The following is a 47,669-nucleotide window of genomic DNA, read 5'->3' as shown; positions in this document are numbered from 1 at the left end:
CTCCCAGGATGAGGTCCACCGCGTGCCGCACCCCCGCGTCCCCCTCCTGCCCGGGCAGCCGGCCCAGCAAGAGCCGCTCCAGCAGGGCGAAGCGCGCCGCCGTCCCCTCCACCGCGCCCAGCCGCTCGCGCCACTCACGCGCCTCGCGCGGCCAGAGGTCCCCCAGCGCCACCTTCGCGTCCGTCAGCTCCAGCAAGGGCAGCCGCAGGAACGGCTGCGCGCCCCCGGGCCGGAAGCGCACCGCGACGAAGGACGCACGCGCGGACAACGGCACCACCTCCGCCGCCCGCATCGCGCCCACCACGCGCAGCCCCACCCCGTCCGTCAGGTCCACCAGGATGTCCAGACACCCGTCCGGCAGCACCCGGTGCACACCCACCGGCGCCGCTCCTGACAGCTCCAGCGCCCAGTAGCACTGGACGTACGGCGCCAGCGCCGCGCAGGGGCTCGACTCCACGTAGCGCATCAGGCCGCGTCCGCGACGGCCGCGCGGGGCAGCCACACCGTGAAGCACGTGCCCTTCCCCGGCCCCTCGCTGCTCGCCTGGATGCGGCCTCCGTGGCGCTCCACGATTTCGCGGCAGATGGCCAGCCCCAATCCCAGGCCTCCGGCGTAGTGCTCGGCCGCGTTTCGCGCGCGGAAGAAGGGCGTGAAGAGCTGCGGCAGGCTCTCCTGCGGAATGCCGATACCCTGGTCCTCCACGTCCACCCGCACCTGCCCTTCCTCCTCGCGCACCCGCATGGACACCGGCGTCCCCGGCGGCGAATAGCGCAGGGCGTTCTCCACCAGGTTCGTCAGCAGTTGATCCAATCGCTGCTCGTCCCACCGGCCTACGAGAGGCCCCTCCGGGACGTCCAGGGACAACAACCCCTGGCGCTCCGGACGCGTGGACTGGATGCGCTCCAGCACCTCGTGCGCCAGCGCCGTCAGGTCCATGGGCGCCACCGTCAGCGCGAATCTCCCCGCCTGCAACCTCGACACGTCCAGCATGTCGCCAATCAGCCGCGTCAGCCGGTCCACCTGCCGCGTGAGCCGCTCGAAGGTGGCGCGCTGCCGCTCCGGCGTCAGCCCCGCGCCGGACTCCGACTGGCGGATGAGCAGCTCCAGCGTCGCCTTCAGCGGCGTCAGCGGCGTGCGCAATTCGTGGCTCGCCATGGAGAGGAACTGGTCCCGGATGGCGATGGCCTCGCGCAGCTCCTTCTGCGTCCGGTCGATGCGCGCCGCCATGTCGTTGAAGCCGTCCGCCAGCTGCGCGACCTCGTCGTCGCCCCGGGCCTGCACCCGCTGCTCCAGGGCGGGCGTGCCCAGCGCGGCGAAGCCGTCCCGCAGCGTCTCCAGCCGGACCGCCACGTCCCGCCCCACCCACTGCGACAGGAGCAGCGAGATGGCCCCCGCCAGCGCGGCGATGCCCACCACCCACGCGCCCATGCGCGTCACCGGCGCGAACGCCTCGCGCAGCCGCGCCGTCACCACCACCGTCCACTCCGTGTCCGGCACCTGCGCGTACGCCACCAGCAGGCGGCGCCCGGATTCATTGAACGCCTCCAGCAGGCCCTCCCGCGCCGACAGCGCCTCCGGGGCCAGCATTCCCAGCACCGGCGCCCGCGTGAGCACGTCGCCCCGTTCGGTCTCGCGCAGCAGGGTGCCGTCGCGCCGGTCGAACAACTCCACATGGTAGCTGCGCGAGGCCAGCGTCGACTGGAGACCCAGCCGCTGCAAGGACCGCCCGCCCACCAGCACCGCGCGCTGGCCTTCCCCCAGGTCCACCCGCGTGGAGAAGACGATGAAGGGCAGCCCCGCGCGGGTGAGGAAGGGCCGAGACACCCAGACCGCGTCGCCCCCGTTCAGCGCCTGCTGGAAGTACTCCCGGTCCGCGAAGTTGCCGGTGAGGCGGTTCAGCCGCTTGGACGGAACCAGCGTCTCCCCGGTGGCGTCCAGCAGCCACGCCGCGTCGAAGAGGGTGGTGTCGTTCTCCAGCAACTCCACCCGCTCGATCATCTCCTTGCGGTCCCCGGTGCGCACCGCTTCGATGAAGCCCGGGTCCCGGCTCTGCGAACGCAAGAGCGAGCGCGCGATGGACGCCGACTGCTCCAGCCACGCCGTCTCCGCCAGCACCGCCTGCTGCGCCTTGCCGCGCAGCTCCACCGAGATGGCCCGCTGGGCCACGTACGACGTCACCGCCCCCACGCCCAGGATGGGCAGCACCGACGCCAGGGCCATGCCCCGGAACAGCCGCCAGCGCACCCCGGACGGGGCAGGGATCTGCCGCATCCAGAGCAACAACAGACAGGCCAGGGCCAGCACCGCGTACAAGCCCATCCCGGCCCAGGAGCGTCGCGACCCCAACGCGAGCGTCATGTTCAGGAACAGGACGCTCAAGCTCCCCACGGCGATGCGGCAGGCCCGCTCGTGGCCGCGCCACAACCCCACCGCCAGCAGCACCCCCGTCACCAGGAAGGCGCCACCCTGCAGCCGGATGAACGGCCCGAACACCAGCAGCGACATGCGGATGAAGCTGCTGGGGACCAGGACCATCAACCCGCCGAAGCTCAGCGCCACGCAGGCGATGAACACCGACAGCAGGCCCCTCCCCCGGAAGCGGTGGGTCCGCTCCAGCAGCAGCAGTCCCGCCAGCAGCGGGTACAGGATGAAGCCCGTGATGCCTCGGGGCAGCACGGCGGCGGCCCACCAGTAGAAGGCCACCGCCGCCAGGAAGAGCGCCCGGCCCAGCCACCCCACGAACGGAGGCCAGGTGGGGTACAGCATCGCGGCGAGCATCGTCGCCGAGCCCACCAGGAACAGGCTGCCGAGCGGGCGGACGTACGGGTAGATGAGCTGGAAGATGGCGGCCCCGAACTCGTAGGGCACGAAGACCATCGTGGTGCCCACGACGAGTCCGAAGGCCGCCGCGAACCACTCCACCCGTGCCCGCTCGAGGATGCCCACGGGCGGCACACTACACGTCCCGCTCCGGCTGTCAGTGGCGGAGTGCGGCCCGGGACGGACCGTTCGTCCAGTCCCTATCTCCGCCGCCAGGCGTCGAGCAAATGCCCCACCACCGAGTCCACCCCCACGTCATGCGTGACCTGGGTGAAGACGAAGGGACCCTCGCCGCGCATCTTCCGGGCGTCGCGGTCCATCACGCCCAGGTCCGCGCCCACGTGCGGCGCCAGGTCCGTCTTGTTGATGACCAGCAGGTCCGACTGGGTGATGCCCGGCCCCCCCTTGCGCGGCACCTTGTCCCCGCCCGCCACGTCGATGACATACACGGTGTAGTCCGCCAGCTCGCGGCTGTACTGCGCGGCCAGGTTGTCACCGCCGCTCTCCACGATGAGCAGCTCCGGGTGCAGCTCCTCCATCAACTGCTCCAGCGCGAGCAGGTTGTGGCTGATGTCCTCGCGGATGGCGGCGTGCGGGCAGCCGCCGGTCTCCACCGCCTTGATGCGCTCCGGGGACAGGGCCTGGTTGCGCACCAGGAACTCCGCGTCCTCCTTGGTGAAGATGTCGTTGGTCACCACGCCCAGGCGGTACTGGTCGCGCAGCTTCTTGCACAGGGCCAGCACCAGCGCCGTCTTGCCGCTGCCCACCGGCCCGCCAATCCCAATCGTGAAGGCCCGCTGCGAGTAGTCACGCCGGTGCGGCTTGTCGCGCGCGTCGAAGTGGCCCGGGTGGTCCCAGTCCTCGTGCGTGTGCTCGTGCCCGTCCTGCCCATGGCCGCGGTGGTCGTCGTCGTGCATGTCGCGCTTCCTTTTCGTCTCTTGCTTCAGGACTGGAACAGCCGGGAGTACAGCCGGTCGTGCGTGGCGCCCAACAGGTCCCACAGCGGCGCGGGCTGGGCCAGGTCCTCCACGCCCAATGCCTTGCATTGCGCCAGGACGACTTCCAGCAGCGGCGTGGCCGCGTGCTGCACCTGGTGGGATTCATGCGTGCCGATGACGCCCATGCGCACGCCCGCGGACAGCGCGCCCCGCAGGGTGAGCGACAGGAAGAGGCGCAGGGCGTCCTCCTGCTCCACGTCCAGCGCGTGCAGCACCGCGCCGAACGCGGGCGCGTGGTGGAACTTCACACGGGCCGCGCGGGCCGCCTCGCGCACGGGCCCCACGGCCTCCGGGAAGATGCGCGCGCAGGTGTCCAGGAAGGCCCTGCCTTGCGTTCGGCTGGCCCGGTTCGCGACGTGGTTGGTGAGGAACGCGTCCGCGCGAGCGTCCAGCGCCGGCAGTGAAGAGGGCTCGCGCCACGCCGAGCCCACCAGCGGCAGGCCGCCCAGTCCCGCCTGCCACACCAGCGCCTCCACGAAGCGCCGCACGTCGCCCGGGCCGCGCACCTCGCCCGCCTGCACCGCGGCCTCCAGGCCCCCCGAGTGCGCGAAGCCCCCCGTGGGAAACCCCGAGTCCGCCAGCTGCAACACCCTCCAGCCGGAAGCCATGGCGCGCCGTCCTCAGAACAGCGAGTAGCGCTGCGCCAATGGCAGCCAGGTGGCGGGTTCGCAGCGAAGCAACTCCCCGTCCGCGCGGACCTCGTACGTCTCCGGATCCACCGTGATGACCGGCAGCGCGTCGTTGAGGCGCATGTCCTTCTTGCCCAACGCGCGGCAGTTCACCACCGCGGACAGCCGCTTGGTGAGCCCCAGCCCCTGCACGGTGCCCTCACGCAGCGCGCGCCCGGACACGAAGGCGATGCTCGTGGAGCCCCGCGCCCTTCCGCGCGCGCCGAACATGGGGCGCATGAGGTACGGCTGCGGCGTGGGGATGGACGCGTTCGCGTCCCCCATCTGGCCCCACGCGATGAAGCCGCCCTTGAGCACCAGCTCCGGCTTCGCGCCGAAGAAGGCGGGCCGCCACAGCACCAGGTCCGCGAGCTTGCCTGGCTCCACGGAGCCCACCTCGTGGGACAGCCCGTGGGCGATGGCTGGGTTGATGGTGTACTTCGCCACGTAGCGGCGGATGCGCAGGTTGTCGTTGTCACCCTGCTCGCCGGGGAGCCGCCCGCGCTGCTCGCGCATCTTGTGCGCCGTCTGCCACGTGCGGGTGATGACCTCGCCCACGCGGCCCATGGCCTGGCTGTCGGAGGCCATCATGCTGATGGCGCCCAGGTCGTGGAGGATGTCCTCCGCGGCAATCGTTTCTCCTCGGATGCGGCTCTCCGCGAAGGCCACGTCCTCCGGAATCTCACGGTCCAGGTGGTGACACACCATGAGCATGTCCAGGTGCTCATCCAGCGTGTTCACCGTGTACGGCCGCGTGGGGTTGGTGGAGCTGGGCAGCACGTTGGGCGCGCCGCACACGCGGATGATGTCTGGCGCGTGGCCGCCGCCCGCGCCCTCCGAGTGGTACGTGTGAATCGTGCGGCCCTTGAACGCCGCCAGCGAGTCATCCACGTAGCCAGACTCGTTCAGCGTGTCCGTGTGGATGGTGACCTGCACGTCCTCCGCGTCCGCCAGCGTGAGGCACGTGTCGATGGCCGCGGGCGTGGTGCCCCAATCCTCATGCAGCTTGAGTCCAATGGCACCCGCGCGCACCTGATCCAACAAGCCCTCCGGCAGGGACGTGTTGCCCTTGCCGGTGAGGCCGATGTTCAGGGGAATCGTGTCCGTGGCCTCCAGCATGCGCGCCAGGTTCCACGCGCCCGGCGTGCAGGTGGTGGCGTTGGTGCCGGTGGCCGGGCCGGTGCCGCCGCCCACCCAGGTGGTGATGCCGCTGGCGATGGCCTCGTCCGCCTGCTGCGGGCTGATGAAGTGGATATGTGTATCCAGGCCGCCCGCGGTGAGGATGAGGCCTTCGCCCGCGATGACCTCCGTGGTGACGCCCACCACCATGCCCGGCGTGACGCCCGCCATGACGTCCGGGTTGCCCGCCTTGCCGATGGCGGAGATGCGCCCGGCCTTGATGCCCACGTCCGCCTTGAAGATGCCCGTCCAGTCCACCACGAGCGCGTTGGTGATGACGCAGTCGAGCGCGTCCGCGTCGCCCGTGCCCGCGCGCTGGCCCATGCCTTCGCGCAGCACCTTGCCGCCGCCGAACTTGCACTCGTCGCCGTAGACGGTGGCGTCGCGCTCCACCTGGAGCCACAGGCCCGTGTCCCCCAGCCGCACCCGGTCCCCCGTGGTGGGACCAAACATGTCCGCGTAGTGGCGGCGATCCAACTTGCGGCTCATGAGCGGTCCTCCTCGGGAGTCTCTTCCTCGTGACCGAAGCCCTGCGCGCGCACCGCGGCCAGCAGGCGCTCACGGCCTTCGTCGGACACCTTGCCGCTGCCCAGCGCGTTGCCGCCGCGCACCACCTGCTCGCCCGCGATGGGGACCAGCGACACCGTCTTCACCTCGCCGGGCTCGAAGCGCACCGCCGTGCCCGCGGGGATGTCCAGCCGGTGGCCGTAGGCGCGGCCCCGGTCGAACACCAGCGCGCGGTTCGTCTCCGCGAACGCGTAGTGACTGCCCACCTGGATGGGCCGGTCGCCCCGGTGCGTGACACGCAGGGTGATGGCCTTGCGGCCCGCGTTGAGCTCCAGCGCGCCTTCCGCCGCGCGCACGAGCCCGGGAGGCCCTTCCGGCGACGCGGCGGGCACGGTGAAGCGCTCCAGCGGCGGCACCGGCAGGAAGCTGCCGTAGAGCGCCAACGACAGGTCCCCGTGCTCCGCCACCACCGGGTGGTGCACCGTCACGAGCTTGGTGCCATCCGGGAAGGTGCCCTCCACCTGCACCTCCGCCAGCATCTCCGGCACGCCGTCCATCACCTGCGCGCGCCCCAGGAACCGGCGCCCCAGGTCCATCAACTCCGCCACGCTGCGTCCGTCGCGGATGAACTCCAGAAGCTGCGTGGCGATGAGCGCCACCGCCTCCGGATAGTTGAGGCGCAGGCCTCGCGCCAACCGCTTCTGGGCGACGACGCCCGCCTGGTGCAGGAGCAGCTTGTCCACGTCACGGGGGGACAGATGCATGGGGTCCGACTCCCTCGGTTCTTCCGGGTGCGGGATGCGCCGACCCGCCAGACCCTAGCGCGACGCGTCAGTGTGAGCCAGGATGGAGGCCCCTCGCGCCGTTCTCCCCCTCCGGAGTCCCCCATGAAGAGCTTCAAGGCCGGCTTCCCCAAGACGCCCAAGGCGCCTCCCGCCCCACCGAAGGCGACGAACACGGTGGCCCAGCCGACCTTCTCGAAGCCGGGCACGACGGGCGCGAAGCCGGCGACGCCCACCGCGACGCCGTCCGCTTCGCCCACCGCGACGCCTACGGGTTCGCCGGGTGTCTCCCGGCCGACGACTCCCACCGGGACGACGCCCCAGGGTGACGCGTTCAAGCCGTCCGGCAGCCCCCAGGCGTCTTCGTCGCGCCCGACCATCGACGCGAACTCACTCCAGGGTCCGCAGATGCAGTCGCCCAACCTCTCCGAGAGCGACATCGCGGACATGGCCCTGGGCCGCACGCCGGGCAAGGGCAAGGCCATGACGCCGAGCCCTCAAATCCAGAAGATCGTCGAGGAGATGAAGCTGGAGAATCCGGGCGCGGAGGTGCTGCGCTACACGGACCAGAGCAGCCACCCGATGCTGAAGCAGCCGAACATGCCCGCGGGCACGGACGCGGGCGTGTGCAGCGCGATGACCTCTGAGTGGATCCGCACCGGCAAGGAGGCGGGCGGTGACCCGATGAAGGGCTCGCAGGCGTTCGGCAAGCTGACGGACAACCACTTCGGGAAGCTCATCGACAAGCAGCACGCCGAGCACCTGCAGAGTGACGCCCTCACGAAGCTGAACGGCGCGCACATGGATGATATCGGGAAGCTCCAGGGCCGCGTGGAGCAGCTCCAGGGCAAGAGCGCGCAGCGCAAGGAGATCAACGAGCTGCTCACCAACCCGGACCTCTCGCCGGAGCAGCGCCAGGGATTGAAGCAGCAGCGCAGCGAGCTGACCCAGGACATCAAGGCGGGGATGGCCCAGCTCAACCAGGACAAGGACGCCATCACCCAGAAGCAGGAGTCCATCTCCCATCTGGTGGACGACTTCCGCACGGGCCGTGGCGGCGGTCACCCGGGAGTGAAGGTGCAGGACTTCGAGCCCATCACCCAGGAAACCTTCGCGCAGAAGCTGTACGACGGCACGAAGGACAACGGCCACTACCGCATCGGCCTGCGCAAGTCGGGCGAGGCCGCGGAGGGCCACGTGCTGGGCCTGCACAAGACGGACGGCCCGAACCGCCTGCTGGACGCGAACACCGCCGAGTGGAAGACGAACAACCACAAGGACGCGGTCAACCTGACGGCGGATCACGTCAGCGAGCTGTACAAGAACTACAGCACGTTCGACATCACCCGCTATTAGTCACACCCGCCGGGCCCACGGGTCGTCACCCAGCAGGCCCGGTAGGAAGGACAGCCAGTCGCGCGTGGTGGCCAGCAGCGTCTCCAACGACACTGCCGCCACGCGCAGCAGCAGTCCGTCCTCGCCCAGGGGGCTGGCGGAGATGACCTCCCGGGCTCGAGGCTTCACCGGCAGGCCCGCCACGCGCGCGGCCAGGGCCTCCCGCGCGTCCTTCAACGCGGGTCCCACCAGCAGCACGGACGCCAGCGCGTCGAAGCGGCCCAGCCGCTCTGGCAGCGCGCCGTGCGCGGGGTCCAGCACCCAGCGCTCATCCACCAACGCGCGCCCCTCCCGCGCGACGCGCAGGCGCGAGGCGTAGTGCAGGAAGGCCCAGCGCTCGCCCCGGGCGCTCCGCCCCGCCGTCACCACGTCCACGAGCACCAGCGACGCGCCCGGCGACAGCGTCACGTCCAACGTCTGTGAATAGCGGGCGTCGGTGAAGCAGACGGTGGGGTCCGGCACCCACGCCAGCAGCGCGTCCCGGCCCACGCGCGCGACAAGGTCGCTGCGGCAACCGTTGGGCGAGCGGTAGACGCGGTTCGAGCCCTGCGTCGCGAGCAACGCCGACGCTCCGTCCGCCACGTCCACCTCCAGCCGCAGGTGGTCCCCATCCACCAGCCCGCCACCGAAGGAGCTGGTATAGGCCCACGCCGCGTGGCCGTGGTTGCGCGGCGTGAGCAGCCGCAAGGGGCTGTGCGCCAGCGCGGTGCGCACCACGGTGCGGGGCCCCGAGCGCTCGAACGCGAGCCGCGCGACGCCCGCGCGCTCCGAGCCGGGAAGAGCGAAAGTCACCCTCCCCTTCTAGCACGCGAGCCGCTCCGGAAAGCCGTACACCGGTCCTGCGTAGCGTTCCGCGCTACAGCCCCCTTCCCTCGAAGCAGACGTGAGACTCGCTGGCACGCAACCTGCTCTTGGGGTGCGGCCGCCAAATCTGACATCCCGTGTCAGATATGGCGGAACCTTCTTCCCAAGGGACAGCACCATGCACCGTCGTTCTCCCCGAGCCCCCTGGCTTCGCGCCCTGACCCTCTCGTCTTTCGCCGTGGGTGGCATGCTCGTGGCCGCGCCCGTCCACGCCGCTGAAACGAGCGAAGCGCCCGCCACCATCCTCGACGTGTCCATGCAGGACGGCGAGCTGACCGCGCGCATCCGCTGGGCCGCGGAGCCGAAGTCCCTGCCCGAAGAGGTGGAGGTCCTGTCCTATGACGGCACGGACAAGCTCACCGCGGGCGAGCGGCTTTCGCCGAAGGCCGGCGAGGAGACGGAGGTGAAGCTGTCCGGCGCGGTGCAGGAGCCGTGGGAGACGGGCTGGGCGCAGCGGCTCGTCGTGCGGGAGCCGAAGGGCCGGGAGCTGGCGAGCCAGCCCTATGACGTCAGCCTGGACTGCGAGGACGAGAAGACCTGCGAGCTGAAGGCCGCCCCCGGCATCTCCGCCAGCCGGGAGGTCCTGCACGTGAGCAACGCCCTGCAGGAGACCCTCGCCGTCATCGAGAAGGAACAGGACGGCAAGGCGTTCGACCTGGTGCACGAAGTGGCCCGGCGCGAGCCCTCGCTGTTCGGTCAGGCCCTGACCCACGCCCAGGGCCTGATCAAATACGGTCCCGCCGAGGGCTGCCGCTGCACCTGGGAGGCGTCCTATGCACGCTCCAACACCCAGGGGACGAGCCTGGGCGCGGCGCATGACGTGTTCGCGCGTCCCTTGGCCACCAACCGCCCGTCGAGGGCCCTCCTGACCGCGCAGGGCACCAGCCAGATGACCCTCAGCCTGCACTGCACGTCGCTGGCCTCGATTCACTTCCAGCCCGTGGGCATCAAGCAGTCCGGTGGACGGGTGAAGCCCGTGCTTCTGCCCCAGCCTGTCTACAGCACCTGCGCCGGGACGTGCAGCGGCCGGTATACCCACTTCGGACGCATCACCGGCGCCGTGTCCGCGATCAGCACCAACAACCCCTTCCTCGACGGATCCGCCACGGAGCAGAGCAAGTACCACCTGGGCAATGCCCTGAGCCCGCTCCTGAACGCGGCCGACTCCGCCCCCAACGACACCACCTTCATCCATGCGATCACCGCGTTCAACGTGAGCACCGGTTCCGGCTTCGTTCAGACGTCCGGTGAGGCCTCCTACAACTACAACGGCAACAGCTCCATGGGGGTGCCGCGCGGTCGCGCGCAGGGGGGCTACGCCATGGCCGTCCAGGGGACCGCCGTGTGTCCGGGCGGAGGCCTGAACCCCAGCGGCCGCGCCTGGGATGTCGCCACCACCATGGACAACGAAACCTTCCTGCGCGACGGCATCAACTCCTTCTTCGACAGCCTGTAGCCCGCCGCGCTACACCCAACGGGGTTTCCGTAACGTGAAGGGACACATTCCCAGCGCAAGAAACGATTTCGGAAACATCGTGGAAAACCACGCATTCCCTCCGAAACCCGCATCAATGTCAGACATGACGCAATCCCTGGCACGGGACCTGCTCTGAGGGGGAACCGCCCTCCGACCTCCCGCGTCGGGGGGCGGACCCCCATTCGTCCGTAAGGGATTGCCACATGCCCCATCACTCTTCGCGAGGCCTGTCCGGCCTCGTGCCGTCCTGGCTGCGCTCGCTGACCGTCTCCTCCTTCGCGCTAGGAGGGCTGCTCGCGGCCGCTCCGGCCCACGCCGCGGATCCGCAGGAGGCCCGCCCGAACATCGCCACCGTGCTCGACGTGGCGCTGGTGGACGGGGAGCTGACCGCGAGCATCCTGTGGACGGACCGGCAGGACGACCTGCCCCGGTCCTCGAAGCTCGTCTCCTATGACGGCAAGGACACCGCCACCGCGGGCGTGAACGTGACGCCCAAGGCGGGCGAAATCTCCCAGGTGAAGCTCTTCGGCGCGCTGAACAAGCCCTGGGAGACGGGCTGGGCGCAGAAGCTGGTGCTGGAGGATCCGCAGGGCCAGGCGCTGGCCACCCAGCCCTATGACGTGAACCTGGACTGCGCGACCGAAAAGGAGTGCAGCCTCACCGTGTCCAAGGGCGTCACGTCGGAGAAGGACGTCGTGCACGTGAGCAGCGAGCTGGACGCCGTCGTCACGGAGCTCGACGCGAGGTATGGCCAGGGCGAGTACGACCTGGTGAAGGAGGTATCCAAGGACTTCCCGCACCTGCGCGGCGAGGCCATGGTCTACGTCCAGCAGTGGTACTGGTGGTACCCCATCATCGGCCCCTGCACCTGCGGCTGGACGACCACGACGACGCGCACGCCCACCACCACCCAGTCCATCCTCGTCTCATCCCCGGGCCGCAGCCTCTACGGCTGGAACGGGCCAGGCGCGAAGCACACGCTGAGCGCCAACGCCATCCCGACGGGCCCCCTCCTCAACCGGACGGTCACCGGCTCCAGCCAGCTGTCGCTGGGACTGCGGTGCTCGCGCCGGATCTATTTCTACTGGTGGGACTTCGTCATCCACCGGCCGGGCGGGGTGTTCCCGGTGCGCTTCCCCTTCCCTGTCAGCATTCCCTGCACCTCGCCGTGCCAGGCCCGCTTCGACCACATGGGCCGCGTCACCGGCCGGACGACCATCAGCGGCGTGGCCACCGCGCGTGAAGCGGGTACCTGGCGCGTGAACGGCGGCGTGCCGTCCATCAACCAGCTCATCACCGGGAACAACGCCTTCGACGCGGACGCCATCGCCGTCTCGTTCTCGAACACCAGCGCCTACAACACGGTCAGCACGTCGGGCCAGGTGACGATTCCCTCCACGTCCAGCTTCGCGAGCGCCATCACCACCAACGGCTACGCCCAGGCCATCCACGGCCAGCTGACCTGCCCCCAGATTCCCGCGCTGGCTGGCAGGACCGTCTCGGATTACGGCACGACGCAGGGCACGTCCCACCAGTTCAGCCTGATCTGGAGCATCGTGGACTTCGCGGCGGGCTTCTAGCCGCGCACGGCTGATCCGCGATGAATGACAACACCCCGGAGGCCGGCACCGTGAAGGTCCGGCGTCCGGGGTGCTTGTTTCTTCCGCGCGCGAAAGGCGGCGGACGGCTACTTGTCGGTCGCGTCCTCGATCTTGTCGCCGGCCTTCTCCGCGGCGTCGCCCGTGGCCTCGGCGGCGTCCTCGGCCGTGTCCTTCACCTTGTCGCCCGCCTGCTCCACATCGTCCTTGGCGGCCTCGCGGGTGTTGCGGTGGCAACCCGTGCCCACGGTGATAGCACCCAGCGTCAAGGCCAGCAGCGTCAGCTTCTTCATACGGTGTGACTCCTTCGCTTGAAGGGGGTGGCGGGATGCGACCCGCCATCCCCCGTGCGCCGCGCAAGGTAGGCACTGTCCACCAGCTGCCAAGGGGGCAGCCCTTTTGGGATGTCCGCTCCGGGGCATCCGAGCCCCACTGATGGGCACCGGAACACGCTGTTAGGGTGCGCCTTCACGAGGGGCCTGATCCCGCCCCCGGAGGCACACCCATCCATGTCGCATCCCCGGCCCTCAAGGCCCACCCTGCTGCTCGTCCTGGCGTTGGCGGCCCTCTGGGGCTGTTCCTCCGACGAGCCGAAGCCCGTCGAGCAGCTCTTCTCCGACGTCCAGTTCGACCTCACCGTCCCGCCGGAGACGCCGGTCGACGCGGAGATCTTCCTCAAGGGCCCCACCGCCACGTTCGGCGGCACGGACGGGCGGGGCCTGGAGATGGTCTACCAGGGCGGCCGTCAGTTCAGCCTGAAGGCCCGGCTGCCCAAGAACACCGCCTTCACCTACGCGGTGCGAATGACGGCGCCCACGGCCCAGGTGGCGCTGGACGCCCAGGGTGCACCGGAGGCGGACCGCACCGTCACCGCCCGTGAGAACGAGGAGACTGTCGCCCTCACGGTGGAGCGCTTCGGCGCCGAGGGGGGGCAGACAGGCGCGAGGACCGTGTTCATCGTCCAGGTCCCGGACATCACGCCGGTTGGGGCCAAGGTGTGGCTGTCCGGAAACCAGCCGGAACTGGGGAACTGGAATGGCGCGGAGGTGGAGCTCTACCAGGCCGTGGACAACGCCTATGCCGGCGCCGTCACCTTCGCGGCAAGCACGGGCCTGGAGTTCAAGGTGACGCGCGGTTCGTGGGACACGGTGGAGAAGAGCGAAACGGGCGCGGAGGTGGCCAACCACACCTTCACCACCGGCGGCGGCTTCGAGCGCGTGCCCGTGGCGGTGAAGGGCTGGGCGGACCTCTCCACGCCCCCGCCGCCCCCGCCGCTCACCGGTGACGTGCGCTACCTGCGCAACGTCGTGCCCCAGGACTCCAGCCTCAAGCCGCGCGACGTCATCATCTGGCTGCCGCCCGGCTACGAGACGGACACCGCGCGCCGCTACCCGGTGCTCTACATGCACGACGGACAGAACCTGATGGACGTCAGCACCGCGTTCGCGGGCGAGTGGAACGTGGATGAGACGGCGCAGGCGCTGGTGGAGTCCGGCAAGGTGGAGCCGCTCATCATCGTGGGCATCTACAACACCAGCGACCGCATCGCGGAGTACACGCCGGTGCCCTTCCCTCCGGAGTACCCGGATGCGGGCCGCGCGGATGTGTATGGCCAGTTCCTCATCCAGGAGCTGAAGCCGCGCATCGACGCGGAGTTCCGCACGAAGCCGGAGGCGCGGTTCACGGGGCTCGCGGGCTCGTCGCTGGGCGGGCTGGTCTCCATGTCGCTGGGACTCAAGCACCCGGACGTCTTCACCCGCCTGGGCGTGGTGTCGCCGTCGGTGTGGTGGGCGGACCGGGAGATTGTCTCGGAGGTGAACGCGCTCACCGCGAAGCCGGAGCTGCGCATCTGGGAGGACATCGGCACCAACGAAGGCTCCGGCAGCCAGGCGGAGACGGTGGCGGATGCGCAGGCGCTGCGCGACGCGCTGGTGGCCAAGGGCTGGGTGCTGGACGACGACCTCAAGTACACGGCGGTGGAGGGAGGCCAGCACAACGAGGCAGCGTGGAGCGCGCGCTTCGGTGACCTCCTGCGCTTCCTGTATCCCGTGAAGCAGTGACGAAGCCGCCGCCCCCCACCACCCCGGATGGACGCTACCTGGTGGTGGACGGGCGGCTGTGGCGCCGCAGCAATCCAGCGCTCGGGCCCCGGCAGCGAGAGCTGCTGGTGGCCGCGCTGATGCGAGCCCGCGCCGGCGTGGGCCGGGCGAAGCGAGCGAAGGACGCAGCCCTGGAGCGCAGGGCACGGGACCGAGTGCACCGCGACAAGGTGGGCCTGGGGGAGCGAGGCACGCCGTGGTGGACGGATGGCACGCCGGACCTCAACCGGCGCCTCGTGCGGAACACGCCCTACGCCGCCTGGTTCCAGGACCTGTGAACCGGTTGTGACTTGAACGCCCACCTCCCGGTGTGGAACACGCCTTCTGTCTCAAAGCGGTATTCCCCCCAAGACAAGAAGGAAGTGTTGCATGCGTCACGCCTGGAATCGGCTGTGGTGGCTGGTGCCGTCGTTGCTCGTGGCGGCGTGTGGTCCGTCGCAGGAGCAAGAAGCGCCCGCGCAGGTCGGCTCGAGCACGCAGGCCATTCTGTACCCGCCGCCCGTGCCCACGAGCGGCAACATCGTGGACAGCACGGCGTACCTGGGGCCGGTGGGGCTGAACGGTGCGGTGCAGACGCAGTTCACGACGAACCCGCGGTATCTGTCCTTCAGCTTCAACGTGGCCGCGGGCGCGAGGGTGAGCCTGGAGGTCACGCACCTGGGCAGCAGCATGTACCTGGACACGGGCCTGTTCATCTACGGCCCGAAGAACGCCAACGGTAGCTACGGGACCGCCGTGCTCGCGCAGGACGACGACGCGGGCTACGGCCAGCTGTCCAAGGTGGCCAACCTGACGCTGGCCCAGGGCGGCGAGTACCTGGCGGTGGTGAGCACCGGCACGGGCGCGGGCAAGAAGTTCCGCCTGGCGCTGGGCTGTCTCAACGGGGCCTGCGCGCAGGATGACCTGTTCACCGCGTGCGACCTGGACGTGGCCACGCGCATCGAGGTGTGTGACGAAAGCGTGGTGGAGACGCAGAGCGTGACACCGGCGCAGGCGCTGCCGCAGTGCACGGATGCGCAGGACGCGCACGACGCCTGGCTGTCGCAGTGCGCGGTGTCGTCGGGCCAGAAGCCCTGGTGCGCCAACGGCGAGGCAGCCTTCACGTCGCGGATGTGGCCGGTGTGCAAGGACTTCTACCGGCGCTACTACGGCGCGGGCCCGCTGCCGCTCACGGGGCTGGAGGACAACGACGCCATCAACGAGGCCCAGGCGGACGGCCACACGCGGTGCAAGGCCGGCGAGAACTCCTGCGACGAGTTCCTCTGGACGTTCAACGTGCCCTCCGTGGCGGACACGCAGCCCACGCAACTGGACTGGGTGGTGGAAGGCGCCTTCGCCACGCTGCCGGAGCTGTCGTCCAATCAGCGCGTGCAGTTCACGCGGCAGCCGGACCTGACATACGCGGACTTCGCGAGCCGCATCGCATGGGCCTTCCCGGAGCTGGGCCAGGTGCTGCCGCAGGAGCTGGGCAGCGGCACGGAGGTGCCGGTGGTGGCGCGCCTCTACGACGACCCGCTGGTGGCCCCGGGCGCGCACGACTTCCACAACCTCTACATCGTGTACTTCCCCCAGTCGCACCGCACCGCGGTGTTCTGGCTCATCCAGCACGAGTACTGAGCGGAGAGGCCACGGCGGGAGTGAGGCGCCCAAGAAGGCCCCAGCAGTCCGTCACTCCATCCCGCGACTCCAAATTCTCCGCGAGGGCGCGCGCCTCGCGGAGCGCCGCGGCAGGCCACAACGGGAACTCAGGCGGACGCAAAGGCGGGCCCACGAACAGAGGCGCCCGTCCGGGCGCGGTGGGCTCAAGACCTGTCCGACTGTCGGACAAGTCAGCACTGCATGAAACCGGACCCGCACGCCTCGCGGAGCACAGCGGCAGCCGGGACGTCGTGCGTGCACGGACACCAGAACGAGGGCACGGACAGAAGCGCCCGCCCGGGGCCGATTGCCGCAAAACCTGTCCGACAGTCGGACAGGTTTTCGCCCCATGCGACCCGCGAACTTGTCCGACAGTCGGACAGGTTTTTCTCTGACCGGGCCCGGAGGGTGCCCCCCTGGCTGGCAATGAGAAGGGTGGGCCCGCACGCCCATGTCAGACCCCTGTGGCTGGATGGCGATGCTGGGACGAGGAAGGGGAATGGGGATGGAGCGGCGAGGACTCGTGGCCTATGTGGAGGCGCAAATCGAGCGCGATATCGCGCTGGGGCGGATTCACCCGAGCGGGCGATTCGGCTCCGAAGCGAAGCTGGCGCGCCGCTATGAGGTGTGTCGGGGCACCATCCGCGAGGCGCTGCGGCGGCTGGCGGCGCGAGGCCTGGTGGTACAGCGCCCCGGACGCAAGACGCGCGCGGTGCCGCTGGATGAGTCGCTGACGCTGGAGAACCTGGGGTTGGCGCTGCATGACGCGAGCAACCCGGATGCCCGGTGGCTTCTGGAGGGCTACTTCAGCCTCAAGCGGCAGGTGCTGGTGGAGCTGCTGGCCGACTGCTGCGCGAGGGCCTCGGACCTCGACCTGGACCGGCTGGGGAGCACGTGCTACCGGCTCCAGGACGCGGCGCGCTGGGAGTCGGGGGAAACCTGCGCGCGGGCGGAATTCGAATTGCTTCGGCAGGCGGCGCGGGTGGCGGCGCGTCCGGGGCACGTGCTCCTCGTTCAATCCCTGCAGCGGGCCTTCCTGGGAGGAGCCGCCCAACTGCTGCCGCTCATGGGCGGAGAGGCGCTGCGCGAGTGGGCCTTCCGCGTGATGGAGATTCTGAACGAGCGCGACGTGCAGGCACTTCAGCATGAGCTGCCAGCACTGCTGAAGGCTCGCGATGAGCGCGTGCTGAATGCCTTCGCCCCTGCTCCTCAGGAGCCTGCGTCCCCCGCGGCCCCGCGCGCCCAGGAGGGGCCCCTCGGAACAACCGTGCAGGACAAGGCACCCGCGGCGCATCCCTGCGTGGAGGAGCATGGCATTGGCCGCAGCGGATCAGCCGCCGAGCAAGATGAGTCGCTGGAGGCCCTCCCGGGCGTCCAGAGATGTGGCCTCTGCCGCCTCTCACCGACTGACCTGCAGGACGATTCGCTGGAGGCCCCCCCGCCCTGCGTGGGCGCCCCTGCGCACCTTGTACAAGACGTCAAGGACACCGAGGCGCTCGCGGTTCCAGCCGGCCCCCAGGTGGCGGCTCCTGCCGTGAAGCCGGACAACAGGTCGCTGCCGTTTCCTACCCCTTTGATGTTCGCCCCGTGCGAGCTCGACCTGGCCTGCATCGACGAGGACATGACGGGTGCGGGTCCGGGAAACCTGTCCGGCTGTCGGACAGGCTCGAACGCTTCGTCACCGGAAGAGGGCATCCAGCCCGAGCCTCCACACTCCGACCGCGGTGAGCAGACACGCGTGACGGCGCACACGGTGAACGGACCACTTCATGTCATCCAGGGTCTCCTGGTCCGGTGGGCTGCGCGCCTCTGGCGCTCGCTCATTTCAGGACCTTCACCTGGTTCGTGAGTGGCGACAGCCCGGCGTGTCCGCACACCCTCCGCTGACGGGTAGCGCCTGCGCTTCCGGGCAACCTGCCTAGAAGGCGTACCGCACGCGGCAGTACGGCAGGTGCTTCGCGAGCAGCGCCTCGAACTCCGCCACGTGGCGTCCCTTGAAGCCGGTGCGATAGCGCACGTTGACGCCGCCGCCCTGGGACACCTTCGTCTCCTGGATTTCAGGCCGCCACAGCAGCTCCTCCGCCTTCGGGTGCCAGCCCATGTTCACCTCGTGCAGGCCCGCGTTGTGCGTGAGGAAGATGATTTCGCACGCGAGCTGCTGCTTCGCCCGCTCCCCGATGCCGGCGTCCACCTGCTGGAACAACTCCACGTAGGCGTCCTGCCAGCCCTCGTGAAGGACGACGGGGGAAAAGTTGAGGTGCACCTCGTAGCCGGCGGCCACGAAGTCATCGATGGCTGCGATGCGCTCCGCGATGGGACTGGTGCGCACGTCCAACAGCTTCGCCGGCGCTTGCGGCATCAGGCTGAAGCGGATGCGTGTCTTGCCCTCCGGCTCGTAGGTGAGCAGCTCGCGGTTCACCAGCTTGGTGGCGAAGCTCGCCTTGGCGTTGGGCAACGTGGTGAACAGCCGCACCAGGTCCCGCACGTTTTCACTGATGGCGGCGTCCGCGGCGCAGTCGCTGTTGCACCCGATGTCGTAGACCCACGCGTGCGGATCCACGGTGTTGGGCTCCAGCTTGGGCCCGCTTTTGTTCGCGTGCTTGCGGATGGACTCCTGGATGCGATCGATGTTCACGAACACCGTGACCGGGTTCGCGTAGCCCTTGTTGCGCGGCACGTAGCAGTACGCGCACGCCATGACACAGCCGTTCGCCGTGGAGGGCGCGATGAAGTCCGAGCTGCGGTCATTGGCGATGAAGGACAGCGTCTTCTTCACGCCCAGCACCAGGGTGCTGCCCTTGATGCGGTTCCAGGCTTCCACGTTCCCTTCGTTGCCGAAGAGGCCGGGGATGTGCTGGTGCGAGGCCACCTCCAACCGCTCCGCATCCGGGTAGCGCGCGAGAATCTCCCGGCCACGCGCATGCTCTCGCACGGCGGGCTCCAGGTAGATGCGCGACACCTTCAGCAGCCGGTCGAGCGGGCCGGGGCCCTCCGGGATGGCGGCCGGGCGCGGGGCGGGTTCCGGGAGGAAGAGGTCCAGGTTCGTCACCCGGCGGATGTAACCGGCTTCCGTCTCACATGCACTCGCGGTGGCCCACCCTGACGTCGGGCGGGCCACCGGGCAGGGGCCTGCTGTCAGCGCTCGGACGGAGCCGCGGGGCCCGTGGTGGCGGGAGCCGGCGCGTCCAGTTGCTTCCACAGGGATTCAGGCAGCGGAGTCCGTTTCTCCAGCGCGGCCGCGACGCTCGCGGTGGGCGCGTAGACACGGTGGTTGTTCACCCGGAAGTCGCTGTCCGTCACGGTGGAGATGACCGCGACGCGGCCCAGGTCGTCGATGGGCGGCCCGTCCGCCCGGAACGCGACCCGGTCCACGAGCAGCACCTCCGCGGCGCCGGGCGGCGTCACCCAGACGGAGTAGCGCTTCGCGAGGAGGTCCACGTTCATGCGGAAGTGGTACGTCTGGTTGCGCACGTACGGCACCCGGCGGATCCACGAGTAGCCCGCGCCGTTGCGCACCTGGAAGATGCCGTCCTCGCTCATGCGCAGCGCCATGTTCAGCCGGTTGAAGGCTGTCACCTCCGTGGAGCTGTCCGTCCAGCCCACCACGCCGCCGCCCAGGTTGTCCGCCAGCGGGGTGAGGTCGAACTCCACGATGCGCGTGCCCGTGTTGGTGGTGCCCAGCAGGTGCTGGCTCCGCGGCAGGTCCAGCTTCGAGTACCAGGGATAGTTGGGGCGCGGGTTGAAGCGCAGCAGCGCCTCCAGGAAGTAGTAGTCGCCGTAGATGAGGCTGACGTTGATCTCCTGCCCCGCCGGGTAGTTGCCCACGCCGTGCAGCAGCAGGCCCGGGCTGTTGGTACCCTGCGCCAGGTACGCCGGCGACGCCAGCGAGTCGAGCATGGCCAGCGCGGCGTTGCGGTAGGTGGTGCGCCGCGTGGCGTCCGTCTCCAGGGTGCTCAACTCCAGCAGGGCGGACGCGACGGCGGCCGCGGCGGAGGAGTCCTTGGACTGGCTGGGCGCGTTGAAGTCCCAGTTGGGCACGCGGTCCGCGGGCAGGTTCGCCAGGTAGTAGTCCGTCACCCGGCGGGCCGCGGTGAGGAAGCGAGCGTCCTGCGTGTAGCGGTACACCATCGTGTAGCCGTAGATGAGCCACGCCTGCCCGCGCGCCCAGGTGGAGCTGGCGGAGTAGCCCTGGAAGGTGCCTCGCGAACGGATGGTGCCGTTGTTGTTGTAGTCCACGTAGTGGAACGAGCTGCCATTGGGGCGCACCGCGTCCTGGAGCGTCCGGAGCGCGTGGTTCACCGCCATGGTGCGCCAGATGGCGGGACCGCCGTTCTGGGCGCCCCAGAGCAGCAGCTCGATGTCCATCATCGTGTCGGTGACGAGCGGGATGTTCCAGGCCGGGTTCCAATCACAACAATCGATGATGCCGATGGTGCTGTTGTAGCGCGTGGCCAGCGACGCGGCGGAGGTGAGCAGCACGTCTCGGTAGTAGGGATTGCCGGTGAGCCGCCAGGCATTGCCATAGCTGTTGTACATCTTGAAGCCCAGGTCGTGCGTCTCAGTGTTGGTCTTCTGGACCTCCAGGGGGCGCGTCCACATATCCGCGCGGTCACGCCAGTAGGGCTCGTTGGCGACCTGGAACATGAACCACATGCTCCCGGGGAAGAAGCCCTGCGTCCACGCGACCTTGTCTGTGTTGGCCACCGTGGTCCACGTCCCGTTGGACAGGGATGCCTTGGGTGAGCGGTTCACGCTGGGCATCTCCAGCACGGTGTCCGCGAGCTGCGAGCGGGCGAACGTGAACACGCGCACCGCGTCCGCATCCGTGAAGGCGTTCGCTACCGGCGCCACCAGCAACGCCAACATCCACCACAGCTTCACTCCCGGCTTTGGCAATCCCATACACCCTCCCCTGTCTGACCGGCGCGGAAGGTGTCGGTGTGCCACCCCGGGGACCAGCGGCCCCGGGGTCTCAAGCGGCCGTTCCCCCCGCCCTGACGGAGGACGGGATGTGCCCTACCTGACCCGAGGCGCGGCTCCGGTGAACACGGGCGGCGAGTAGCCCGCGGGCTTGTCCCCCACCGCGGCGTTGCCGTGCAGGTTCAGCTGGTAGGGATTGGAGAACATGCCGTGGGGGAAGGGCACGGGCGGCGCGCTGGCCTCGTCCAGCTGGCGGCGCAGCTCGGCGGGGATGCTGAAGTCGAGCGCGGCGAGGTTGCCGTCCAGCTGCTTGGGATTCGTCGCGCCGATGATGACCGAGCCCACCCCGGGCTGCGTGGCCACCCAGTTCAGCGCCACCTGGGACATGTCCCGGCCCAGCGCCTTGGACACCTGCTCCAGCGCGGAGACGATGCGCCAGTTGCGTTCCGTGAACAGGCCCAGCTGGTTGCCACCCACCGCGGAGTTGAGGCGGCCCTCGCCATGGGCGCCGGCCTCGCTCGGCCGGTACTTGCCGGAGAGCAGCCCCGCGCCCAGCGGGCTCCAGGTGGTGATGCCCATGCCCAGGGTCTGGGCCAGCGGCACGTATTCGTGCTCCAGGCTGCGCTCCACCAGCGAGTACTGGAGCTGCAGGTTGATGAGCGGCGTGAGCGCGTGCGCCTCCGCCCAGGTCTGCGCGCGCGCCGCGTACCAGGACGGCACGTCGGACAGGCCCGCGTAGCGGATCTTCCCCGCGCGCACGAGGTCGTCGAACGTGCGGACCACCTCCTCCGCCGGGGTGAGGCGGTCCCAGGTGTGCAGCAGGAACAGGTCGATGTAGTCCGTGCGCAGCCGCTTCAGGGAAGCCTCCACCGCGCGCAGCATGTTCTTGCGGCTGTTTCCGCCCGCGTTCGGGTCTCCCGGGCGGGTGGCGTTGTACGTGTACTTGGTGGCGACGACGACGCGGTCCCGGTCGCCGCGCTCCTCCAGGAACTTCCCGATGAGCGTCTCGCTGGAGCCGTGGGTGTAGAGGTCGGCGGTGTCCACGAAGTTTCCGCCCGCGTCCAGGTAGCGGTTGAACAGCGTCCGGGACACGTCCTCCGTGGAGCCCCAGGGCCCACCGTAGGTCCCCTCCTTCCCGAACGTCATCGTGCCCAGCGACAGCGGGCTGACGCGCAGCCCCGAACGGCCCAGCAGGTAGTAGCGATCCATCGACATGGTGTGACTCCCTTTCAGCGGATTATTTGGACTGACCAATCCAGATACAGACATGCGAAGGCGGCGCGGGGTGCTTCCCGCGACGGAAGAACAGCGGGGCGGGTTACTGGGCCCTGAGGCCCGCCATCGCGAAGTCCACGACGTCGCGGAGGGCCTCGGGCGGGGTGCCAGCCTTGGCGCTCAGGCGCAGGCCGCCGATGGTGGCCAGGAGGAAGCTGGCGGCGACGCCCGGGTCCACCCTGGGGTTGAGCTCGCCCTTGCGCTGGGCATCCTTCACGACGCGCTCCAGCGCGCCCTGGCCCAGGGCGCCTCCGGTCTTGAGCAGCGTGGCGACCTCCGCGTCCACGTGCGCCAGCTCCGCGGTGGCGTTCACGAAGAGGCAACCCCGGGCGCGCACCTTCTGGGTGCCGTTGGGGATGGAGAGGAGGTACTCGCGGATGGCGCCCAGGGGCGACGGGTGCGAGCGCAAGCACTCCACCAGGTTGGCGCTGTACTCCGCCTGGTAGGCGCGCAGGGCCTCCAGGTAGAGGCCGTGCTTGTCCCCGAAGGTGTCGTACATGCTCTGCCGGCCAATGCCCATGGCGCGCAGCAGGTCGTCCGTGGAGGTGGCCTCATAGCCCTGCTCCCAGAAGACCTGCATCGCCCGGCGCACCGTCTGGTCCCGGTCGAACTCCTTCGTGCGTGCCATGCCCCCTACGTAATGATTGTGGACTGAACTGTCAAAATAATCGGACCGGGGGCTGTTGGGAGCCTAGAAGCCGGGCGGGCGCTCGCCGGCGACTCCGGAGGCCCGCTCCAGGGCGATGCCCACGCGGCCCAGGGTGCCCTCGTCGAAGAGCTGGCCAATGAGCGTCACGCCGTGGGGGACGCGGCGCGGGGTGGCGAAGGTGGGCCCGGGGCGCTTGGGGTCCGGGGCCCAGTCGCTGCGGGCCTTGGACACCTCCACGAAGCCGGTGCGCAGCGTGAGCGACGGGTGGCCCGTGTGGTTGGTGATGGTGAGGGCTTCGTCACGCAGCGAGGGCACGAGCAGCACGTCCACCCGCGACATGATGCGCGCCATCTCCTGGGCCACCTTGCGGCGCAGCCGGTCCGCCTGGACGAAGTCCACCGCGGACAGGAAGCGGGACTGGCGGAAGAGATTGGGCCACGCGTCGGGCGTCTGCATCTTCAGCGCGTCCACGCCGTGGGTGAGCGTGAGCTCCTCGAAGGCGGCGGCGGCCTCCGCGAAGAGGATGACGTTGAGGGCGGAGTACGGCCAGTCGGGGAACTGCACCTCCACCGGCGTCAGGCCCAGCCCCTTGAGCGTCTCCAGCGCCGCGCGGTCCACGTCCGTGGCGGGGTTCTCCTTCATCCACGCGGGCACGTAGCCCACACGCAGGCCCTTCACGGGCGCGTTCGCGTCGAAGTCCAGCTTCGCGGACACGCTCGCCACGTCGCCCGCGTCCGCGCCATTGAGCGCGGCGAGCACCAGCAGCGAGTCCTCCACCCCGCGCGTCATGGGCCCCAGCTTGTCCAGCGACCAGCACAGCGTCATCGCGCCCGTGCGCGGCACGCGACCGTAGGTGGGGCGCAGGCCGGTGACGCCGCAGCGCATGGACGGCGACACGATGCTGCCGCCCGTCTCGCTGCCCAGGGAGAAGCCCACGAGCCCGGCCGCCGTCGCCGCGCCCGGCCCCGCGCTGCTTCCCGAGGAGCCTTCTTCCGTCAGCCACGGGTTCTTCGTCTCGCCGCCGAACCAGATGTCATTGAGCGCGAGCGCCCCCAGGCTGAGCTTCGCCACCAGCACGGCGCCGGCGCGGTGCAGCCGCTCCACCGCGGCGGCGTCCGTGGCTGGGACGCGGTCGCGGAACGGCTCCGCGCCGTAGGTGGTGCGGATGCCCGCGGTGTCCACCAGGTCCTTCGCTCCCCAGGGGATGCCGTGCAGCGGCCCCTTGTAGCGGCCCGCCGCGATGTCCTTGTCCGCCTGCCGGGCCTGCTGGAGCGCCAGCTCCTCCGTCAGCGTGATGACGCACTGGAGCTTCGGATCATGGCGCTTCAGCCGTGCGAGGTAGAGCTGCGTGAGCCGCTCGGACGTGATGGCTCGTGACTGCACCCAGCGCGACAGCTGCGTGAGCGGCGCGAAGGCGATGTCCTCTTCCTTCGCGGGCAGCGGCACCTTCGCGTCGCGGCTGCGCACGAAGCGCTCCTTCGCGGGCGCGGTGGGCTTGAGCCCCGGCAGCGACGGGTTCCACTGCGATGCGGGCGACAGCGTGGGCTCCAGCTCCAGCTTGCGCGGTCCGGTGCGGCGCTCGTGCAGCGGGGCCAGGGACACGCGCCAGTTGCCCGCGGCCTGGGTGCGCTCGGCGGGCGTGAGCTGCACCTGCATCAGCTTTTCGGCTTCCGCGAAGGTGGTAGGGCTCACCTCCGGCCCCACCGTGGGGCCCGCGCCGAAGGTGGGCGGCGCACCGGCCGGCGGGGCGGACGTGCCCGCGTCCGGCGCCGCGGAGACAGCGGTGCTCGCGAGTCCAATCACGGTGTGGGTCAGGAACTGCCGACGCGAGCTGCTCATGGCGCGACCTCACGGATGAAGCGAAGGGGGCGCCAGTGTGCCACCGCCTACGAGCGATGCACGTCGCGGAAGGCGAGCATGTCCCCCAGCCGCTGCTCCTTCGCGTCGTCAAAGCCGCACGAGGCGTCCCACGTGGACGGGTTCTCGTAGGTGCCGAACAACATGTCCCAGATGGGCAGGTCGCCGTAGTTGTTCTTGTGCTTGCCGTACTCGTGATGGATGCGGTGCATCTCCGGCCGCTGGAAGAACCAGCCCACCCAGCGCGGGGTGCGGATGTTGGTGTGGTAGAAGTATTCGCCCAGCGCGCAGCAGGCCGTGTAGATGGCGCCCGCCGCCGGGCTCAACCCCAGCACCGTGTAGACGAGCAGCCCGCCAATGAGGCTGTTCACCGTCATCTCCAGCGGGTGCTTGTAGAAGCTGGTGATGACCTCCAGCCGCCGCGGGCTGTGGTGGATTTGATGGAAGAACCGCCAGAGCACATCGCTCTCGTGCCGGGCGCGGTGCCACCAGTAGAAGACGAACGTGGCGATGAGGTAGGCCAGCACGCCGCCCACCACCGGGTTCACATGCCGGGACAGGTGGAAGACCGAGTGCGCGGAGAACCACCGGTCCCAGGTGTAGCCGCCCAGCACCACCACGCCCACCTGCGCCAGGTTGATGAGCACCACCCGCAGGTGCCAGCCGCGCACGCGGGGCAACTTCCACCCCAGGGACAGCTGTTCAATGAGAAAGCAGAGACCGGCGATGAGGACGAGCCAGGGCAGCATGGAAATCCTTCCGTGACTTCAGGCTGGCCCTGTCTACGAACGACGTGCCCGGATATGTCTTTCGACCTGGCGGACACTGTCACCTGGGAGGAATGGGACGGGAGGGACGGGGGCTGGCATCCTGCTGGCCATGGCTCGGAACAGCACCCTGACGGCGCGGTTGGGTTACATCGACACGCAGGCCACCTTCGTGCAGGCGGCGCTGCTTGCGGCGCACGGGGCAGGGGCTCGCGCGGGCGGCTTCCGCGTGTCGGACGTGCGCTTCTACTTCCTGCTGTTCACCAACTGGGTCGAGCACGACGTGACCCGGCCCTCGCAGGACATCGACCTGACGCAGGTGCGGCGAACGCTGGAGCGGCTGGTGCGCGGCGGCCACGCGGAGGCGAGCACCAGCGCGCCCGTGAAGGGGCTGCCTCGGGGCCGCCGGTACGTGCTCACCGGCGAGGGGCTGTGCTCGCTGGCGGAAGGGTTGGCCGGGCGGGAGCGAGCGCCGCTGGAGGAGGCGCTGTTCGTGGTCTGCTTCGCGGCGAGCTACCGCGACGCGGTGCTGTCGCGCGTGGAGGGTCGGGCCCGGGCGCTGTCCCCTGCTGTTCGAAGGCGCGTGGAGCGGGCGTTGGATCCGTTGCGGCTGGTGAAGGAGGCGCAGCGCACATCGGCGGCGGTGCTCGCGGACCTGGAGGAGCGGGTGGAGGCGGGCTTGCGTTACGAGGAGCAGTCACGCAAGGCCATGGCCCGCGCGGAGCCCGTGGCGGACGTGGTGCGCGCGCTGGAGGCGGCGGGTTCGTACCAACTGCACCGGGTGCGGCCCCTGGGTGAGGTGCTGCTCGCGCTGCCGGAGGACCTGCGCCAGTTCGAATTGACGGAGGGCATGGGCCTGCGCTCGCGGCTGCTCTTCGCGCCCCTGGCGGAGCGGGCGCGGGCGGAGCATGCGGTGCTGGCGCGGCTGGAGGCGCGGCTCACCCCCGGCAAGGCGCCGGGGTGAGCCACGGAGCGGGACCTATCGCAGCGCCCGGGTGAGTCGGGAGCCCAGGGCAAGAGCGAGGCCGTCCTCGACCAGGCCCGCGGCCACGTTCGGCACGCGCAGCTTCTGCGTCAGGAGACGGCGGAAGCCATAGAAGACATAGCTGGAGGCGATGGCGGCTGCGGCGCCGACGAGTGCGAAGCCAAGCTTCGCTCCCTTGCGCTTGCGTGACACCGCGGCGCCGGTGATGGCCCCGGAAAGGATGCGGCCCGTCAGGATGGGCAAGGCGGTGCGCGCCGGCGTACTGGGGGACTTGTCCCCCACCAGCTCGCCGAGCGCCAGGATGCCCAGACGCTGCGACACCTTCCTCGACGTGAGGCCCGGCAGAGCCCGCTTCAACGCGCGCGTCGGATTGCGTGACAGCTCACGCGTGAGGAACGCGGGCGCCGTCATGCTGCGCATCCCGGCGAGGACGCCGAAGCCCGCAGCGGTCCAGAGTTCGTTGTTCGTTCGCATGGTTCCAAACCCCCAATCCGGGTGGTGAAAACTGGAGGGTGGGGGCGCATCGCCCGTCCGGCCATGGCCCGGCGAGCGGGCACTCAGGCGGACGGCGGCGCGGACGGCTTGGGCACGCGCAACATCCAACCCGCGCCCAGCGCGCCCACCAGCGTTCCGCAGTTCTCATACACATGCATGGGGAGCACGCCCACCACGAGGCCCAACACGCCCAACCCCAGGAAGCCGCGCCGGGCCAGGGTGCGCTCCCACGCCTTCGTCGCGAGGGCGGTGGAGAAGAAATAGAGGACCGCGGATCCAACGACCTGCACCCAGGGCACCATGGGCCGCACGGGCCACCACGCCACCTTCTCCAGCCTGTCGAAGAAGCCTTCCCCGCCTCCTGGGAGTGCCAGGCCGGATTCTCCCGCCAGTTGCTCAGCGGTGGCCCCGAACATGTGCCGCATGTCATCCGCCAGGAAGAAGTAGACGGCTTGGATCAGGGTCGCCACGACCAGCACCGTGAGGATCCAGCCCTTGGGCGCGGGCGGCACGGACGGCTCGGTGTGCTTGCGCAGCGCCTCCAGGTGCTCCGGGGCGACCTCCAGCGGGTGCGGATAGGACATGGCCAGCAAGGCCTGCGTCGCGGCGGCGCTGACGGGCGTGCCCTGTTCGTCCACCAGCTGCTTCACGCCCTCCTTCGCCAGCAGCGCGTGCAACGCGGGCGCGAGCGTCGACGGGTCCTCCGTCTGGACCCATCGGGCGATGACGGCGTTGAGGTACCCGGCCTTCAGGGCGCGCGATGAGCCCGAGGCCCTCGCCGCCTCCTCGAACAGCGGCTCCAGCTCATGGACAGCTGGGGTGGCGTGGGACGGCTGTAGCTGCGTGCTCATACGGCAAGTCTATGCCGTGCCGGGGACACCCGCGTCCAGGCGTCGCCGCAGGTCCTTCAGCCGTCCCCGGACCTCACGGGTCAGGGTCCACTTCAGGAGCGGCGTGAGCCATCCGAAGGGGCGCCGCAATTCAAAGGCATACGTGAAGGTGACGCGCGTGACGCCAGGGGCCTCTTCATCGAAGCGCCACGAGCCCGCGAAGCTTTCGAACAGGCGTGGACCTCGCGTCATCTTCACCGCCGTGACGGCGGGCGGCTGGAAGGACACGTACTGCGTCTCCATCCCCAGCCCGTGCCACGACACACACCAGGCCTTCACGCCCGGCCCGGCTTCCGTCGCGCCGTCCATCAGCACCGCCTCGCGCAGGAACGTGTCCCAGACGAGCCGCTGCCCGTAGTCCTGCGTGTACGCGAAGACGCGCTCGCGCGGACAGGTGATGCGGATGGACTCGGTGAACCTCATCCTTCCGTGTTGCGGAGGAAGTCCGCCACCTGGGCGAAGCGGTCATCCAGGAAGCTTCGCAGGCCGCCGGTGATGCCCTGTTTGTCCATGGCCTTCTGCATGCAGCGCAGCCACGCGTCCCGCATCGCCGTGTCCACCGGCAGGTGTCCGTGGCGCATGCGCAGCCGGGGGTGGCCGTGCGTCGCGCTGTAGTGCTGCGGCCCGCCCAGCCAGCCCACCAGGAACATGCCGAAGCGCTGGCGCGTGCCCCGGTTCACCTTGCCCTCGGCGTCGAGTTCGTGGATGGCGGCGAGCGCGGGCTCCTCCGCGTCCATCACATCGTAGAAGGCCTCCGCCAGCGCGTGGACGGGCACCTCGCCGCCCATGCGGGTGAAGGGGGTGTCGTCCAGCGTGGGGACCCAGCCGTCCGACGGAGGGGGCTTCAATTCCATGCTCATGGCTTCCTCATGCCGCCCAGCGCTTCGGCCGGCGCTGGAGGCTCTTCAATCCCAATCCTTCACAGAACGCCTTGAAGCGCGCTTCCGGCACGCCCTTCCACTCCATGTCCGCGAGCGACTTCGTGCCCGGCAGCGGCGCGTCCTCCACCAGCGTGGCCAGCGTGCGGTACAGCCGCGCGTCCTCGCGGTGCGCCTTCAGCGTCGCCGCCAGCTTGTCCGCGCCCCGCACCTTCACCGTCCACTCCGCCGCGTTGTCCGGGATGGACTCCAGATGTCCATACGCCTGGAGCACCGCCGCCGCGCCCTTCGCCCCGAAGCCCGCCAGCCCCGGGATGCCGTCCGCGTCGTCGCCCATCAGCGCCAGCAGATCCGGGACGCTCTCCGGCGCCACGCCCAGCTTCGCCTTCACCCCGTCGGCGTCCATCACCTTCTGCTGCCGCCGGTCCACCTGCACCACGCGCTGGCCGCGCACACACTGGCCCAGGTCCTTGTCCGGCGTGAGCAGCCGCACCTGCTCCACCTCGCCCGCCCAGCGCGCCGCCGCGGTGGCCAGCGCGTCGTCCGCCTCCTGGTCCTTCATGGACCAGACGCGCACGCCCAGCGCCGCCACGGCCTCCTCCACCAGGTCGAACTGCGCGCGCAGCTCCGGCGGCACGCCCTCGTCACCCTTGTAACCGTCGAACAGCGCGTTGCGGAACGAGCGGATGGGGTTGTCGAACGCGACCGCGACGTGCGTCACGGCCTCCTGCTCGTCGTGCAGGAGGGCGAGCAGGGAGTCCATCACACCGGCCGTGGCCTTCACGTCCCGTCCGTCCGGGGCGGTGGTGCTCGGTCGAGGCGAGAAGTGGGCCCGGTACAGCTCATACGTGCCGTCCACGAGGTGCAGGCGCATGCTTCCCCTCTAGCGTCCCTCTCGCCGCACGGCCAGCAGCCCGTGCGCGGGCGTGGCCTGTGCGCCTCGTTCCCTACACGACGCCTGTCAACCCCCTTGGCCAGCGTGCCTGGTGGGGACAGGTCGCCGATGCCGACTGGCCGGGCACCGCCCATTTTCCAAAACAACTCCCTCTGGGCCGCGCCGGAGCGTCCCAGCATTTCCACCGGCATGAGGTGATCCATGCGCCCGAAGCTGTTCGCCGCCGCCCTGCTCTGCGTCGCGGCCGTTGGCTGTGCAGGCAAACAGGTGATTGCAACGTCCACCCATCAGCAGCGCGTGCAGGCGGAAGCCGCGCTCCGCTCGGCGGAGAACTCCCAGGCGCCGAACGTGCCGGAGGCCGCCCGGCATCTGGAGTTCGCGCGTCAGCAGATCGCCGACGGAGAGCGGCTGATTCAAGAGGGTGAGCAGGATGCCGCGGAGCTGCGGTTCCGTCAGGCGGCCGCGGACGCGGATCTGGCGTCGGCGCTGGCCCGAGCGGTGCCACTGAAGAACGAGGCGCGGCGGGCTTCCGAGCAGGCCGAGTCCCTCCGCGGCGGTCAGTGAGTCCCCTACCTCTAGCCTTGTGAGGAGCGAGTCATGCAGCGTTGGAAACTTGGATGGTTGGCGGTCGCGGGAGTCACGGCGCTCTCGGTGGGGTGTGCCCACGGTCCCCCGCCCAGTGAATTGACCGCGGCGCGCCAGGCCTACCGCGAGGTGGCCAAGAGCCCCGAGGGCCGCGAGCGCCCCGCGGACGTGGCGGCGGCCCGGGCGGCCCTGCAGGAGGCGGAGAACGAGTACGCGGAGAGCAAGGGCTCGGTGAAGACGCGCTCGCTGGCGTACGTGGCCCTGCGCAAGGCGGAGATCGCCGAGGCGCGCGGCGAGGCGGACCTGGCCGCGCAGCAGCGGGCCCAGGCGGAACAGTCCCTGCGTGAGCAGCAGGAAGCGCGCGCGAAGAACCTCACGCGCCAGCAGGAGGAGGATCGCGCGAGGTACGAAGCCCAGCGCCAGCAGTATGAGCAGCAGCGCCAGCAATACGATGCGCAGCGCGCGCAGGAGGCCGAGCGGCTGCGCACGGCGGACGCGCAGCAGCGTCAGCAACTGGAAGCGGAGATGCAGCGGCGCACGGAGCAGCAGCAGGCGGAAGCGCAGCGACTGGCCGAGCTGAACCAGCAGCTCCAGCAGCGCACGCAGGAGTTGGAGCAGGAGCGACAGGCGCGGCTCCAGGCGGAGCAGCGTGCATCGCAGGCGCTGACGCGGCTGCAGGACGAGAACGTGAAGGTGCGGGAGGAGGCGCGCGGCACGGTGGTGACGTTGTCGGGCAGCGTGCTGTTCGCGACGAACGCGACGGAGCTGTTGCCCGCGGCGCGCGACCGGCTGTCGGAGGTGGCGACGGCGCTGAAGGAAGCGAAGAATCCGTTGCTCATCGAAGGCCACACGGACTCGCGAGGCACGGAGGGCTACAACGACCAACTGTCGGAGCGCCGTGCGGAGAGCGTGAGGAACTTCCTGGTGAACCAGGGCGTCCCGCCGGACCGCATCCAGGTCCGAGGCGTGGGTGAGAACCGGCCGGTGGCGTCGAACAGCACGGCGGAGGGCCGCGCCAACAACCGCCGCGTGGAGATCGTGGTGGAGCGCAACGTGGCCGGTGCGCAGCCGTCGCGCAGTGGAGGCGTGGGCGGCAGCGGAGCGCAGCAGCCGGAGCAGGGCCCGGATGCGAAGCCGCACGGCGCGGGCGTGGACCACCAGAGCCCGCAGCCCGAGCAGGGCACGGGTGGCGGAGGAGCGCAGCAGCAGGTGCCCCAGCAGCCCATGGACCACGGCGAGTAACGCACGCCAGTGCTCCCTGAGCATGAAGGTCCTCACTCCATGCGGGTGGGGACCTTTTTCTTCATCCGCGCTTCAGGCGCGCACGTCCCCTGGGAGCGCGTTACCCTTGAAGTCCGGCACCGCCATGATCGACAAGTCGCCCGTCCTGCTCACCACCGAGCGCCTGCACCTGATGCTGCTGCCGCCCGACTCGGCGGAGCGAGTGCTCGCGTACCACGTGGCCAACAAGGACCACCTGGGCCCGGTGTCCCCTGCGCGCCCGGGGACCTTCTTCTCTGGGGCCTACTGGCGCACGCGGCTGGCCCAGGACCGCGAGGACTTCCGCCACGACCTGTCCCTGCGCGTCTTCATCCTCCCGAAGGGCCAGCCCCTCGCGCTCGCGCCCGTCATCGGCAACGCCACGCTCGCCCACATCCGCCGGGGACCGCTCCAGGCCGCGGACCTGGGCTACGGCCTGGATCACCGCCACGAGGGCAAGGGCCTCATGACCGAAGCCCTCCGCGCCTTCTGCGACTTCGCCTTCAGCGCCATGGGCCTGCACCGGCTCCAGGCCAACCACCTGCCAGAGAACCTGCGCAGCGCCGCCGTCCTCCGCCGCCTCGGCTTCATCCCCGAGGGCTACGCCCGCGACTTCCTCCTCATCAACGGCCAGTGGCGAGACCACGTGCTCAATTCACTCGTGGCCCCCGCCGAGCCCGGCCTCCGCGGTCCCTGACCTGTCCCCCGAACCATCCCTACCCAGCTCCCGCCTGCTGCTGATTCAAAACCTGTCCGACTGTCGGACAGGTTTTCGCGGCTCGCGCTGACAGGGTGGCTCCTCTGGGTCCTCACCTTCTCATCCATTGGGACGGCCTTCGTGTCCGAAGGCTCAGCGCGCCGGCGCCCGCACCTTCGGCTTCGACTCCGTCACCGCCGGCAGGTTCGCGTCGAACCAGTCCAGCGTGCGCAAGAGCCGGTCCTTCTGGTGCTCGGGCTTGCGCAGGCTGTGGCCCTCATCCGCGTAGATGACCAACTGGGTCTTCACGCCCAGGGTCTTCAGCGCCTTGTGGAACTCGTAGCCCTGCGACGCGGGGACCTCCAGGTCCCTCTCTCCGTGCAGCACCAGCGTGGGCGTCTTTACCTGCTTCACCCCGTTGATGGGCGACGAGCGCGTGTACACCTCCGGCTCGTCGTACACCGTCGCTCCGAAGTACGGCAGCATCCATGAGTCGATGTGGTTCGTGCCGTAGTAGCTCTGCCAGTTCGCGATGCCCGCGCCCGCCACCGCCGCCTGGAAGCGCTGCGTCCGCGTCACCGCCCACATCGTCAGGAAGCCGCCGTAGCTCCACCCCGTGATGCCCTGCCGCGCCGGATCCACCGGCGCCGACGCCAGCACCGCGTCCAGCCCCGCCAGCACGTCGTTGAAATCCCCGAAGCCGAAGTCTCGGCGGTTCGCCTGCACGAACGCTTCACCCTGTCCGTAGCTGCCTCGCGGGTTGGGCATGAACACCGCGTAGCCCCTCGCCGTGAACAACGCCGTCTGCGGATTGAACCCTGGCAGCACTCCCGCCGCCGGTCCTCCGTGCACCACCGTCACCATGGGCGCCTTGCGTCCGGACGCGTCCGGCACCGGCAACACCAGCCAGCCCTGCACCGGCTGCCCGTCGCTCGTCCACGTCACGCTGCGCACGTCGCCCACCGTCACGCGCACGTCCGAGTTGAGGCGCGTCACCTGCTTCCACGCCCCCACCGGCCCCGTCCACAGCTCCGGCGCCTGGGTGATGGCGTCGCGCACCACCGCGCTCGTCACTCCGTCCTTCCCCAGCGACACCTTCACGTGCTCCGGGCCCTTCCACAACGACTTCACTTCTCCGCCGCCCGAAGCCACCGCCATCAGCGCGGCCTCGCCCTGCGCCTGCGCCACGAACACCAGCCGCTCCGCCGTGGGCCAGAAGAGATCCGTGGCCGTCGCCTTCAGCCCCTCCGTCACGTTCCGCGCGGGCGGCACCTTCGTGGGCAGCTCCGCCTTCTCCCCGAAGCGCACCTTCGCCGCCAGCCGCTCCGGCACCGACACCACGAGCACGTCCCCACCCGTGTTGCCCTCGTCGCTCATCAGTCCCTCGATGAACGCGAGCTGCTGGCCGTCCGGACTCCACGCGGGCTCCGCCACCTGCCACCTGGGCGTGTGCAGCAGCGACGTCTCTCCCGTCCCCGCCTCCACCGCGTACACCCGCGCGCTCCACCAGTTCGCATCCCCCGGTGGCTTCGAGGCCGTCACCGCCACCCGGGCGCCATCCGGACTCCACGCGTACTCGTGGATGAACAGACCCGCGGGTGACACCCACCGCAGCCGCGTGTCCTCCACCGTCACCACCGCGAAGCGCTTCACCGGCGGGGACGCCTGCACCACGCCCGTCTCGCGCGCCGCCGGCCCCCGGGGCCCCAACGCGTCCTCCGCGCCCTCGATGACGAGCAGCCCCACGGACTTCCCATCCGGCGACCACTTCGGCGACGCCAGCACGCCCTTCACCGTGGTGAGCCGCCGCGCGGGCCCGCCCGTCCCCGATGCGTCCGCCATGTAGAGCTGTTTCGCCCGGCCCTCGCCCGCCGTGGAGAGGAACGCGAGCTGCCGGCCGTCCGGACTCCACGACAGCGAACCTTCCGCGCACTGCGCGCCGTCCTTCGACGCGGTGACGCGCACCGGCGCCCGCTCCGGATGCGCCAGCTCCCGCACCTGGAGCCGCGCGGCCTCCGCGGTCCCCGGCACCGACTCCACCCAGGCCACCCGCGTGCCGTCCGGCGACAGCGCCACCTCGCGGATCCGCACCAGGCGCTGGAGCGCGTCGTACGTCGCGCTGGCCTCCACCCGGACGGGCGCGGGCGTGGGCCCCGCTCCGAACGCCAGCGCGCCCCACACCCAACAGCCCACCGCCACAGCCAGGCTTGCCGCTCGCATCCGCCGCCTTCCGAAAAGCACAGGAGGGCGGAGTCTAGCGGACCTCCCGCTCAGTGCAGCTGCGTGGGCAACATGGGCAGCCCGTGGAAGAAGCGCCGCCCGCTCTCGAAGCGATGGTGGAACGTCACGCGCTGATCCAGGTACAGCCGCGCCATCTCCTCCTCGCCGTACGCGCGGAAGAACGCGGCGCGTGCTTCATCACAGGCCCGCTCGTACTCCACGCACAGCGCCTCCCAGTCCTCCGGCGGAAGCTCCCCCTCCGGCCAACCCTCGCCGGTGAGGCCGTACTCGCGCTCCATCGCGTCCAGCTCGCGAGCCCGCATCCGCACGCGCGGATCCTCCGCGATGGCCTCGTCCGCCATCGCCGTGAGGATGTGCGCCACCAGGAAGAAGCCTGCGTCCGGCGGCACCGCGCCCGCGTCCCGCGCGCCCCGGAACGTCACCAGCAGCTGCGCGTCCATCTCCTCGCCGCCCAGCTCCGCCAGCTTCGCCGCCAGCCCGCGCCACCGGGCTTCCGTCTCGAGGGCCTCCCGCCGCACCCCTTCCAGCTCCTGCTCACCCATCTTTTTCATGGTGTCCTCTCCCGGCCCGCGAAAGTCCCTTCCCACGAAGGTTCCCATCCACGTCTGACGCTCGGGCCCGGCAAACCGTGCTGTCCCCTTTTTCCACGACGTCCCGGCGCGTCAGGTGCACGACGCCCGAGCGCGGCGCCGTCGCGTTGCGGACGCGCAACCGTGCTCGGGGGGACGGACGGCCTGGCGGCCAACCCGGGCGTTTCGGGGCTGCCGGGGTGACGAACCACAACGCCGGTGATTGCGTGCGGCCAGGCCCCTTCGCGGCGCCGGGTGTCACCCGCAGGACGCTTGAGCGAGGCCCGGACCCGGCGCGCACACTTGGAGGCCGACAGTGGTTGCCGCCGGGCGCGGGATGACGCATCCGCAAGGCATGGGGCCCGAAGCCGGTGGCCCGCCCTGGGGAGCCCCACCGGTGTCCGAGCCCGTCGTCCCGCCGCAGCTGAAGTCCCAGGTGTCGCCCCGCACGGTGTTCACCGTGTGCCTCGTGGTGCTGGGGGTGATGGTCCTGGTGGTGCTCGTCGCCAAGACGCGCGTGGCGCTCACGCTCACCGGCATCGCCGCGCTCATCGCGCTGTCGCTGGAGCACGGCGTGTCGCGGCTGGAGAAGCGCGGCCTCAAGCGGTGGCTGGCCATCGCCGTGGTGCTGTTCGGGCTGTTCGTGGCCACCGTGGCGCTGGGGCTGCTGGTGATTCCGGACCTGGTGACCCAGGTGGACGCGCTGGTGACGCAGTGGCCGCACCTGTGGAAGCAGATGCGCGGCACCGGCATCTTGCGCGCGCTCAACCAGCGGCTTCAGAGCCTGGGCTGGAACGAACGGCTGGAGGAGGCCACGCCCGCGCTCGCCGGGCCCCTGCCCGCGCTCCTGATGAGCGCCATTGGCGGCGTGGTGGGCCTCTTGGGCGGCATCCTCACCGTCTTCTTCCTGGTGGTGTTCATGCTGGTGTTCGGCGGCGGCGTGCTCAAGCGCCTGCTGGACCTGGCACGCCCGGACCACCGGATGCGCTACGTGCGCGTGCTGCGCAACGTGTACAGCGCGACGGGCGGCTACCTGTCCGGCATCACCCTCATCTGCGCCATCAACGCCACGCTCACCACCACCATGCTGGCGGTGCTGGGCATGCCCTTCTACCTGCCCCTGGGCGTGGCCAGCGGCTTCTCCAGCCTGGTGCCCTACGCGGGCCCCATCATCGCGGGCGGCATCATCACGCTGCTCACGCTGGCCACCGGAGGCCTGTGGAAGGCGCTCGCGGTGTTCATCTACTTCCTCCTCTACGGTCAGCTGGAGGGCAACGTGATGGCGCCGCTCGTGTTCAAGCGCACCGTGCACGTCAACCCGCTCGTCACCCTGCTCGCGGTCCTCTTCTGCGTGGAGCTGGCGGGCATTGTCGGCGCGGTGGTGGCCGTGCCCGTGGCGGCCACCCTGCAGATCATCGTCCGCGAGGTCCTCCTCTTCCGCCAGGAGCGCCGCGCCGCGGCCGTTCTTCCAGAGCCCTGACGGGCCGAGCCCCGATGACCGACTCTCCCCTCCAGCTCCTCGTGACGCACGGCTCTGGCCCGCTGCTCTTCCTGGTGCTCGTGGCGGGAGGCCTGGGGCTGCCGTTCCCGGAGGACCTGGTGCAGCTGGCGGCGGGCGTGCTCTCACACCGGGGCGCGATGCCGCTTCCGGCCGCCATCGCGCTGTGCTTCACGGGCGTGCTGTGCGGGGACACCGTGCTCTTCTTCACGGCGCGCCGGCTGGGGCAGGCGCTCTACACGCACCGGCGCACGCGCCGCCTGTTCCCGCCCGAGCGCCGCGAGCGCATCCAGGGCCTGTACGCGAAGCACGGCTCGCGCGTCGTCTTCGTGGGCCGGTTCATGTCCGTGCTGCGCGTGCCGGTGTTCGCCATGGCCGCCGCGGAGGGCATGCCCTTTCGCCGCTTCCTCCTCTGGGACGGGCTGGCGCTGTGCCTGAGCTCCCCCCTGGTGGTGACGCTGGGCTACCTGGGCTCCGCGAGCGTGGACCGCGTGGCGAAGGGCGTGGGCCGCGTGGAGCACTTCGTCGCGCTGGCCGGCGTGGCCGCGCTGCTCGTCGTGCTCGCCGTGCGGCATGCCCGCGAGAAGCGACAGCCCCGCTCGGCCCCTTGAATTCCGTGGGCGGCGGTCCCCGCCACCCCACCCGGGGTCGAAGCAAGCAAGCTCACACTTGCGCTTGATGCACCGGCACGCGCCGCGCGAATCCGCTATCAACCAGACGGTTTCCCTGGACGAACATCCGAGGCCTTATGACTCCCCCCCACCCCTCCCAGGCCGGTTCCACGGCGGTGTCGTCCACGGGAAGGGGAATGGACTGGCTGTCCGGCGGCGGTGAGATGGGGCGGTTGATCCGCTCCATGGACTGGTCGAAGACGCCGCTCGGGCCGGTGGAGACCTGGCCGCAGAGCCTGCGCACGACGGTCAGCCTGTGCCTGTCCTCCACCTTCCCCATCCTCATCGCGTGGGGACCGGAGCGCGTGCAGCTCTACAACGACAGCTACCGGCCCATCTGCGGCGCGAAGCACCCGGAGTCCATGGGCCAGCCCTTCCGCGACTGCTGGGCCACGGCACTGCCGGTGGTGGGCGGCGTGTTCGAGAAGGCGGGCACGGGCGTGGGTTCCTACATCGAGAACCAGCGCATGTTCCTGGACCGGTACGGCTACCTGGAGGAGGCCTTCATGACCTTCTCCTTCAGCCCCATCCGCGACGAGTCCGGACGCGTGGGCGGCCTCTTCCACCCCATCACGGAGGTGACGGAGAAGATGCTCAGCGCGCGGCGCACGCAGACGCTGCGCGAGCTGTCCGCCCTCTTGGGCAAGGTGAAGACGGTGGAGGACATTGGCGCCGCGCTGCCGCGGTTGCAGCAGGACGCCGCGCTCGACGTGCCCTTCCTCCTCTTCTACCGCCGCGACGAAGCGGCTCCGCGCGTCCAGTGGGTGAGCGGCATGGGCCTGCCCCCGGGCACCGCGTGGAGCCCGGAGGAGGCCGGGCTGGACGGGCCGTGGCCCTTCGCCACCGCGGGCGCGGAACCCGTGGACGTGCCGCGCGCGCCGCTGGACCCGGGCCTGACGATGGGGCCGTACGAGGAGCCGCCGACGCACGCGCGCGTGCTGCCCATCCACCCGGCCGGCATGGCGGAGCCCTTCGGCTACCTGGTGGCCGGCGTGAGCCCCCGCCGCGCCATGGATGACACCTACCGCGGCTTCTACGAACAGCTCCAGGCCGCGCTCACCACGGCGGTGGTCAACGTGCGCGCCTACGAGGCGGAGGCGCAGCGCGCGGAGGCGCTGGCGGCCATCGACCGGGCGAAGACGGCGTTCTTCTCCAACGTGTCGCACGAGTTCCGCACGCCGCTCACGCTCATCCTGGGGCCGCTGGAGGAGTCGCTCGCGGACGCGTCCGCGCCCCTGCCGCCATCGCAGCGCGCGCGCCAGGAGCTCACCCATCGCAATGCCCTGCGCCTGTTGAAGCTGGTCAACTCGCTCCTGGACTTCTCGCGCATCGAGGCGGGCCGGGTGAAGGCGAGCTTCCACCCCACGGACCTGGCGCGGCTCACCGAGGACCTGGCCAGCGTCTTCCGCTCCGCCATGGAGAAGGCGGGGCTCCAGTACACCGTGGAGACGCAGGACGTGGGCGAGCCCGTCTACGTGGACCGGGACATGTGGGAGAAGGTTGTCCTCAACCTGCTCTCCAACGCGTTCAAGTTCACGCTCCACGGCGGCGTCACCGTGCGGCTTGAGCGCGAGGGGACGCGGGTGCGGCTCACCGTGCGGGACACCGGCACCGGCATCCCGGAGGCGGAGCTGCCGCGCGTGTTCGAGCGCTTCCACCGCGTGGAGTCCTCGCGCGGGCGCACGCATGAGGGCACCGGCATCGGGCTGGCGCTCATCCAGGAGCTGGTGAAGCTGCACGGCGGCACGTTGGGCGTCCACAGCGTGGAGGGCGAGGGCAGCACCTTCTTCGTGGAGCTGCCGCTGGGCCGCGCGCACCTGCCCGCCGAGCAGGTCCAGGAGGACGATGGGACCCCGCACGCGGGCAAGCTGGGGTCCGCCTTCAGCGAGGAGGCGCTGCGCTGGCTGCCGGACGCGCCTGAGTCCCTCCCGCCGCCGGGCATCGAGCAGGAGCTGGTGGGGGTCCCCAGCGGCGCCACGGTCATGGAGGACGCGGGCGCGGGGCTCGTGCTGCCGGCGAGGCGTGGGCGCATCCTCGTCGCGGACGACAACGCGGACATGCGCGGGTACGTGAGCGGACTGCTGGCGTCGCACTGGAACGTGCGCGCGGTGGCGGACGGCGAGGCGGCCTTCGAGGCGGCGCTCGAAACGAAGCCGGACCTCATCCTCAGCGACGTGATGATGCCCCGGCTGGACGGCTTCGGCCTGCTCCAGAAGCTGCGCGGCGACGCGCGCACGCGCGGCATCCCCTTCATCATGCTGTCGGCGCGCGCGGGAGAGGAGGCCCGCATCGAGGGGCTCCAGGCCGGCGCGGACGACTACCTGGTGAAGCCCTTCTCCGCGCGCGAGCTGCTGGCGCGCGTGGACAGCCAGCTCCAGTTGGGGCGGGCCCGGCAGCAGCTCTCCGACTTCTTCATGCAGGCCCCCGCGGCCATGTGCGTGATGTCGGGCCCGGACCTCCTCTTCACGGTCATCAACCCCATGTTCGCGAACCTGATGGGCCGGGACATGCTGGGCAGGCCCGCCCGAGACGCGCAGCCGGAAGGGGGCCACGGCGTGCTGCTCCAGCACCTGGAGCGCGTCTACCGCACCGGTGAGCCCTTCGTGGGCCGCGAGATACCGGTGCGCCAACCGGACGGCCAGGGCGGCCTCAAGGAGCTGCTGCTGGACGTGGACATCCACACCCAGCGAGACGGCGAGGGCCGCATCCAGGGCCTGCTCGTCGCCGTGCAGGAGGTCAGCGAGCGCACCCGCGCGCGCCAGCAACTGGAGGCCGTCACGCATGACCTCCAGCACGCGCTGGCCGCGCGCGACACCTTCCTGGGCGTGGCGTCTCACGAGCTGAAGACGCCCGTCACCGCGCTGCTCCTGCACCTGGAGATGACGCGCCGGCGCCTGTCTCCCACGCGCGGCGCCCCCCCCTCCCCGGAGAAGCTCCTGGCCGCGATGGAGTCCGCGCTGAGGCAGGTGGAGCGGATGTCGCGGCTGGTGGACGAGCTGCTGGACGTCTCACGCATCCGCGCGGGCAAGCTGGACTTCCACATGGAGGAGAGCGACCCGATGGAGATGGTCCACGAGGTCCTCGACACCTTCCGCGAACAGATGGAGCAGGCCGGCTGCATCCTGGAGTTGCGGGCGGAGCTGGGCCTGCGTGTGCTGTGGGACCGCTCGCGCATGCAGCAGGTGATGACGAACCTGGTGTCCAACGCCATCAAGTACGCGCCGGGCACGCCGCTGCGCATCGGGTTCGCCAGGCGCGGCGAGCGGCTCATCCTCTACGTGTCGGACGGCGGCCCGGGCATCCCGCCCGAGCACCAGGCCCGCGTCTTCGAGCGCTTCGAGCGCGGCGGCCCGCCCCGCTCCGTGCACGGACTGGGGCTGGGCCTCTTCATCGCCCATCAAATCGTCGAGGGCCACCACGGCAAGATGGTCCTGCAAAGCGCCGCTGGCGAGGGCGCCTCCTTCTTCATCGACCTGCCGCTCCCTCCGCGGGCCCAGGCCTGAGCGCGCGCCTTCAGTGCGCGACGCTCGGGGGGCTCACCGGACCGGGCAGGATGTTCTGGTTCACGTGGAAGAGGTTCCGCGGGTCGTAGCTCCGCTTCACCTCCACCAGGCGCGCGTAGTTGTCGCCGTAGGTGGCCTGCACGCGCTCCTGGCCCTCCTCCATCATGAAGTTCACGTAGGCGCCGCCCGCCGAGTACGGGTGCAGCGCGCTCCAGTACTCCTTCGCCCAGGTGGAGATGTCCGCCGCCCGCTCCGGTGATGGATCCACCCCGACGATGACCTCCGACCAGCGCGCGTCGCGGAAGCGGAAGGCCGTGTCATGCGGACCCACGCGGTGCGCCGCCCCGTCGATGGGGTACAGGTGCATGGTGGACTGCATGGACGGCAGGCGCTCGGCGAAGGACACGTGCTGCTCGATGGCCGCGTCCGGCAGCTCTCGCACGAAGTCCGCGCGCCAGTACCACTGGTGTCCCGGCGGATAGAGCGCGTCGAAGGCGGTCTGCAGCATCGGGAAGGGCATGGGCATCACGCCGTGCAGCGCGGGCTTGAGCGCCAGCACGGGCGCGAACAGCTCGCCCGCGCGCGCGGGGTCGCCCGTGTAGCACCACACCACGCCGCACATCTTCTGGAGGTGGAGCTCCTCCGGGAAGGGCGGCGCGGGCGGCACGGTGATGAAGGCGAAGAAGCCGCTGAGGTCCTCCGGCGCGGCCGGGAGGAACTCGCGATACCAGCGCATCACCTCCGGCGCGCGGTCCAGGGGCCAGAGCGTGGGGCCACCGATGATGGTGTCCACGGGGTTGGCCCGGAAGAGGAACGACGTCACCACGCCGAAGTTACCGCCCCCGCCGCGCACCGCCCAGAACAGGTCCGGGAACTTCTCCTCGTTCGCGGTGACGAAGCGGCCGTCCGCGAGCACCATGTCCACGGCGAGCAGGTTGTCGATGGTGAGCCCGAAGCGGCGCGTGAGGTATCCCAGGCCGCCGCCCAGCGTGAGCCCGGCCACGCCCGTGGTGGAGATGATGCCGGAGGGCACCGCGAGCCCGAAGGCATGGGTGGCGTGGTCCACGTCCCCCCAGACGGCGCCGCCCGCGACGCGCACCGTGCGGGCCTCGGGGTCCACGCGCACGCCGCGCATGCGGGACAGGTCGATGACCAGTCCGTCATCCACCAGCCCCAATCCGCCGCCGTTGTGGCCGCCGCCGCGCACGGCCAGGGGCAGCTTGCGCTCGCGGGCCAGGGCCACCGCGGCGATGACGTCCGCCACGTCCGCGCACCGGGCCACCATGGCCGGGCGCTTGTGGATCATCGCGTTGTACAGCTGGCACGCCTCCGCGTAGTCGGCGTCCCCCGGTTGGATGAGCGCGCCGCGCAGCTGCGCCCGGAACATCTCCACGCTGTCCGGCGTCAGCCCGGCGGGCAGGCCGGGGCCTGTCTGCGGACGGTGGGTTTCGAGTGTCACGGCGGTTCCCTCCTCCAGAGCCGGCACCGGCACGGCGCCTGACTCAACGGATGCGCACGGTGACGGCCTCGCAGCACCAGAAGGCAGGAGGGGGCTGCCCGGCACGCGCCGGTGGGCGGGTACGGACGCAGCGCTCCGCCACTCCGCCACCCGGAAGGGACGGCTCAGCCCGCCGCCACCTCGCGCAGGCTGTCCTCCACGCCCGCGAGCAGCAGGTCCAGGTCCGCGTCCGGGATGTTGAGCGCGGGCGCGATGTAGACGGTGTTGCCCATGGGGCGCAGATAGAGGCCGCGGCGGCGAGCGGCCTCGTAGACGCGCCAGCCGCTGTCCGCGAAGTAGCCTCCGCCGCCCAGGTCCACCGCGCCCACCATGCCCACCGCGCGCGGGCGCACGAGCCCGGGGAGGGTGGCGGCCATGCGCTCGAAGGCGGCCTTCACGCGAGGCGCCTTGCGCCGCACCTGCCCCAGCACGTCCTCGTCGCGGTACACGGCCAGCACCTCGCGCGCCACGGCCGCGCCCAGCGGGTTGCCACAGTAGGAGTGCCCGTAATAGAGCGCCCGGTCCTTCGCCCCCAGGAACCCCTGGAAGATGCGCTCCGAAGCGAGCGTGGCGGCGAAGGGCAGCATGCCCCCGCTGAGCGCCTTGGCCAGGCACAGGAGGTCCGGCACCACGCCGGCCAGGTCCACCGCGAAGCGAGCGCCGGTGCGGCCCATGCCGGTGAAGACCTCGTCGGCGATGAGGAAGGTGTCCACGGCGCGGGTGGCCGCGCGCACCTCGCGCACGAAGTCCGGCGACGACATCCACATGCCCGCCGCGCCCTGGAGCACGGGCTCCAGGATGACGCCGGCGATGCCGTCCGGATCCGCCGCGAGCGCGGCCTTCACCTCGGCCAGGGCGCGCGCGTGGCCGTCGGGTTCAGCGGGGGACGGCACGTGCACCACATCGAAGAGGAGCGGGCCGAACACATCGCGGAACTCGTGCACGCCGCCCACGCTGGTGGCGCCAATCGTCTCGCCGTGGAAGGCGCCGGTCAGGGTGATGAAGCGGGTGCGGCGGGGGCGGCCGTTCTGCGCCCAGTACTGCGCGGCCATCTTGATGGCCACCTCCACCGCGGTGCTGCCGTTGTCCGAATAGAAGACGCGCGACAGCTTCTGCTCCGAGGGCACGTCCGCCCGGTCCGCGCCCGGAGCCAGCGCGGTCAGCTCCGCGCCCAGTCGGGCCGCGGGTCCGTGCGTGATGCCCGCGAGCGAGACGTGGGCCAGGCTGCCCAGCTGCTCGGTGAGTGCGTGCACGAGGCGCGGGTGGCGGTGTCCCAGGGTGGACACCCACCACGAGCCGTTGGCGTCCAGGTAGCGCCGTCCGTCCGCGTCATGGAGCCAGACCCCCTCCGCGCGGACGATGACGAGCGGGTCCGTCTTCGCGATGTACTGCTCCATCGCGGTGTAGGGGTGCCAGACGTGCTGCTTGTCCAGTCCGACGAGGGTTGCCCGATCCACGGTGGAAGCTCCTGGGCGCAAGGGGAGTGAAGCCCGGGGTGACGCGCCGCGTGCCCTTCTGCCCTCCCCGGGGACGGCCCGCAACGTCGCGGTGCGACACGAGGGACGGAGGCGAATGGGTGGCCGCACCGGGCCTTATCCACCAGCGGACAGGCGCAAGGATGGGACGCTCAGTGGCGTGCGTCCGGGACGGGACGGTGGGGCCGGTCCGCTGCCAGTGACATGGGGAGCGCTGACATTGCCATGACAGGGGGGGTGTTAGCCCTGTGTCTGTCATCACGGGAGAGTCATGGCCATCGTCATCTTCTTCATCAGTCACTGGCTGCTCTGCGTCTTCTTCCAGAGCTTCTTCCAGCACCGTTACGCGGCGCACCGCATGTACAGCATGGGGCCGCGCACGGAGAAGGTGATGCACCTGCTCACCTACCTGGTGCAGGGCTCGTCGTACCTGTCGCCGCGCGCCTACGCCATCCTGCACCGCGAGCACCACGCGTACTCGGACACGGAGAACGACCCGCACTCGCCGCACTACTTCAAGGACGTGCTGCGGATGATGTGGCACACGAAGGAGCGCTACACGGGCATCCTGGCGCGCCGGATCCAGCCGGAGCCGCGCTTCGAGGGTGGCTATCCGGAGTGGAAGCTCGTGGACGAGACGCTGGGCCAGTCCTGGTTCGCGGTGCTGGGCTGGGTGGCGCTGTACACGGCGTTCTACGCGACGTTCGCGACGTCGCCCTGGCAGTTCCTGCTGTTGCCGGTGCACTTCGTGATGGGGCCGGTGCACGGCGCCATCGTGAACTGGTGCGGGCACAAGTACGGCTACCGGAACTTCAAGGGCGCCGACAAGTCGCGCAACACGCTGCCGGTGGACGTGCTGTGCATGGGTGAGCTGTTCCAGAACAACCACCACAAGTACGGCAGCAGCCCGAACTTCGCGGCGCGCGCCTTCGAAATCGACCCCACGTGGCAGGTGATGCGCGTGCTGTCCAAGCTGGGCGTCATCCGCATCACCACGCCCCAGCGCGCCGTGTACCCGGAGCCGCGTGAAGTGGCCCGCCAGAGCGGCGCTGGAGCGCAGGTGGCCTGACGCGAAGGTCCAGACTTGAAGCAACGCGGGGGAGCCGTCCGGCAGGGACTGCTCCCCCGTGGTGTTCCTCAGCCCTGCTGGAGCGCGGCGGCCAGCGTCGTGGTGGGCCGGCCGATGAGGCGGCTCAGCGTGCGGCGGGTGTCGTTCAGGTCGCCCCGGGCGATGCCTTCGTCGGAGTTCGCCAGCACGTCGGCGTAGCCCTTGGGCAGGCCCGCCTGAATGAGCGCGGCGGCGAAGTCGGCCGGTGGCAGGTCCTGGTAGGGCACCGTCTTGCCGGACTGGCGTGACAGCTCCGCCGCGTACTCCGCCAGCGTGAAGCCGGTGTCGCTCGCGAGCTCATACACCTGGTTCTCATGGCCCGTGCCGGTGAGCACGGCGACAGCGGCGTCCGCGTAGTCCTGACGGGTGGCGGGAGCGACACAGCCGTCCTTCGCGCAGCCCCGGAGCACGCCCTGCTCCAGCGTCCGCTTCGCGGCCTCCGTGTAGTTCTCCAGGTGCCAGCCGTGCCGCAGGAACACGAACGGGAGCCCTGACGCGCGGATGGCCTCCTCCGTGTACAGGTGCTCTGGCGCCAGCACCATCCGCGACGTGTCCGCGTGCAGGATGCTCGTGTAGGCCAGCAGCTTCACGCCGGCCTTCTTCGCCGCGTCCACCACGGTCTGGTGCTGCTTGCGGCGCTGGCCCACCTCGCTGGAGGAGATGAGCAGCACCGTGTCGCCGAGGGAGAACACGCCGTCCCAGGTCTCCGGGTGGCTGTAGTCCGCCTGGCGCACCTGCACGCCACGCGCGGCCCACTCCGCGGCCTTGTCTGGATTGCGAACCGCGACCGCGACCTGGCTCGCGGGGACCTTCTTCAGCAGTCCCTCGATGACGAAACGGCCCAACCGGCCCGTGGCTCCTGTGACGACGATCATGGCTGCCTCCGTGTTTCGCGTAGCAGGGAGCATTCCAAGCCCCCGGACATCCCTGCTCTACCCCCCGGGCCGGCGCGGTCCCAAACCTGTCCGACCGTCGGACAGGCTCGTGCAGTGCGCCGCTGGTTACTCAATGAGCTTCGTGGTCAGGACCTTGTACCGCGTCAGTTCATTGCCATCTTCGGGTCCCTCTTCCATCTCGACGTGGAAAGAAGCCTTCATCTTGGCGCCAAACGCGTTCACGTAGGTGAATGGGCCCTCGACGCGGTAGCGATTGTCCGCCAGCCGGGTCAACTTGAAGCTGGTGCTGCTCCAGCCGCAAAGCGGAAAGTCGACTTCGTTCTTGACCCTCGCTTCCACGGCTCTCTGGGCAACCAAGCAGAGCTTGAGTCCCGTGGCTTCCTTTGCCGCCTCCGCGCTCGCCTGCTTTTGACGCTCCAGAGCTTTTGCGCGGTACTCTTCGACTGCGGCTACAAGTTTCGGATGGAGTTCCTCCGGGTAGCGCTCGTCGGGTCCGTCAACTGACTTGATAAGTGCGAACTTGGCCTTGTACTCGGGCTCTCGAAGGGAGCCCCTGTCGGTAAGGCTCAGCTCCATGAACCCGTCAGTCGAGTTCGCCTCGAGGTAGCCGCTCACGAGCACCCACGCGCCGACCTTCAGCGACGCCAGGAAGTCCGCGTCCCTTTGGGTGTGAGGGGTGCTGTGCTTCAGGACGGCCTTGACCTGGCATGGAAGGCGCAGGTCCAAAGACACATCAGCCGCGCCAGCGGACACACGCTCAACCTGCGCGCTCCATCCAATGAATGCCCCGCCAGCGACAGCGGACAGCAGCGCGGTCTTCCGTGTCTGCCGCGAGCTTTCAATGGCTCTACCCTTGGCCATCTCGTTTTCGAGGTCGTCCGCCTTTTCGTATTCGGCGCGCGCCAGGTCGATCGCTTCGCAGACTCGGGCCTCGGATTGCGGGAGGCGTGTGTAAGGAGGGGATTTGGTGCAGGCGCCGAGAAGAAGGACCGGGAATAGCAGTTGGATGGCACGCATAGGGCCAGAGCCTACTGGTGGGCGATCGTGCTGCTCAATTGTCACGCTCTACCTCGCCAGGTGGATGCGATAGGCCGCGTCGTCCGGATGCTCCGACAGCACCAGGGTCCGGACCTGTGCCTTCTCACGTGGCCTCGCCAGGGCAGCTCAGCCGCCTTGTCGGACTCGGCTGTTATGACCGGGTTCTGCACGAGCACTGAAGTGCAGTCAGGAGTCATGAGCGATGGGCAACCGCTGGTGGGCGGTGCTGTGGCTGGGGCTCCTTGTCATGCGAGGAGCGGCCACGGCTTCGCCCGACTCCGAGGCTTCAGTCCCCGAGGAGCCGCCCCGGTCCTGGTCTTCGCTGGCACGGCTGGAGGTGACGACTCTGACGTTCCAGCCGCGCGCGAATGTGGGCACGGATGAAGGGTTCGTGCAGGTGGAGCCGACCCTCATTCTCGACGGAGGCGCGGAGTTCGGCCTCAACCTGGGTGCTCCGGTGCGGCTGCGTCTGTGGGGGGAACGGAAAGGCACGAGCCTCGTGAGGAGGGAGGACTGGGACAGTCTCTCGGACTGGGGACAGGTGGTGCGCGGCCTGAAGCTGGGCTCGAACAACGTGCCCGTGGGCATCTGGTTTGGCGCGCTGGAGTCCTACAGCCTGCTGTCCGCGCACCTCGTGCGGCGCTACTCCAACCGGAGCAATCCCGACTACCACCCGGCGGGAGGACTCCTCACCGGCACGCTGGGCCCTCTCTACACGCAGGCGTTCGCCTCGGATGTGCTGGGCGCACGCCTCATGGGGGCGGAAGTCGCGCTGGACATGGAGCACATCCTCTTCGGCCAGCCCCGCGAGCCGGGCCGCTACACGCTGGCGCTCTCCGCTGTGCACGACTGGGGGCAGGCCGGAGCGTGAGCCTGGCCCGGTTCCGTGGACACCCGAGATGTGATGGAAGGAGCACGGGATGTCCGCGACTGACGAAAAGCAGAGGAAGCCCCGCAGGCCGCGCCGGGAGTTCACGGCGGAGTACAAGGCCGG

At 70.1% G+C, this 47,669-nt stretch carries 40 protein-coding genes and 1 pseudogene; 16 read left to right on the top strand and 25 right to left on the bottom strand.

All coding sequences use genetic code 11. The features are described 5' to 3' along the window. From D7X99_RS29485 to ureA, 6 genes are all read right to left on the bottom strand, one after another. Positions 1-466 (bottom strand): DUF6597 domain-containing transcriptional factor (locus D7X99_RS29485; protein ID WP_368667808.1); only part of this gene is annotated, 466 nt, incomplete at its 3' end. Continuing rightward, positions 466-2,946 (bottom strand): ATP-binding protein, encoded by a 2,481-nt coding sequence (locus D7X99_RS29480; protein ID WP_368667807.1) that lies wholly within the window; start codon positions 2,944-2,946, stop codon positions 466-468. The genes D7X99_RS29480 and D7X99_RS29485, both read right to left, overlap by 1 nt. A 74-nt stretch (positions 2,947-3,020) precedes the next feature. Continuing rightward, positions 3,021-3,737 (bottom strand): urease accessory protein UreG, encoded by a 717-nt coding sequence (gene ureG / locus D7X99_RS29475; RefSeq protein WP_120581145.1) that lies wholly within the window; start codon positions 3,735-3,737, stop codon positions 3,021-3,023. A gap of 26 nt (positions 3,738-3,763) precedes the next feature. Then, positions 3,764-4,426, bottom strand: a complete 663-nt coding sequence (locus tag D7X99_RS29470; protein ID WP_121780693.1) for an urease accessory protein UreF — start codon at positions 4,424-4,426, stop codon at positions 3,764-3,766. 12 nt (positions 4,427-4,438) lie between these two features. Further along, complete coding sequence (gene ureC / locus D7X99_RS29465; protein WP_121780692.1) at positions 4,439-6,154, bottom strand: urease subunit alpha; 1,716 nt, start codon at positions 6,152-6,154, stop codon at positions 4,439-4,441. Next, positions 6,151-6,936 (bottom strand): urease subunit gamma, encoded by a 786-nt coding sequence (gene ureA / locus D7X99_RS29460; protein WP_120581142.1) that lies wholly within the window; start codon positions 6,934-6,936, stop codon positions 6,151-6,153. The genes ureC and ureA overlap by 4 nt, the downstream gene beginning before the upstream one ends. Before the next feature lie 123 nt (positions 6,937-7,059). On the opposite strand from ureA, the gene D7X99_RS29455 reads away from it, so the two are divergent. Continuing rightward, the gene (locus tag D7X99_RS29455) at positions 7,060-8,310 is read left to right on the top strand and encodes a cell division protein ZapB (protein ID WP_121780691.1); all 1,251 of its coding nucleotides are present in this window, start codon (positions 7,060-7,062) and stop codon (positions 8,308-8,310) included. Here the strand turns inward: D7X99_RS29455 and D7X99_RS29450 are convergent, their stop codons facing one another. Continuing rightward, the gene (locus tag D7X99_RS29450; RefSeq protein ID WP_121780690.1) at positions 8,311-9,141 is read right to left on the bottom strand and encodes an urease accessory protein UreD; all 831 of its coding nucleotides are present in this window, start codon (positions 9,139-9,141) and stop codon (positions 8,311-8,313) included. Positions 9,142-9,331: 190 nt separating this feature from the next. Here D7X99_RS29450 and D7X99_RS29445 point away from each other — a divergent pair, with 190 nt between their 5' ends. Next, positions 9,332-10,669, top strand: coding sequence for a hypothetical protein (locus tag D7X99_RS29445; protein ID WP_147476296.1), 1,338 nt, complete (start codon positions 9,332-9,334; stop codon positions 10,667-10,669). A gap of 224 nt (positions 10,670-10,893) precedes the next feature. Beyond that, positions 10,894-12,270 (top strand): hypothetical protein, encoded by a 1,377-nt coding sequence (locus D7X99_RS29440; protein WP_121780688.1) that lies wholly within the window; start codon positions 10,894-10,896, stop codon positions 12,268-12,270. Between the two features lie 107 nt (positions 12,271-12,377). On the opposite strand, the gene D7X99_RS29435 is transcribed toward D7X99_RS29440, so the two are convergent. Next, positions 12,378-12,581, bottom strand: coding sequence for a YtxH domain-containing protein (locus tag D7X99_RS29435; RefSeq protein WP_120599180.1), 204 nt, complete (start codon positions 12,579-12,581; stop codon positions 12,378-12,380). Positions 12,582-12,797: 216 nt separating this feature from the next. Between D7X99_RS29435 and D7X99_RS29430 the strand changes: the two genes are divergently transcribed. The 4 genes from D7X99_RS29430 (at position 12,798) to D7X99_RS29415 (ending at position 17,874) form a co-directional block, all read left to right on the top strand. Continuing rightward, the gene (locus D7X99_RS29430; RefSeq protein WP_121780687.1) at positions 12,798-14,348 is read left to right on the top strand and encodes an alpha/beta hydrolase-fold protein; all 1,551 of its coding nucleotides are present in this window, start codon (positions 12,798-12,800) and stop codon (positions 14,346-14,348) included. Then, the gene (locus D7X99_RS29425) at positions 14,345-14,665 is read left to right on the top strand and encodes a hypothetical protein (protein ID WP_121780686.1); all 321 of its coding nucleotides are present in this window, start codon (positions 14,345-14,347) and stop codon (positions 14,663-14,665) included. The genes D7X99_RS29430 and D7X99_RS29425 overlap by 4 nt, the downstream gene beginning before the upstream one ends. A 91-nt stretch (positions 14,666-14,756) precedes the next feature. Then, positions 14,757-16,004 (top strand): hypothetical protein, encoded by a 1,248-nt coding sequence (locus D7X99_RS29420; RefSeq protein WP_121780685.1) that lies wholly within the window; start codon positions 14,757-14,759, stop codon positions 16,002-16,004. 520 nt (positions 16,005-16,524) lie between these two features. Further along, positions 16,525-17,874: a FadR/GntR family transcriptional regulator gene (locus D7X99_RS29415; protein ID WP_121780684.1), complete on the top strand. Its 1,350-nt coding sequence runs from the start codon at positions 16,525-16,527 to the stop codon at positions 17,872-17,874. Between the two features lie 69 nt (positions 17,875-17,943). Here the strand turns inward: D7X99_RS29415 and D7X99_RS29410 are convergent, their stop codons facing one another. From D7X99_RS29410 to D7X99_RS29385, 6 genes are all read right to left on the bottom strand, one after another. After that, positions 17,944-19,143: a spore photoproduct lyase family protein gene (locus D7X99_RS29410; RefSeq protein WP_233613811.1), complete on the bottom strand. Its 1,200-nt coding sequence runs from the start codon at positions 19,141-19,143 to the stop codon at positions 17,944-17,946. 17 nt (positions 19,144-19,160) lie between these two features. Beyond that, complete coding sequence (locus tag D7X99_RS29405) at positions 19,161-20,927, bottom strand: glycoside hydrolase family 88 protein (protein WP_121780683.1); 1,767 nt, start codon at positions 20,925-20,927, stop codon at positions 19,161-19,163. A gap of 114 nt (positions 20,928-21,041) precedes the next feature. After that, a complete protein-coding gene (locus D7X99_RS29400) occupies positions 21,042-22,160 on the bottom strand; it encodes an aldo/keto reductase (protein ID WP_121780682.1) in 1,119 nt (372 codons plus the stop codon). 103 nt (positions 22,161-22,263) lie between these two features. Further along, positions 22,264-22,848 (bottom strand): TetR/AcrR family transcriptional regulator, encoded by a 585-nt coding sequence (locus tag D7X99_RS29395; RefSeq protein ID WP_121780681.1) that lies wholly within the window; start codon positions 22,846-22,848, stop codon positions 22,264-22,266. Positions 22,849-22,911: 63 nt separating this feature from the next. Further along, positions 22,912-24,708 (bottom strand): amidase, encoded by a 1,797-nt coding sequence (locus D7X99_RS29390; protein WP_121780680.1) that lies wholly within the window; start codon positions 24,706-24,708, stop codon positions 22,912-22,914. Between the two features lie 47 nt (positions 24,709-24,755). Then, on the bottom strand, positions 24,756-25,475 hold the full coding sequence (locus D7X99_RS29385) for a sterol desaturase family protein (RefSeq protein WP_121780679.1): 720 nt from the start codon (positions 25,473-25,475) through the stop codon (positions 24,756-24,758). Positions 25,476-25,605: 130 nt separating this feature from the next. Here D7X99_RS29385 and D7X99_RS29380 point away from each other — a divergent pair, with 130 nt between their 5' ends. Continuing rightward, on the top strand, positions 25,606-26,457 hold the full coding sequence (locus tag D7X99_RS29380; RefSeq protein WP_014400472.1) for a hypothetical protein: 852 nt from the start codon (positions 25,606-25,608) through the stop codon (positions 26,455-26,457). 15 nt (positions 26,458-26,472) lie between these two features. Here the strand turns inward: D7X99_RS29380 and D7X99_RS29375 are convergent, their stop codons facing one another. The 5 genes from D7X99_RS29375 to D7X99_RS29355 form a co-directional block, all read right to left on the bottom strand. Then, a complete protein-coding gene (locus tag D7X99_RS29375) occupies positions 26,473-26,952 on the bottom strand; it encodes a DUF4126 family protein (protein WP_121780678.1) in 480 nt (159 codons plus the stop codon). A gap of 83 nt (positions 26,953-27,035) precedes the next feature. Further along, positions 27,036-27,824 (bottom strand): hypothetical protein, encoded by a 789-nt coding sequence (locus tag D7X99_RS29370; RefSeq protein WP_121780677.1) that lies wholly within the window; start codon positions 27,822-27,824, stop codon positions 27,036-27,038. A gap of 9 nt (positions 27,825-27,833) precedes the next feature. After that, entirely contained in the window at positions 27,834-28,286 is a 453-nt protein-coding gene (locus D7X99_RS29365) for a type II toxin-antitoxin system RatA family toxin (RefSeq protein ID WP_121780676.1), read from the bottom strand. Continuing rightward, positions 28,283-28,723, bottom strand: coding sequence for a group II truncated hemoglobin (locus tag D7X99_RS29360; protein ID WP_121780675.1), 441 nt, complete (start codon positions 28,721-28,723; stop codon positions 28,283-28,285). The genes D7X99_RS29365 and D7X99_RS29360 overlap by 4 nt, the downstream gene beginning before the upstream one ends. A gap of 7 nt (positions 28,724-28,730) precedes the next feature. Further along, complete coding sequence (locus D7X99_RS29355; RefSeq protein WP_121780674.1) at positions 28,731-29,615, bottom strand: 5'-3' exonuclease H3TH domain-containing protein; 885 nt, start codon at positions 29,613-29,615, stop codon at positions 28,731-28,733. A gap of 222 nt (positions 29,616-29,837) precedes the next feature. On the opposite strand from D7X99_RS29355, the gene D7X99_RS29350 reads away from it, so the two are divergent. The 3 genes from D7X99_RS29350 (at position 29,838) to D7X99_RS29340 (ending at position 32,178) form a co-directional block, all read left to right on the top strand. After that, positions 29,838-30,200: a DUF4398 domain-containing protein gene (locus D7X99_RS29350; protein ID WP_121780673.1), complete on the top strand. Its 363-nt coding sequence runs from the start codon at positions 29,838-29,840 to the stop codon at positions 30,198-30,200. A 33-nt stretch (positions 30,201-30,233) separates the two neighbouring features. Further along, positions 30,234-31,463: an OmpA family protein gene (locus tag D7X99_RS29345; RefSeq protein WP_121780672.1), complete on the top strand. Its 1,230-nt coding sequence runs from the start codon at positions 30,234-30,236 to the stop codon at positions 31,461-31,463. 124 nt (positions 31,464-31,587) lie between these two features. Continuing rightward, positions 31,588-32,178: a GNAT family N-acetyltransferase gene (locus D7X99_RS29340; protein ID WP_121755492.1), complete on the top strand. Its 591-nt coding sequence runs from the start codon at positions 31,588-31,590 to the stop codon at positions 32,176-32,178. Positions 32,179-32,331: 153 nt separating this feature from the next. On the opposite strand, the gene D7X99_RS29335 is transcribed toward D7X99_RS29340, so the two are convergent. Beyond that, positions 32,332-34,398, bottom strand: a complete 2,067-nt coding sequence (locus D7X99_RS29335) for a S9 family peptidase (RefSeq protein WP_121780671.1) — start codon at positions 34,396-34,398, stop codon at positions 32,332-32,334. 50 nt (positions 34,399-34,448) lie between these two features. Continuing rightward, positions 34,449-34,970 (bottom strand): hypothetical protein, encoded by a 522-nt coding sequence (locus D7X99_RS29330; RefSeq protein WP_121780670.1) that lies wholly within the window; start codon positions 34,968-34,970, stop codon positions 34,449-34,451. Positions 34,971-35,385: 415 nt separating this feature from the next. On the opposite strand from D7X99_RS29330, the gene D7X99_RS29325 reads away from it, so the two are divergent. The 3 genes from D7X99_RS29325 to D7X99_RS29315 all read left to right on the top strand — a co-directional run bounded on the left by D7X99_RS29325 (position 35,386) and on the right by D7X99_RS29315 (position 40,660). Further along, positions 35,386-36,468 (top strand): AI-2E family transporter, encoded by a 1,083-nt coding sequence (locus tag D7X99_RS29325; RefSeq protein ID WP_121780669.1) that lies wholly within the window; start codon positions 35,386-35,388, stop codon positions 36,466-36,468. Positions 36,469-36,482: 14 nt separating this feature from the next. Beyond that, positions 36,483-37,097, top strand: coding sequence for a DedA family protein (locus D7X99_RS29320; RefSeq protein ID WP_121780668.1), 615 nt, complete (start codon positions 36,483-36,485; stop codon positions 37,095-37,097). A 197-nt stretch (positions 37,098-37,294) separates the two neighbouring features. Next, positions 37,295-40,660 (top strand): ATP-binding protein, encoded by a 3,366-nt coding sequence (locus tag D7X99_RS29315; protein WP_233613809.1) that lies wholly within the window; start codon positions 37,295-37,297, stop codon positions 40,658-40,660. Between the two features lie 10 nt (positions 40,661-40,670). On the opposite strand, the gene D7X99_RS29310 is transcribed toward D7X99_RS29315, so the two are convergent. After that, positions 40,671-42,119, bottom strand: coding sequence for an FAD-binding oxidoreductase (locus D7X99_RS29310; protein ID WP_121780694.1), 1,449 nt, complete (start codon positions 42,117-42,119; stop codon positions 40,671-40,673). A 164-nt stretch (positions 42,120-42,283) separates the two neighbouring features. Further along, positions 42,284-43,615: an adenosylmethionine--8-amino-7-oxononanoate transaminase gene (bioA, locus tag D7X99_RS29305; RefSeq protein WP_121780666.1), complete on the bottom strand. Its 1,332-nt coding sequence runs from the start codon at positions 43,613-43,615 to the stop codon at positions 42,284-42,286. A 289-nt stretch (positions 43,616-43,904) separates the two neighbouring features. Between bioA and D7X99_RS29300 the strand changes: the two genes are divergently transcribed. After that, positions 43,905-44,702 (top strand): acyl-CoA desaturase, encoded by a 798-nt coding sequence (locus D7X99_RS29300; RefSeq protein ID WP_121780665.1) that lies wholly within the window; start codon positions 43,905-43,907, stop codon positions 44,700-44,702. Between the two features lie 68 nt (positions 44,703-44,770). Here the strand turns inward: D7X99_RS29300 and D7X99_RS29295 are convergent, their stop codons facing one another. Continuing rightward, complete coding sequence (locus D7X99_RS29295) at positions 44,771-45,616, bottom strand: SDR family oxidoreductase (RefSeq protein ID WP_121780664.1); 846 nt, start codon at positions 45,614-45,616, stop codon at positions 44,771-44,773. Positions 45,617-45,742: 126 nt separating this feature from the next. Further along, positions 45,743-46,654 carry a hypothetical protein gene (locus D7X99_RS29290; protein WP_121780663.1) on the bottom strand — a complete coding sequence of 304 codons (912 nt, stop codon included), beginning with the start codon at positions 46,652-46,654 and terminating at the stop codon, positions 45,743-45,745. Positions 46,655-46,922: 268 nt separating this feature from the next. Here D7X99_RS29290 and D7X99_RS29285 point away from each other — a divergent pair. Further along, positions 46,923-47,540 (top strand): annotated as a pseudogene (locus D7X99_RS29285) (hypothetical protein); the annotation flags it as partial. Positions 47,541-47,669: the final 129 nt, after the last annotated feature.

The sequence above is a fragment of the Corallococcus sp. AB032C genome, assembly GCF_003668935.1.
Classification (GTDB): domain Bacteria; phylum Myxococcota; class Myxococcia; order Myxococcales; family Myxococcaceae; genus Corallococcus; species Corallococcus exiguus.
Note: the sequence above shows the minus strand (reverse complement) of the source record. Positions and strands in the feature narration are given on the sequence as shown.

Excerpts from the sequence above, each read along its gene's own strand:
- ureG (WP_120581145.1), bottom strand. The coding sequence starts at position 3,737 with ATGCACGACGACGACCACCGCGGCCATGGGCAGGACGGGCACGAGCAC.
- D7X99_RS29470 (WP_121780693.1), bottom strand. The coding sequence starts at position 4,426 with ATGGCTTCCGGCTGGAGGGTGTTGCAGCTGGCGGACTCGGGGTTTCCC.
- ureC (WP_121780692.1), bottom strand. The coding sequence starts at position 6,154 with ATGAGCCGCAAGTTGGATCGCCGCCACTACGCGGACATGTTTGGTCCC.
- ureA (WP_120581142.1), bottom strand. The coding sequence starts at position 6,936 with ATGCATCTGTCCCCCCGTGACGTGGACAAGCTGCTCCTGCACCAGGCG.
- D7X99_RS29455 (WP_121780691.1), top strand. The coding sequence starts at position 7,060 with ATGAAGAGCTTCAAGGCCGGCTTCCCCAAGACGCCCAAGGCGCCTCCC.
- D7X99_RS29445 (WP_147476296.1), top strand. The coding sequence starts at position 9,332 with ATGCACCGTCGTTCTCCCCGAGCCCCCTGGCTTCGCGCCCTGACCCTC.
- D7X99_RS29440 (WP_121780688.1), top strand. The coding sequence starts at position 10,894 with ATGCCCCATCACTCTTCGCGAGGCCTGTCCGGCCTCGTGCCGTCCTGG.
- D7X99_RS29435 (WP_120599180.1), bottom strand. The coding sequence starts at position 12,581 with ATGAAGAAGCTGACGCTGCTGGCCTTGACGCTGGGTGCTATCACCGTG.
- D7X99_RS29430 (WP_121780687.1), top strand. The coding sequence starts at position 12,798 with ATGTCGCATCCCCGGCCCTCAAGGCCCACCCTGCTGCTCGTCCTGGCG.
- D7X99_RS29420 (WP_121780685.1), top strand. The coding sequence starts at position 14,757 with ATGCGTCACGCCTGGAATCGGCTGTGGTGGCTGGTGCCGTCGTTGCTC.
- D7X99_RS29415 (WP_121780684.1), top strand. The coding sequence starts at position 16,525 with ATGGGGATGGAGCGGCGAGGACTCGTGGCCTATGTGGAGGCGCAAATC.
- D7X99_RS29405 (WP_121780683.1), bottom strand. The coding sequence starts at position 20,927 with ATGGGATTGCCAAAGCCGGGAGTGAAGCTGTGGTGGATGTTGGCGTTG.
- D7X99_RS29400 (WP_121780682.1), bottom strand. The coding sequence starts at position 22,160 with ATGTCGATGGATCGCTACTACCTGCTGGGCCGTTCGGGGCTGCGCGTC.
- D7X99_RS29395 (WP_121780681.1), bottom strand. The coding sequence starts at position 22,848 with ATGGCACGCACGAAGGAGTTCGACCGGGACCAGACGGTGCGCCGGGCG.
- D7X99_RS29390 (WP_121780680.1), bottom strand. The coding sequence starts at position 24,708 with ATGAGCAGCTCGCGTCGGCAGTTCCTGACCCACACCGTGATTGGACTC.
- D7X99_RS29385 (WP_121780679.1), bottom strand. The coding sequence starts at position 25,475 with ATGCTGCCCTGGCTCGTCCTCATCGCCGGTCTCTGCTTTCTCATTGAA.
- D7X99_RS29380 (WP_014400472.1), top strand. The coding sequence starts at position 25,606 with ATGGCTCGGAACAGCACCCTGACGGCGCGGTTGGGTTACATCGACACG.
- D7X99_RS29375 (WP_121780678.1), bottom strand. The coding sequence starts at position 26,952 with ATGCGAACGAACAACGAACTCTGGACCGCTGCGGGCTTCGGCGTCCTC.
- D7X99_RS29370 (WP_121780677.1), bottom strand. The coding sequence starts at position 27,824 with ATGAGCACGCAGCTACAGCCGTCCCACGCCACCCCAGCTGTCCATGAG.
- D7X99_RS29365 (WP_121780676.1), bottom strand. The coding sequence starts at position 28,286 with ATGAGGTTCACCGAGTCCATCCGCATCACCTGTCCGCGCGAGCGCGTC.
- D7X99_RS29360 (WP_121780675.1), bottom strand. The coding sequence starts at position 28,723 with ATGAGCATGGAATTGAAGCCCCCTCCGTCGGACGGCTGGGTCCCCACG.
- D7X99_RS29355 (WP_121780674.1), bottom strand. The coding sequence starts at position 29,615 with ATGCGCCTGCACCTCGTGGACGGCACGTATGAGCTGTACCGGGCCCAC.
- D7X99_RS29350 (WP_121780673.1), top strand. The coding sequence starts at position 29,838 with ATGCGCCCGAAGCTGTTCGCCGCCGCCCTGCTCTGCGTCGCGGCCGTT.
- D7X99_RS29345 (WP_121780672.1), top strand. The coding sequence starts at position 30,234 with ATGCAGCGTTGGAAACTTGGATGGTTGGCGGTCGCGGGAGTCACGGCG.
- D7X99_RS29340 (WP_121755492.1), top strand. The coding sequence starts at position 31,588 with ATGATCGACAAGTCGCCCGTCCTGCTCACCACCGAGCGCCTGCACCTG.
- D7X99_RS29335 (WP_121780671.1), bottom strand. The coding sequence starts at position 34,398 with ATGCGAGCGGCAAGCCTGGCTGTGGCGGTGGGCTGTTGGGTGTGGGGC.
- D7X99_RS29330 (WP_121780670.1), bottom strand. The coding sequence starts at position 34,970 with ATGAAAAAGATGGGTGAGCAGGAGCTGGAAGGGGTGCGGCGGGAGGCC.
- D7X99_RS29320 (WP_121780668.1), top strand. The coding sequence starts at position 36,483 with ATGACCGACTCTCCCCTCCAGCTCCTCGTGACGCACGGCTCTGGCCCG.
- D7X99_RS29315 (WP_233613809.1), top strand. The coding sequence starts at position 37,295 with ATGGACTGGCTGTCCGGCGGCGGTGAGATGGGGCGGTTGATCCGCTCC.
- D7X99_RS29300 (WP_121780665.1), top strand. The coding sequence starts at position 43,905 with ATGGCCATCGTCATCTTCTTCATCAGTCACTGGCTGCTCTGCGTCTTC.
- D7X99_RS29295 (WP_121780664.1), bottom strand. The coding sequence starts at position 45,616 with ATGATCGTCGTCACAGGAGCCACGGGCCGGTTGGGCCGTTTCGTCATC.
- D7X99_RS29290 (WP_121780663.1), bottom strand. The coding sequence starts at position 46,654 with ATGCGTGCCATCCAACTGCTATTCCCGGTCCTTCTTCTCGGCGCCTGC.